Source organism: Streptomyces kronopolitis (assembly GCF_014646275.1).
GTDB classification, from domain to species: domain Bacteria; phylum Actinomycetota; class Actinomycetes; order Streptomycetales; family Streptomycetaceae; genus Streptomyces; species Streptomyces kronopolitis.
In genome coordinates, this window is sequence record NZ_BMND01000033.1 from 1 (window position 1) to 55510 (window position 55510).

Annotated in this window: 55 protein-coding genes, 1 pseudogene and 1 riboswitch (1 of these 57 cut by a window edge); of the genes and pseudogenes, 30 read left to right on the plus strand and 26 right to left on the minus strand. The window is 73.5% G+C overall.

Annotated elements, in window-relative coordinates:
* Positions 1–43: 43 nt before the first annotated feature.
* The 7 genes from IEY78_RS27160 to IEY78_RS27190 form a co-directional block, all read right to left on the minus strand.
* Entirely contained in the window at positions 44–1435 is a 1392-nt protein-coding gene (locus tag IEY78_RS27160) for a cobyrinic acid a,c-diamide synthase CobB (RefSeq protein WP_189102637.1), read from the minus strand.
* A gap of 25 nt (positions 1436–1460) precedes the next feature.
* Complete coding sequence (gene cobO / locus IEY78_RS27165) at positions 1461–2057, minus strand: cob(I)yrinic acid a,c-diamide adenosyltransferase (RefSeq protein WP_189102639.1); 597 nt, start codon at positions 2055–2057, stop codon at positions 1461–1463.
* Positions 2057–4177 (minus strand): putative cobaltochelatase, encoded by a 2121-nt coding sequence (locus tag IEY78_RS27170; protein WP_189102641.1) that lies wholly within the window; start codon positions 4175–4177, stop codon positions 2057–2059. Before IEY78_RS27170 ends, cobO begins: the two co-directional genes overlap by 1 nt.
* Before the next feature lie 55 nt (positions 4178–4232).
* The gene (locus tag IEY78_RS27175; RefSeq protein WP_189102643.1) at positions 4233–5840 is read right to left on the minus strand and encodes a cobyric acid synthase; all 1608 of its coding nucleotides are present in this window, start codon (positions 5838–5840) and stop codon (positions 4233–4235) included.
* 58 nt (positions 5841–5898) lie between these two features.
* On the minus strand, positions 5899–6894 hold the full coding sequence (locus IEY78_RS27180; RefSeq protein WP_189102645.1) for a cobalamin biosynthesis protein: 996 nt from the start codon (positions 6892–6894) through the stop codon (positions 5899–5901).
* Positions 6895–7030: 136 nt separating this feature from the next.
* A riboswitch (cobalamin riboswitch) is annotated at positions 7031–7181 on the minus strand.
* Positions 7182–7386: 205 nt separating this feature from the next.
* Positions 7387–7623: a hypothetical protein gene (locus IEY78_RS27185; protein ID WP_189102647.1), complete on the minus strand. Its 237-nt coding sequence runs from the start codon at positions 7621–7623 to the stop codon at positions 7387–7389.
* Between the two features lie 22 nt (positions 7624–7645).
* Positions 7646–8953: an inorganic phosphate transporter gene (locus IEY78_RS27190; protein ID WP_189102649.1), complete on the minus strand. Its 1308-nt coding sequence runs from the start codon at positions 8951–8953 to the stop codon at positions 7646–7648.
* Positions 8954–9272: 319 nt separating this feature from the next.
* On the opposite strand from IEY78_RS27190, the gene IEY78_RS27195 reads away from it, so the two are divergent.
* From IEY78_RS27195 to IEY78_RS27220, 6 genes are all read left to right on the plus strand, one after another.
* Complete coding sequence (locus tag IEY78_RS27195; RefSeq protein WP_189102651.1) at positions 9273–9941, plus strand: class II aldolase/adducin family protein; 669 nt, start codon at positions 9273–9275, stop codon at positions 9939–9941.
* A gap of 85 nt (positions 9942–10026) precedes the next feature.
* Positions 10027–11154, plus strand: coding sequence for an alpha/beta hydrolase family protein (locus IEY78_RS27200; RefSeq protein WP_189102653.1), 1128 nt, complete (start codon positions 10027–10029; stop codon positions 11152–11154).
* Positions 11155–11311: 157 nt separating this feature from the next.
* Positions 11312–12766 carry a hypothetical protein gene (locus IEY78_RS27205; protein ID WP_189102655.1) on the plus strand — a complete coding sequence of 485 codons (1455 nt, stop codon included), beginning with the start codon at positions 11312–11314 and terminating at the stop codon, positions 12764–12766.
* A 748-nt stretch (positions 12767–13514) separates the two neighbouring features.
* Positions 13515–15113 (plus strand): ABC-F family ATP-binding cassette domain-containing protein, encoded by a 1599-nt coding sequence (locus IEY78_RS27210; RefSeq protein ID WP_189102657.1) that lies wholly within the window; start codon positions 13515–13517, stop codon positions 15111–15113.
* Between the two features lie 335 nt (positions 15114–15448).
* A complete protein-coding gene (locus IEY78_RS27215) occupies positions 15449–15670 on the plus strand; it encodes a helix-turn-helix domain-containing protein (RefSeq protein ID WP_006606369.1) in 222 nt (73 codons plus the stop codon).
* Between the two features lie 112 nt (positions 15671–15782).
* A complete protein-coding gene (locus tag IEY78_RS27220; protein ID WP_189102659.1) occupies positions 15783–16562 on the plus strand; it encodes an enoyl-CoA hydratase/isomerase family protein in 780 nt (259 codons plus the stop codon).
* Between the two features lie 64 nt (positions 16563–16626).
* On the opposite strand, the gene IEY78_RS27225 is transcribed toward IEY78_RS27220, so the two are convergent.
* On the minus strand, positions 16627–17370 hold the full coding sequence (locus IEY78_RS27225) for a hypothetical protein (RefSeq protein WP_189102661.1): 744 nt from the start codon (positions 17368–17370) through the stop codon (positions 16627–16629).
* Positions 17371–17592: 222 nt separating this feature from the next.
* Here IEY78_RS27225 and IEY78_RS27230 point away from each other — a divergent pair, with 222 nt between their 5' ends.
* Genes IEY78_RS27230 through amaP form a run of 5 tightly spaced genes read left to right on the plus strand, consistent with a single transcriptional unit; the run spans position 17593 to position 19980 of the window.
* Positions 17593–18051 (plus strand): Asp23/Gls24 family envelope stress response protein, encoded by a 459-nt coding sequence (locus IEY78_RS27230; RefSeq protein WP_189102663.1) that lies wholly within the window; start codon positions 17593–17595, stop codon positions 18049–18051.
* A gap of 36 nt (positions 18052–18087) precedes the next feature.
* Positions 18088–18285 carry a hypothetical protein gene (locus tag IEY78_RS27235; RefSeq protein WP_189102665.1) on the plus strand — a complete coding sequence of 66 codons (198 nt, stop codon included), beginning with the start codon at positions 18088–18090 and terminating at the stop codon, positions 18283–18285.
* 3 nt (positions 18286–18288) lie between these two features.
* On the plus strand, positions 18289–18672 hold the full coding sequence (locus IEY78_RS27240; RefSeq protein WP_189102667.1) for an Asp23/Gls24 family envelope stress response protein: 384 nt from the start codon (positions 18289–18291) through the stop codon (positions 18670–18672).
* A complete protein-coding gene (locus IEY78_RS27245; protein WP_189102669.1) occupies positions 18669–19367 on the plus strand; it encodes a DUF6286 domain-containing protein in 699 nt (232 codons plus the stop codon). The genes IEY78_RS27240 and IEY78_RS27245 overlap by 4 nt, the downstream gene beginning before the upstream one ends.
* 7 nt (positions 19368–19374) lie before the next feature.
* Positions 19375–19980, plus strand: a complete 606-nt coding sequence (gene amaP, locus IEY78_RS27250) for an alkaline shock response membrane anchor protein AmaP (RefSeq protein WP_189102671.1) — start codon at positions 19375–19377, stop codon at positions 19978–19980.
* Between the two features lie 34 nt (positions 19981–20014).
* On the opposite strand, the gene IEY78_RS27255 is transcribed toward amaP, so the two are convergent.
* The 6 genes from IEY78_RS27255 to IEY78_RS27280 all read right to left on the minus strand — a co-directional run bounded on the left by IEY78_RS27255 (position 20015) and on the right by IEY78_RS27280 (position 26106).
* Positions 20015–20770 carry an SDR family oxidoreductase gene (locus IEY78_RS27255; RefSeq protein ID WP_189102673.1) on the minus strand — a complete coding sequence of 252 codons (756 nt, stop codon included), beginning with the start codon at positions 20768–20770 and terminating at the stop codon, positions 20015–20017.
* A 4-nt stretch (positions 20771–20774) separates the two neighbouring features.
* On the minus strand, positions 20775–22559 hold the full coding sequence (locus tag IEY78_RS27260; protein ID WP_189102675.1) for a glycoside hydrolase family 15 protein: 1785 nt from the start codon (positions 22557–22559) through the stop codon (positions 20775–20777).
* Positions 22560–22613: 54 nt separating this feature from the next.
* Positions 22614–23570 (minus strand): SURF1 family cytochrome oxidase biogenesis protein, encoded by a 957-nt coding sequence (locus IEY78_RS27265; RefSeq protein ID WP_229700202.1) that lies wholly within the window; start codon positions 23568–23570, stop codon positions 22614–22616.
* Positions 23571–23868: 298 nt separating this feature from the next.
* Positions 23869–24102, minus strand: coding sequence for a metallothionein (locus IEY78_RS27270; RefSeq protein WP_006606380.1), 234 nt, complete (start codon positions 24100–24102; stop codon positions 23869–23871).
* Between the two features lie 63 nt (positions 24103–24165).
* The gene (locus tag IEY78_RS27275) at positions 24166–25194 is read right to left on the minus strand and encodes a DEDDh family exonuclease (protein ID WP_229700203.1); all 1029 of its coding nucleotides are present in this window, start codon (positions 25192–25194) and stop codon (positions 24166–24168) included.
* A 279-nt stretch (positions 25195–25473) separates the two neighbouring features.
* Entirely contained in the window at positions 25474–26106 is a 633-nt protein-coding gene (locus IEY78_RS27280) for a TetR/AcrR family transcriptional regulator (RefSeq protein WP_189102677.1), read from the minus strand.
* 259 nt (positions 26107–26365) lie between these two features.
* Between IEY78_RS27280 and IEY78_RS27285 the strand changes: the two genes are divergently transcribed.
* The 4 genes from IEY78_RS27285 to IEY78_RS27300 are packed head-to-tail and all read left to right on the plus strand — an operon-like array spanning position 26366 to position 30702.
* Complete coding sequence (locus IEY78_RS27285; protein ID WP_189102679.1) at positions 26366–27163, plus strand: acetoacetate decarboxylase family protein; 798 nt, start codon at positions 26366–26368, stop codon at positions 27161–27163.
* Positions 27163–28056: an SDR family NAD(P)-dependent oxidoreductase gene (locus IEY78_RS27290; protein ID WP_189102681.1), complete on the plus strand. Its 894-nt coding sequence runs from the start codon at positions 27163–27165 to the stop codon at positions 28054–28056. The genes IEY78_RS27285 and IEY78_RS27290 overlap by 1 nt, the downstream gene beginning before the upstream one ends.
* Positions 28057–28069: 13 nt before the next feature.
* A complete protein-coding gene (locus IEY78_RS27295; protein ID WP_229700204.1) occupies positions 28070–29467 on the plus strand; it encodes an amidohydrolase family protein in 1398 nt (465 codons plus the stop codon).
* Positions 29464–30702 (plus strand): amidohydrolase family protein, encoded by a 1239-nt coding sequence (locus tag IEY78_RS27300; RefSeq protein ID WP_189102683.1) that lies wholly within the window; start codon positions 29464–29466, stop codon positions 30700–30702. Before IEY78_RS27295 ends, IEY78_RS27300 begins: the two co-directional genes overlap by 4 nt.
* A 13-nt stretch (positions 30703–30715) precedes the next feature.
* Here the strand turns inward: IEY78_RS27300 and IEY78_RS27305 are convergent, their stop codons facing one another.
* Positions 30716–31444 (minus strand): Type 1 glutamine amidotransferase-like domain-containing protein, encoded by a 729-nt coding sequence (locus IEY78_RS27305; RefSeq protein WP_189102685.1) that lies wholly within the window; start codon positions 31442–31444, stop codon positions 30716–30718.
* 131 nt (positions 31445–31575) lie between these two features.
* Between IEY78_RS27305 and IEY78_RS27310 the strand changes: the two genes are divergently transcribed.
* From IEY78_RS27310 to IEY78_RS27320, 3 genes are all read left to right on the plus strand, one after another.
* Positions 31576–32481 (plus strand): sterol desaturase family protein, encoded by a 906-nt coding sequence (locus IEY78_RS27310; RefSeq protein WP_189102687.1) that lies wholly within the window; start codon positions 31576–31578, stop codon positions 32479–32481.
* Positions 32478–33188 carry a lysoplasmalogenase gene (locus IEY78_RS27315; protein WP_189102688.1) on the plus strand — a complete coding sequence of 237 codons (711 nt, stop codon included), beginning with the start codon at positions 32478–32480 and terminating at the stop codon, positions 33186–33188. The genes IEY78_RS27310 and IEY78_RS27315 overlap by 4 nt, the downstream gene beginning before the upstream one ends.
* Positions 33189–33251: 63 nt before the next feature.
* Positions 33252–34295 (plus strand): zinc-dependent alcohol dehydrogenase family protein, encoded by a 1044-nt coding sequence (locus tag IEY78_RS27320; RefSeq protein WP_189102690.1) that lies wholly within the window; start codon positions 33252–33254, stop codon positions 34293–34295.
* An 87-nt stretch (positions 34296–34382) separates the two neighbouring features.
* On the opposite strand, the gene IEY78_RS27325 is transcribed toward IEY78_RS27320, so the two are convergent.
* Positions 34383–35897: a S8 family serine peptidase gene (locus IEY78_RS27325; protein ID WP_189102692.1), complete on the minus strand. Its 1515-nt coding sequence runs from the start codon at positions 35895–35897 to the stop codon at positions 34383–34385.
* A gap of 186 nt (positions 35898–36083) precedes the next feature.
* Positions 36084–36281, minus strand: a complete 198-nt coding sequence (locus IEY78_RS27330) for a hypothetical protein (protein WP_189102694.1) — start codon at positions 36279–36281, stop codon at positions 36084–36086.
* 219 nt (positions 36282–36500) lie between these two features.
* On the opposite strand from IEY78_RS27330, the gene IEY78_RS27335 reads away from it, so the two are divergent.
* The 3 genes from IEY78_RS27335 to moaA all read left to right on the plus strand — a co-directional run bounded on the left by IEY78_RS27335 (position 36501) and on the right by moaA (position 39700).
* Positions 36501–36845, plus strand: coding sequence for a DUF485 domain-containing protein (locus tag IEY78_RS27335; protein ID WP_189102696.1), 345 nt, complete (start codon positions 36501–36503; stop codon positions 36843–36845).
* A complete protein-coding gene (locus IEY78_RS27340) occupies positions 36842–38479 on the plus strand; it encodes a monocarboxylic acid transporter (protein ID WP_189102698.1) in 1638 nt (545 codons plus the stop codon). The genes IEY78_RS27335 and IEY78_RS27340 overlap by 4 nt, the downstream gene beginning before the upstream one ends.
* 231 nt (positions 38480–38710) lie before the next feature.
* Complete coding sequence (moaA, locus tag IEY78_RS27345) at positions 38711–39700, plus strand: GTP 3',8-cyclase MoaA (protein ID WP_189102700.1); 990 nt, start codon at positions 38711–38713, stop codon at positions 39698–39700.
* 23 nt (positions 39701–39723) lie between these two features.
* Here moaA and IEY78_RS27350 read toward each other — a convergent pair whose 3' ends face one another.
* Together IEY78_RS27350 and IEY78_RS27355 are read right to left on the minus strand one after the other, a co-directional pair.
* Entirely contained in the window at positions 39724–39978 is a 255-nt protein-coding gene (locus IEY78_RS27350; RefSeq protein WP_189102702.1) for a hypothetical protein, read from the minus strand.
* Between the two features lie 210 nt (positions 39979–40188).
* Complete coding sequence (locus IEY78_RS27355) at positions 40189–40563, minus strand: DUF3099 domain-containing protein (RefSeq protein ID WP_189102704.1); 375 nt, start codon at positions 40561–40563, stop codon at positions 40189–40191.
* A gap of 227 nt (positions 40564–40790) precedes the next feature.
* On the opposite strand from IEY78_RS27355, the gene IEY78_RS27360 reads away from it, so the two are divergent.
* Positions 40791–41069 (plus strand): GlsB/YeaQ/YmgE family stress response membrane protein, encoded by a 279-nt coding sequence (locus tag IEY78_RS27360; protein WP_189102706.1) that lies wholly within the window; start codon positions 40791–40793, stop codon positions 41067–41069.
* A gap of 57 nt (positions 41070–41126) precedes the next feature.
* On the opposite strand, the gene tyrS is transcribed toward IEY78_RS27360, so the two are convergent.
* The 4 genes from tyrS to IEY78_RS27380 all read right to left on the minus strand — a co-directional run bounded on the left by tyrS (position 41127) and on the right by IEY78_RS27380 (position 46329).
* Positions 41127–42527 (minus strand): tyrosine--tRNA ligase, encoded by a 1401-nt coding sequence (gene tyrS / locus IEY78_RS27365; RefSeq protein WP_189102708.1) that lies wholly within the window; start codon positions 42525–42527, stop codon positions 41127–41129.
* Positions 42528–42669: 142 nt separating this feature from the next.
* The gene (locus IEY78_RS27370; protein WP_189102710.1) at positions 42670–44112 is read right to left on the minus strand and encodes a metallopeptidase TldD-related protein; all 1443 of its coding nucleotides are present in this window, start codon (positions 44110–44112) and stop codon (positions 42670–42672) included.
* A gap of 804 nt (positions 44113–44916) precedes the next feature.
* On the minus strand, positions 44917–45795 hold the full coding sequence (locus IEY78_RS27375; protein WP_189102712.1) for a hypothetical protein: 879 nt from the start codon (positions 45793–45795) through the stop codon (positions 44917–44919).
* A 120-nt stretch (positions 45796–45915) separates the two neighbouring features.
* Positions 45916–46329, minus strand: coding sequence for a peptidase inhibitor family I36 protein (locus IEY78_RS27380; RefSeq protein ID WP_189102714.1), 414 nt, complete (start codon positions 46327–46329; stop codon positions 45916–45918).
* A 117-nt stretch (positions 46330–46446) separates the two neighbouring features.
* On the opposite strand from IEY78_RS27380, the pseudogene IEY78_RS35195 reads away from it, so the two are divergent.
* Together IEY78_RS35195 and IEY78_RS34625 are read left to right on the plus strand one after the other, a co-directional pair.
* Positions 46447–46653 (plus strand): annotated as a pseudogene (locus IEY78_RS35195) (MerR family DNA-binding transcriptional regulator); the annotation flags it as partial.
* Between the two features lie 203 nt (positions 46654–46856).
* The gene (locus IEY78_RS34625; protein ID WP_229700205.1) at positions 46857–47357 is read left to right on the plus strand and encodes a hypothetical protein; all 501 of its coding nucleotides are present in this window, start codon (positions 46857–46859) and stop codon (positions 47355–47357) included.
* Positions 47358–47452: 95 nt separating this feature from the next.
* Here the strand turns inward: IEY78_RS34625 and IEY78_RS27390 are convergent, their stop codons facing one another.
* The gene (locus IEY78_RS27390) at positions 47453–48985 is read right to left on the minus strand and encodes a TldD/PmbA family protein (RefSeq protein WP_189102718.1); all 1533 of its coding nucleotides are present in this window, start codon (positions 48983–48985) and stop codon (positions 47453–47455) included.
* A 283-nt stretch (positions 48986–49268) separates the two neighbouring features.
* Here IEY78_RS27390 and fabG point away from each other — a divergent pair, with 283 nt between their 5' ends.
* Both fabG and fabI read left to right on the plus strand, forming a co-directional pair.
* A complete protein-coding gene (fabG, locus tag IEY78_RS27395) occupies positions 49269–49973 on the plus strand; it encodes a 3-oxoacyl-[acyl-carrier-protein] reductase (RefSeq protein WP_189102720.1) in 705 nt (234 codons plus the stop codon).
* Between the two features lie 5 nt (positions 49974–49978).
* Positions 49979–50749 (plus strand): enoyl-ACP reductase FabI, encoded by a 771-nt coding sequence (gene fabI / locus IEY78_RS27400; RefSeq protein WP_189102722.1) that lies wholly within the window; start codon positions 49979–49981, stop codon positions 50747–50749.
* 118 nt (positions 50750–50867) lie between these two features.
* Here fabI and IEY78_RS27405 read toward each other — a convergent pair whose 3' ends face one another.
* Positions 50868–51551, minus strand: coding sequence for a FadR/GntR family transcriptional regulator (locus tag IEY78_RS27405; RefSeq protein ID WP_189102724.1), 684 nt, complete (start codon positions 51549–51551; stop codon positions 50868–50870).
* A gap of 143 nt (positions 51552–51694) precedes the next feature.
* On the opposite strand from IEY78_RS27405, the gene IEY78_RS27410 reads away from it, so the two are divergent.
* The 4 genes from IEY78_RS27410 (at position 51695) to IEY78_RS27420 (ending at position 54368) form a co-directional block, all read left to right on the plus strand.
* Entirely contained in the window at positions 51695–53053 is a 1359-nt protein-coding gene (locus IEY78_RS27410) for a CynX/NimT family MFS transporter (RefSeq protein ID WP_189102726.1), read from the plus strand.
* 16 nt (positions 53054–53069) lie between these two features.
* Positions 53070–53186 carry an SGM_5486 family transporter-associated protein gene (locus tag IEY78_RS34910; protein WP_268240340.1) on the plus strand — a complete coding sequence of 39 codons (117 nt, stop codon included), beginning with the start codon at positions 53070–53072 and terminating at the stop codon, positions 53184–53186.
* Between the two features lie 367 nt (positions 53187–53553).
* Positions 53554–53766, plus strand: a complete 213-nt coding sequence (locus IEY78_RS27415; protein WP_189102728.1) for a hypothetical protein — start codon at positions 53554–53556, stop codon at positions 53764–53766.
* A gap of 83 nt (positions 53767–53849) precedes the next feature.
* The gene (locus IEY78_RS27420) at positions 53850–54368 is read left to right on the plus strand and encodes a SixA phosphatase family protein (RefSeq protein WP_189102730.1); all 519 of its coding nucleotides are present in this window, start codon (positions 53850–53852) and stop codon (positions 54366–54368) included.
* Positions 54369–54513: 145 nt separating this feature from the next.
* Here IEY78_RS27420 and serB read toward each other — a convergent pair whose 3' ends face one another.
* Positions 54514–55510: the 3' portion of a phosphoserine phosphatase SerB gene (gene serB / locus IEY78_RS27425; protein WP_189102732.1), read on the minus strand. 251 nt of this gene lie beyond the right edge of the window; the window shows 997 of its 1248 coding nt (coding positions 252–1248); its start codon lies beyond the right edge, outside the window; its stop codon occupies positions 54514–54516.

The window sequence follows — 55510 nt, forward strand, 5'->3', positions numbered from 1 at the left end:
AGCCGGAGCGGCTCCGCGCCGGCCCCGCCCGCCGCCCGCCGGCTCATCCCCGGCCCGCGGCGACCCGCGCCGCGCCCGCCACTAGCCGCCCGGCCAGCGCCGGTTCGGCGGCCCAGTGCACATGCAGATACGAGGCGTGCACCCCGCCGGTCACGAAGCCCTCCACCCGGCGTTCCGGATGGGTCAGACCCCACGCGGGGTCCGCGCCCGCCCCCGGCTCCAGCACCGTGCGGTGGAACTCGTGGCCCCGCACCCGGGTCCCGGCCGCGGCCAGCGCGTTGTCCCGCAGCGCCACCGCCTCGCGGTAGCCGAGGGTGAGCCGCTCGGTCATCCGGGCCTCGGCGGGCAGCACCCCGCACATCGGCTTCCCGTCGATCGACCGGGACAGGTAGAGCAGCCCGGCGCACTCGGCGGAGACCGGCGCCCCCGAGGCGGCCAGGTCGGCCACCGCCGCGCGCAGCGGCGCGTTCGCCGACAGATCCGGCGCGTAGACCTCGGGGAACCCGCCGCCGATCACCAGCCCCCGGGTGCCGGGCGGCAGCCGCTCGTCGCGCAGCGGGTCGAAGGGCACCACGTCGGCGCCCGCGACGGCCAGCAGCTCGGCGTGCTCGGCGTAGGAGAAGGTGAACGCGGGGCCGCCGGCGACCGCGATCAGCGGCCTGACGGAGGGAGCGGCCGTCTCCGTCGTGGGCGCCAGCTCCGCCGCCGGATCCCACGGCGCGTCCGGCAGCTCCGGCACGCTGTGCGCCAGCGCCAGCAGCGCCTGCAGATCGCAGCCCTCGCGGATCCGCGCGGCGAGCTCGCCCACCGACTCCACCGCCTCGGCCCGCCGTTCGGCGACCGGCACCAGCCCCAGATGCCGGGAGGGCGTGCCGGCCCGCCCGTCGCGGCGCAGCGCGCCGAGCACCGGCACCCCCGAGGAGTCCATCGCCTCGCGCAGCAGCTGCTCGTGGCGGTCCGAGCCGACCTTGTTGAGGATCACCCCGGCCAGCCGCACCTCCGGGTCCCACGAGGCGAAGCCGTGCACCAGCGCGGCCACCGACCGGGACTGCGAGGAGGCGTCCACCACCAGCACCACCGGCGCCCGCAGCAGCTTGGCGACCTGCGCCGTCGAGGACAGCTCGCCCCGGTCCGAGGCCCCGTCGAACAGCCCCATCACGCCCTCGACCAGGGCCAGATCCGCGCCCGCCGCGCCGTGCAGGAACAGCGGCGCGATCCGGTCCGTGCCGCACAGGAAGGCGTCCAGATTGCGGCCGGGCCGGCCGGTGGCCAGGGAGTGGTAGCCCGGATCGATGTAGTCGGGGCCCACCTTGTGCGGCGAGACCGTGAGCCCGGCCTCGGTGAACGCCGCCATCAGCCCCGTCGCCACGGTCGTCTTCCCCGCGCCCGACGACGGCGCGGCGATCACCAGCCGGGGGATCGCGCCGCCGCTCATGCCGTACGCACCCGGTGCGCCCAGGTCACCATTCGATGCCCCGCTGGCCCTTCTGGCCCGCGTCCATCGGGTGCTTGACCTTCGTCATGTCCGTCACCAGGTCGGCGAAGTCCAGCAGCGCCTCGGGGGCGCCGCGCCCGGTGATGACGACATGCTGCGTGCCGGGGCGGTCGCGCAGCGCGGAGACCACCTCGTCGGTGTCGATCCAGCCCCACTTCAGCGGGTAGGCGAACTCGTCGAGCACCAGCAGCTTGTAGGTCTCCGCGGCGAGATCCCGCTTGACCTGCTCCCAGCCCTCGCGCGCCGCGTCCTCACTGGAGGCGATGTCACGCTGCACCCACGACCAGCCCTCGCCCATCTTGTGCCAGGCGACGGTGCCGCCCTCGCCGGACTCCCCGAGCACCTTCAGCGCCCGCTCCTCGCCGACCTTCCACTTCGCCGACTTCACGAACTGGAACACCCCGACCGGCCAGCCCTGGTTCCAGGCGCGCAGCGCCAGCCCGAAGGCGGCGGTGGACTTGCCCTTGCCCTGGCCGGTGTGGACGAACACCAGCGGGCGGTTGCGGCGCTGGCGGGTGGTGAGCCCGTCGTCGGGAACGACGGACGGCTGTCCCTGCGGCATTACGCTGCCTTCCTGTTGCCTTGCACGGTCCGTACGAGCGCGGAGACGCTGTCCGCGCGCAGTTCGTCGAGGGTGATGGCGGTGCCCTGCAGCTCACGGGCCAGCTCGCCGGCGAGCCCCAGCCGCACCGGCCCCGCCTCGCAGTCCACGACCACCGAGGCGGTGCCCGCACCGGCCAGCAGCCGGGCCGCGCGGGCGGCCCGCACCACCGGCTCGGGGCCGCCGGTCGCCCGCCCGTCGGTGACGACCACCACCAGCGGCCGCCGCGAGGCATCGCGCATCCGCTCCACCCGCAGCACCTCGTGGGCCCGCAGCAGCCCCTCCGACAGCGGCGTACGGCCGCCCGTCGGCAACTGCTCCAGCCGCGCCGCACCCGCCTCGACCGAGGAGGTCGGCGGCAGCGCCAGCTCGGCGCCGGTGCCCCGGAAGGTGATCATGCCGATCTTGTCGCGCCGCTGATAGGCGTCGAGCAGCAGCGAGAGCACCGCGCCCTTGACGGCGCTCATCCGCTTGCGGGCCGCCATCGACCCGGAGGCGTCGACGACGAACAGGACCAGATTGCCCTCCCGCCCCTCGCGCACCGCCTCGCGCAGATCGTCCCGGCGCACCACCAGCCCCGGCCCGCTGCGGCCGCGCACCCGCTGGTGCGGCGCCGCGGCCTGCACGGTCGCGGCCAGATGCAGCTTGCCCAGGGCGCCGTGCGGGCGCCGGGCGCCGGTGGTGCGGCCGTGCGCGGTGCGCGCCCGCGAGCGGCGGCCGTCCGCGCCCTCGCCCAGCCCCGGCACGTCCAGCCGCCGGGTGCGGAACGGCTCGGTGGCGCCGACCGCGGCCGCCTCGCCGCCCGCGCCCGGCGCGTCCTGCCCGGCCGGCTCCTGCGGCTGCCCGGCCTCCCCGTCCTGCCCGGGGGCCGCGGGCTCTTCCTTGGGGGCCTCCCGCTCCTGCTGGTGGGGGAGTTCGGGGGCCGCGGCCGAGCCGTCCGGGCCGCCGTCCTGCGGCGGGCACCCGCCGCCGTCCGGGCCGCCGCCCCCGGGGCCGTCTTCCGGACCCTCCGGCTCCGGGTCCGGGTCGTCGTCGCCGCCCGGGTCCTGGTCCGCCCCGAACTCCTCCAGGGTGCGGTCCAGTTTGTCCTCGTCCAGGCCCGGCGCGTCGAACGGGTTGCGGCGCCGGCGGTGCGGCAGCGCCAGCAGCGCGGCCTGCCGGACGTCCTCCTCCGCGACCTCGGTCCGCCCCGCCCACGCGGCCAGCGCGGTGGCGGTGCGCGCCATCACGATGTCCGCGCGCATCCCGTCCACCTCGAACGCGGCGCAGGTCGCGGCGATCTGCCGCAGCGCCGCGTCCCCCAGCGCCACGTCCGGCAGCAGCGCGCGCGCCGCGGCGATCCGCCGCCGCAGCGCGTCCTCCTCGTCCGCCCAGCGCGCCGCGAAACCGGCCGGATCGGCGTCGTAGGCCAGCCGGCGCCGCACCACCTCCACCCGCAGGCCGGGCTCACGGGAGGCGGCGACCTCGACGGTGAGGCCGAACCGGTCCAGCAACTGCGGCCGCAGCTCGCCCTCTTCGGGGTTCATCGTCCCGACCAGCAGGAAGCGCGCCGCGTGGCGGACCGAGACGCCCTCGCGCTCCACGTACGAGGCACCCATGGCGGCCGCGTCCAGCAGCAGGTCCACCAGGTGGTCGTGGAGCAGGTTGACCTCGTCGACGTAGAGGATGCCGCGGTGCGCGTCCGCCAGCAGACCCGGCTCGAAGGCCTTCACGCCCTCCGACAGGGCCCGCTCGATGTCCAGCGCGCCGACCAGCCGGTCCTCGGAGGCGCCGACGGGCAGTTCGACCATCCGCGTGGGGCGCTCCTCGGCGCCGCCCGTGCCGTGCGGACCGTCGGGGCAGCCGGGGTCGGGCGCGGCCGGGGCGCAGGCGAACCGGCAGCCGGCGACCACGTCCACGGCCGGCATCAGCGCCGACAGCGCCCGTACCGCGGTGCTCTTGGCGGTGCCCTTCTCGCCGCGGACCAGCACACCGCCGACCGCGGGGCTCACCGCGTTCAGCAGCAGTGCCAGCCGCAGGTCGTCCATGCCCACCACCGCGGTGAAGGGGTACTGCGGGGTCGTGTCGTGCGGGGTTGTCATGCTGTGTCGTCCTCCACGTCGCCGTCGGGCTCCGGATTCGTCGCTCGGGTACCCCTCATGGCGCCCCGGGAGGCACGAACGGCAGCCCGTCCGGTACCCCCTTCTCGATCAGCCGCAACAGGGCGGCCGTGTCCGCGTGCTCCTCGATCAGATCGCCCAGCCGGTCCAACTGCTCCTCGCGCAGGGCGGCGAAGCAGGTGTCCGGGGCGGGCACGAACGCCCGGCCGGCGTCCGCGGCGACCCGCCGCAGCAGGGCCCGGCGGAAGCCGTCGCTCTCCAGGCAGCCGTGCCAGTGCGTGCCCCACACCGAGCCGGACCGGCAGCCGTCCAGGGCGCGCCCCTGCCCGTCGGCGACGAACGCCTCGTCGCCGCCGGTCACCTCGGCGACCCCGTGGTGGATCTCGTAGCCCTCCACCGGCTCGCCCAGCGCCCTGCCGGACGGCCGCGCCAGGGTCTTCTCCACCGCGAACCGCACCCGCACCGGCAGCAGCCCCAGGCCCTTGACGGTGCCGGCCTTCGACTCGACGTCGTCCTCGATGAGTTCGCCCAGCATCTGGTAGCCGCCGCAGATGCCCAGCACCGGCCGGCCCTCGGCGGCCCGACGCGCGAGCGCGTCCGCCAGCCCCCGGGCGCGCAGCCACTCCAGGGCCCGGACCGTGCCCCGGGTCCCCGGCAGCACCACCAGGTCCGCGTCGGCCAGCTCCTCGGCCCGGTCCACGAACCGCACCACCACGCCCGGCTCCGCCGCCAGCGCGTCCACGTCCGTGAAGTTCGACATCAGCGGCACGGCGCACACCGCCACCCGCAGCACCTCACGGCCGTGCGGCGCGGACACCGCGCTCTCGCGCACCGCGCCGCGCAGCGACACCCGCAGCCCGTCCTCCTCGTCGATGCCCAGGCCGTGCGCGAAGGGCAGCACGCCCAGCGTCCGCCGCCCGGTGAGGCCGCGCAGCATTTCCAAGCCCGGCTCCAGCAGCGTCACATCGCCCCGGAACTTGTTGACGAGGTACCCCGCGACCAGGGCCTGGTCCTCCTGGGACAGCAGCGCCGTGGTGCCGAAGAAGGAGGCGAAGACCCCGCCGCGGTCGATGTCGCCGACCACCACCACCGGGATCCGGGCGGCCCGCGCCAGGCCCATGTTGACGATGTCGGTGCGCCGCAGATTGATCTCCGCGGGGCTGCCGGCGCCCTCGCAGATCACCGCGTCATGGGTACGCCGCAGCTCCGCCAGGCAGTCGGTGACCGTGCCGAGCAACTGCTCCCGGCGGCCCGCGTACAGCGTGTTCCCGGCGGACGGCTCCCCGGCCCGTCCGAAATAGCCCCGCGCGCTCAGCTCACCCACCGGCTTGCCCAGCAGCACCACCTGGCTGCTGCGGTCGCTGCCCGGCTTGAGCAGCACCGGGTTCATCAGCGCGGTCGGCTCCACCCGCGCCGCGGCGGCCTGCATCGCCTGGGCCCGCCCGATCTCCGCGCCCTCGCGCGTGACGAACGAATTCAGCGACATGTTCTGCGCCTTGAACGGCGCCACCCGCACGCCCTGGCGGGCCAGCCAGCGGCAGATCCCCGCCGTCACCACGCTCTTGCCGGCGTCGGACGTCGTCCCGGCCACCAACAGGCCACCGCCGACCGCCCCGCCGGACGCCTTCTGCTGCCCGTACGTCACCGGATCCTCCTCGTGTGCCGGCCCCCGCGCCGCCCCTCCGGCGGACACACCACGGCCCTCATCCCTGCCCCGCCGCACGCCGCCGCACCGCCGCCCGCACCACCGCGCCGGCCGCCGGCCGCGCCGTGAGCGTCGCCGCCAGCGCCAGCACACCCACCCGGCGCGAGAGCCGCACGGCCCGTTCGATGTCGGCCACCGCCACCGGCCGCGCCCCGCCGTTGAGCACCGGACGGTGCTCCACCCGCCCGCCGTACGCCAGCGTGCCGCCCAGCCGCACGCCCAGCGCGCCCGCGAACGACGCCTCCACCGGGCCCGCGTTGGGGCTCGGGTGCGCGCCGCCGTCCGCCCGCCAGGCCCGCAGCGCACCGCGCCGACCGGGGCCGGTGAGGACGGTGAGGGTGGCGGTCAGCCGGGAGCCGGGCCAGCCGGCGAGATCGTCGAGCCGGGCCGACGCCCAGCCGAACCGGCGATACCGGGGCGACTTGTGCCCCACCATCGCGTCCAGGGTGTTCACCGCCCGGAACGCCACCAGTCCGGGCACTCCGCCCACCGCACCCCAGACCAGGGCACCGACCACCGCGTCCGAGGTGTTCTCGGCCACCGACTCCACCACCGCACGGGCCATCTGCGGCCCGTCCAGGGCCTGCGGATCGCGCCCGCACAGATGAGGCAACCGCTCCCGCGCCACGTCCAGATCGCCCGCCGCCAGCGCGCCGCCGACGGCCCGCGCCTCCCGGCCGAGCGAGGTGCCGCCCAGCACCGCCCAGACCGTCGCCGCGGTCAGCGCGATCCGGGCACCGCCTCGCAACGGGGCCGGGACGGAGGTGCGCAGGGCCCGCTGCGCCAGCGCGGCACCGGCGGCGGCACCGCCCGCGCACAGCACGGCGTGGGCCGTTCCCCATCCGCGGTGGTCGCGCCACAGCCGGCGTTCGACGGCGGCCGCGGCCCGGCCGAAGGCGGCCACCGGATGGCCGCGCCGGGGATCGGCCGCGATCAGGTCGCCGAGGAAGCCGAGAGCCGCGCCGCACGCGTATCCCGCGTGTTCGCCGCGCACCGGGTCACACCGTCGCTACGGGGTGTCCACCAACGGGCTCTGCGGCAGCGGGCAGTGGCGATCTCGGCGGGCGGCCGGGCATGGCGGTAGGTCCTCACTCAGGGTCCGCGCCCTGGCTCGACGTGACGGCGACATGAGTCTCCTGGCTCCCCGGATCGGCGGGTCCTCCGGCCTTCCCGCCCCGACGCGTCCGCCGTCCGGCGTGCGCGCGAGGGGCCGTGGCCTTCGCTGGAGAACCCTCCCCGGTGACAGTGGCGGGACCGCGCCGGATTCGCACCGGACTTCCTCAGCTGTCGCCGAATGGCCCGGGCAGTCCACCACGCCTCGCGAATGCCCGTCAACTCACCCTTGACCTGCGACGCCGCCCCGCGACGGGGGCCGGACGGCCGGGGCACCCACGGGAGAGGCGCCCGGCGGACGACGGCTGATGCCGTGCCCGCCGGACGCCTCTCCGGGTCCGTGACCGCTCTCGCGCCGCCGCTTCCGGCTGCGTCAGGCGGCGACGATCAGATAGATGCCGTAGGCCACGGCCGCCGCGCACAGGGCGAAGGCGGTCACCGCTCCGGCCCGCGCACCCGCGCCCGGGGCGGCGACCGCGACCGCCGCACCCTCCTGGGCCGGCTTGCGGGACGCCCCGACGATGCCGACGGTGAACAGGCCCACGATCCCGACCGTCACCACGAGGGTGACGCCGAAGACCTGGCCGAGAGCTGCCCAATCGATGGTCATGAGGTTCCTTTGGTGATGACAGCTAGCGGGTGACCGTCGCGGCCTTGCGGCGCGGAGCGGGGGTGGAGGCGGCGGCGTCGGGGCCGGCCGGCTGGGCGGGCACCCCGGCGTCGGGGACGGGCACCCCGGCGGTCTCCGGTGCGCCGTCGGCCGGCGCGGACTGGCGTGCCGGGGGAGGGGAGACCGTGCGCAGCGCGGTGGTCACCACGCCGGCCGGCTCCGCTGCCGGGCCCTCGTTGACGTTGGTGTGGTCGATCGGCTTGCGCCGGGAGGCGAACCAGATCGCGCCGCAGACGGCGAGTGCGAGCACGGCCACCGCCGCGACTCCCCAGTCGCCCTGGCCCGCGAGGAACGCGGCGCCCGCCGCGACCAGACCGGCGGCCGGCAGCGTCAGGCCCCAGGCGGCGACCATCCGGCCGGCCGTGGACCAGCGCACCACGCCGCCCTTGCGGCCCAGGCCCGAGCCCATCACGGCACCGGAGCAGACCTGGGTGGTGGAGAGCGCGAAGCCGAGGTGGGAGGAGGCCAGGATGGTGGCCGCGGCGCCGGTCTGGGCGGCGAAGCCCTGCGGCGGCTGGATGTCGGTGATGCCCTTGCCCATCGTGCGGATGATCCGCCAGCCGCCCAGGTACGTGCCCAGCGCGATGGCCAGACCGGCCGAGGCGATGACCCACAGCGGCGGGTCGGCGTGCGGGGCGACGACCCCGCCGGTGATCAGCGCGAGCGTGATCACACCCATCGTCTTCTGGGCGTCGTTGGTGCCGTGGGCGAGGGAGACCAGCGCGGCGGAGGCGATCTGGCCCGCGCGATAGCCCTTGGCGGTGTCCGCCTCGGCGCGGTCGCGGGTCAGCCGGTAGGTGAGCCGGGTCGCCGCCATCGCGGCCAGACCGGCCACGAACGGCGCGGCCACCGCCGGGATCAGGACCTTCATCACCACGGCCTCACCGTGCACACCGTGGGTGCCGACGGACACCAGGGTCGCACCGATCAGACCGCCGAACAGGGCGTGGGAGGAACTGGAGGGCAGACCCGCGAGCCAGGTCAGCAGGTTCCAGACGATCGCGCCGACCAGTCCGGCGAAGATCACTTCTGGTCTGATGCCGGCGCCTTCGTCGATGATCCCGCCGGAGATGGTCTTGGCCACCTCCACGGACAGGAACGCACCGACGAGGTTGAGCACCGCCGACATCGCCACCGCGGTCTTGGGTCGCAACGCCCCGGTGGAAATGGTGGTGGCCATCGCGTTGGCCGTGTCGTGGAAGCCGTTCGTAAAGTCGAACACCAAGGCCGTGACGATCACGATCCCGATGAGAAGCGTGATGTGTTCCATTCACCCAGGCAATCAGTTCGAAGGTCAGTGTCGCTGGGACCGTACGGAGAGTGGGTGAACGGGAGGTGAACTGGGACGGGCGGGGTGATGACACCACCGCACTGTTCACGCGGAGGCACCTCACTCGTCACTTCTGCCTCACCCGTTGGCGGTCTGCGGGTGCTGTGCCGGCGCGGCCGGTGCACGGTGGCGGAGCGCGGGGATCCCCGGAGCGCGCACACCGGTTCGGCGGGCCGCTGTGCACGGCACCCGGCCCGCTCGTACGGTGACGCGCAGCCGCATCAGCATCCGCATTTGCCGCACCGCCGCCGGAGGACCCATGACGGACCAACCCGACCACCTCGCCGCAGCCTGGAGCGACCTGGTCGCCACCGCCCGCCGGACCGTCGCCGACGGCCTGGTCGTCGGCACCTCGGGCAACGTCTCCTGCCGCCTGAAGGACCTGGTCCTGGTCACCCCCACCGGCGTGCCCTACGACCGGCTCGGCCCCGGCGACCTCACCGCGGTCGACCTGCAAGGGCAGCAGATCATCGGCACCCTCCGGCCGACCAGCGAACTCCCGATGCATCTGGCGGTCTACCGCAGCACCCCGGCCGCCGCCGTCGTGCACACCCACGCCCCGTACGCCACCGCCGTCTCCACCCTCGTGCCCCAACTCCCGCCCGTCCACTACATGACCGCGGCCCTCGGCGGCCCCGTCCGCGTCGCCCCCTACGCCCTCTACGGCAGCGACGAACTCGCCGCCCACATGCTCGACGCGCTCCGCGACCGCACCGGCTGCCTCCTCCAGAACCACGGCACCATGACCTACGGCGACAGCCTCGCGGAGGCCCTGGACCGCACCGCCCAGCTGGAGTGGATGTGCCGGGTCTGGCTCACCGCCCAGTCCGTGCCGGGCCACACCCCGAGCCTGCTGTCGGACGGGCAGCTCGACGAGGCCGCGGCCCGGCTGCGCGGCTACGGCCAGCGGGGCCGCGGCACACACTGACCGCCGCCGCCCCGGCCGCCCGGCCCCTCACCCGCCCGACCGCCGCCGGGTGGCCGCACCCGACGGCGCTGCGCACACTGGTGAGGTGCGCCTGGGTACTGCGGCGGCCGCGGCCGCCATCACCGTGATAGGTGCCGGGGCGGCCGCCGTGGCGGTCGGCCGGTACGCCAGCGACACTGCCCTGAAACCCTCCCCGGACCAGCCGTTCCCGGGCGACTCCCGGCTCACCGTGCACTCCGTCACCGAGAGCCGCATCGCCCTCACCCGCAGCCTGGCGACCCTGCGGCCCGGCACCTACGGGCTCACCGGCAGCGGCTGCCACGCCGTGGTCGGCTCCGTCGTCCACGGCCTCCCGCACCCCGCCGACGCGGTCCTGCGCCGCCTGGAGCGGGTCACCCACGGCACCCTGCGGCCGGGCCACCGGATGCGGCTCACCCCGCAGGTGCACATCGGCAACCCCCGCGACGCCCTCGGCCTCGACCACGCCGACGTCGACATCCCCGGCGAACTCGGCGCCCTGCCCGCGTGGTTCGTGCCCGGCGTGCGCGACACCTGGGTCATCACCGTCCACGGCCTGGGCACCACCCGCGAGCACCCCATGGTGGTCATGCCGTTCCTGCACCGCCACCGGCTGCCCGTCCTCGACCTGGCCTACCGCAACGACCCCGGCGCCCCGCGCACCGCCGACGGCATCCACCACCTCGGCGAGACCGAATGGCGCGACCTGGACGCGGCGATCCGCTACGCCGTCCGCTACGGCGCCCAGGCCGTCGTCCTCTACGGCTGGTCCACCGGCGCCACCATGGCGCTGCGGGCCGCCACCCGCTCCGCGCTGCGCGACCGGATCAGCGGGCTCGTCCTGGACTCCCCGGTCCTGGACCGGGGCGCCACGGTCCGCGCGCTGGCCGGCGCCCGGCGGGTCCCGCGCGCCCTGCTGCCGCTGGTGGTACGCGCCGCCGAGGGCTCCACGGGCGTGCCCCTGGACCGGCCCGCCGACGCCGTCGACCCGGAGGAGCTGGACATCCCCACCCTGCTCTTCCACGGCCCCGACGACCGGATCGCCCCCTGGACGGCCTCCCGCGCGTTCGCCGCCCGCCGAGCCGACCTGATCACGCTTCAGCCGGTTCCGCATGCCCCGCACGCCGCGATGTGGAACGCCGCCCCCTCGCCCTACGAAGAGGCCCTGCGGCGCTTCCTCACCCCTCTCATGTAGCCCCCGGCACCGCTGCCGGGCACCGCCCGCGTGAAGCCCGGGCATACGGCGGGACAACTCCCCTCATCAGGGATGGGGCGGTGCAATGGCACGGCCGGGGAAGGGCGTGCGGGGGTTCCGATTGGGTTTTCGGGCCGTCAGCGGCAACACTGCTCCTGTGACGTCCCGTACCCCGCGCGACTCCCGGCTCCGACTCGTCCCCCGTCAACCGGTTGCGGCCGCCCGCCGAGCGGTGACAACCAGGACCAAGCGCCCGGCGCCCCGCCCGCCCGAGGGCACCCCGCCGCCGGCGGAGCTGGCCCGGCAGGCCCGCGCCGTGCTGGCCGGCGCGGCCCGCCTCGCCCGGTGGGCCGACAGCGCCGGCAACACCGGCGGCAGTCTGCGCGCCGGCCCCGACGGCGCACTCCCGGAAGCGGCGGTGGAACGCGCCGCCGAGGCGCTGCGCCTGACACCGCGGCAGGTCCGCGTCGACTGGGACCGGGCCCGCCTCGCCGGACTCGTCGAGCTGCACGACGGCCTGGCCCGCCCCGGCTGGCGGCTGCGCGCCTGGGACCGTGACGACACCGCCGTGCTGCGCGGCTGGGTCGCGCTGTTCGACGCCTGGTCGCTGGCCCGCCCCGCCCCGGCCGCCGCCGGACCCGCGATGGTCGCCGAAGTCGTCGAAGCGCTGCCCCAGTTGCTGTCCCTGCTGCACCTGTCGGCCGGGCCGGTCCAGCTGCCGGTGCTGCTGGACATGCTGGACCAGCGCGTCGCCGAACTGCGGACGGAGCGCTGCGAGGTCCCCTACGGCCAGGAGCCAGCCCCCGGCGGCACCGCCGACGCCGCGGCCGCGGCCGACGACGCCGCGGGGGCGTCGCTGGCCGAGCTGCTGGCCTGGGCACTGGACGCGCTGCGGATCGTCGGCGCGCTGGTCCCCGCGGGCGGGGCGCCGGACGGCGTCCACGAGGCCGTCCACGCGACGTCCGAGGCACAGCTGACCCCGCTCGGCAACTGGTCGGTGTGGGTCAAGCTGGAGCAGATCTGCGTCGCCGCGCAGAGCCCGGCCGGCCACATCGAGCAGTCCGCGGAGGCCATGCTGCGGGGCTGCGCCCGCCTCACCCCCGGACCCGCCCGCACCGAATACCGCGCCTGGCTCGCCGCCCGCTCCGTCGGCGCGGCCGTCGAGGAGCTGCTGACCGTGGCCCGCGGCGAGGACGCCCTGCTGCGCGGCCTGGCCTTCGAGGCGCTGCGCGCGGTCGGCGCCCCGGCCGAGGCCGCCGTCCGCACCGCGGCCGACGAGCCGGCCCTGCGGCCGTACGCCCTGCTGTGGCTGGTCGAGCACGAGGGCGGCGACCCGGAGACCGCGCCCGATGTGCTCACCCGCGAGGAGTCGACCTGGCTCTGGGTCGACACGGCGGCGGCCGTCGCCGACCACGGCGAGACCCAACTCCTGGTCCGCCACCTGGATTCGGCGGTCCAGGGCTCCGTCCCCCGCCTCCTGGAGGAGGTCCGCGCGGTCGGCCACCCCCGCACGGTCCAGGTCCTCGTAGCCCTGGCCGCGGCCCACCCCGACCCGGCCCTCGCCAAGGCGGTACGCCGGGCGGCCTTCCAGGTCCACACGGGTGGGAACTGACTCCCACGTTGTTGTCTGCGGCGCCGCGGTGGTTTTTCGCCGTTGCCTTTCCGCTGCGCGGGCTGTTCCCGCGTTGTCTTCTGCGGCGCCGCAGTGGCTTCTCGCCGTTGCGCCTGCGGCGGGCGGGTGGGTGTCGGGTGCGGTGACGGACCTCCGGGGCCTGGTCTGTGGACTGCTTCGCTTTACGTCCACAGACCAGGCCCCTCCGGCCCGTCCCCTCCCGTGGGGGAGTACGTAACGGTGGGTGGGGGCGGGCGTCGTGCCCGGCCAGAGCCTCGGTCCGTCGTCGGCTGTTTCGGTACGACCACGAGGCGCGCTCGCCCAGCCACATGCACCCCCACCGGGCCTTTTCCCCTCCCCTCAACGGGAGGGGGCGGGCCGGAGGGGTCGGTGTGTGGGACGTAAAGCGAAGCAGTCCCACACACCGACCCCGGAGGCCCGTCACCGCACCCGACAGCCCCGCGCAGCGGACCCCGCCCGCCGCAGGCGCAACGGCGAGACAGCCCCACGGCGGGCCAGCCGACAACGTGGGCGCAGCCCGCGCAGCGGAGACGCACCCGCGAAGCGGGCGGAAAACGGCGAGCAACCCCCACGGCGGGGCCAGCCAACAACGTGGGAGGAAAACCACTTGCAGCGGTTCGTTAGACTGCCTCCCATGGCAGTTCTCCCTTGGGTTCATTAGACGGCGCAGCTCGCTCTCGGACCGTCCGTCCATTCCGCCGTCTTATCCGACCCTGGAGTTTTTCCCGTGATCACCGCCTCCGGCCTCGAGCTGCGCGCCGGCGCCCGCGTCCTCATCGAGTCCGCCTCCTTCCGTATCGCCAAGGGCGACCGCATCGGCCTGGTGGGCCGCAATGGCGCCGGCAAGACCACCCTCACCAAGGTGCTGGCCGGGGAGGGCATCCCCGCCGCCGGCACGGTCACCCGTGGCGGCCAGGTCGGCTATCTGCCGCAGGACCCGCGCACCGGCGACCTCGACGTGCTGGCCCGCGACCGCATCCTGTCCGCCCGCGATCTGGACTCCGTGCTGCGCAAGATGCGCGAGAACGAGGACCGGATGGCCAACGGCAAGGGCGCCACCCGCGAGAAGGCCATGCGGAAGTACGAGCGCCTGGAGACGGAGTTCCTGACCAAGGGCGGGTACGCCGCCGAGGCGGAGGCCGCGACCATCGCCGCCAGCCTGGGCCTGCCCGACCGGATCCTCGGCCAGCCGCTGCACACCCTCTCCGGTGGTCAGCGCCGCCGCGTCGAGCTGGCCCGGATCCTGTTCTCGGACTCCGACACCCTGCTGCTCGACGAGCCGACCAACCACCTCGACGCCGACTCCATCGTCTGGCTGCGCGACTACCTCAAGACCTACCGCGGCGGCTTCATCGTGATCTCCCACGATGTCGACCTGGTCGAGACCGTCGTCAACAAGGTCTTCTATCTGGACGCCAACCGCTCCCAGATCGACATCTACAACATGGGCTGGAAGCTCTACCAGCAGCAGCGCGAGGCCGACGAGAAGCGCCGCAAGCGCGAGCGGGCGAACGCCGAGAAGAAGGCCGCCGCGCTCAACACCCAGGCCGACAAGATGCGGGCCAAGGCCACCAAGACCGTCGCCGCGCAGAACATGGCCAAGCGCGCCGACAAGCTGCTGGCCGGTCTGGAGGCGGTGCGCGCCTCCGACAAGGTCGCCAAGCTGCGCTTCCCGGACCCGGCGCCCTGCGGCAAGACCCCGCTGACCGCCGAGGGCCTGTCGAAGTCCTACGGCTCGCTGGAGATCTTCACCGATGTCGACCTGGCCATCGACAAGGGCTCCCGGGTCGTCATCCTCGGCCTGAACGGTGCCGGCAAGACCACCCTGCTGCGGCTGCTGGCCGGCGTCGAGCAGCCCGACACCGGCGCGGTCCGCCCCGGCCACGGCCTCAAGCTCGGCTACTACGCCCAGGAGCACGAGACCCTGGACCCCGACCGCACGGTCCTGGAGAACATGCGCTCCGCCGCTCCGGACATGGACCTGGTCGCGATCCGCAAGACGCTGGGCTCCTTCCTGTTCTCCGGCGACGACGTCGACAAGCCCGCCGGGGTGCTCTCCGGCGGCGAGAAGACCCGGCTGGCGCTGGCGACCCTGGTCGTCTCCTCCGCGAACGTCCTGCTGCTCGACGAGCCCACCAACAACCTCGACCCGGCCAGCCGCGAGGAGATCCTCGGCGCGCTGCACACCTTCACGGGCGCGGTGGTCCTGGTGACGCACGACGAGGGCGCGGTGGACGCGCTGTCGCCGGAGCGGATCATCCTGCTGCCCGACGGTGTCGAGGACCTGTGGGGCCAGGACTACGCGGATCTGGTCGCGCTGGCCTGACCGCGGCGGATGGATCATGCCGTATGGATCATTCGGCCGATGTGTGATCCATCATCTGAGTGAGAACGGCTCGTACACCGGCGAGCCTGCGGCGAAGGGCCGGGCCCCTGGGGCCCGGCTCTCACCTTTTCGGCCGCATACCGCCTGACCTGCCACTTCTCGGGGAAATCGGGGCGCGGAGGGCCTTCCGGGCAGTCGGAATCAGGCGTTCCGGGCCGGTCGGCAAGGTGTCCGACGGCAAAGGATGTCGTAGAGACCTTGCGGAATGGGTGGCCAGGAAGCCGGGGAGGGGTGATCATGAGAGTCCAGAGCGCACTTCCCACGAGGAGGCACGGGTGGCCGAGACTCTGAAGAAGGGCAGCCGGGTAACCGGCGCCGCGCGCGAGAAGCTCGCGGCAGACCTGAAGAAGAAGTACGACTCCGGTGCGAGCATCCGGGCGCTGGCCGAGGAAACCGGCCGCTCCTATGGATTCGTGCACCGGATGCTCAGCGAATCCGGTGTGGTCCTGCGCGGTCGTGGCGGTGCCACGAGGGGCAAGAAGGCCGCTTCGGCCTGACGGCCACGCCTTGAGTGCAACGGTCTCCCCCCGGCCGGTGAAGCCGCCGGCCGGGAGGTTACCGTTCAGTCACTTACGCACGCAGGTGCGGCTGGCTGACTCGGAGGCGCTGATGACCCTGCTCGACAAGGACGGTGTGCGACTCACCGTGGACGATGCCATCGCCACGGTGACCCTCGCCAACGCGGCCAAGCGCAATGCGCAGTCCCCGGCCATGTGGCGGGCGCTCGCCGAAGCGGGCTCGCTGCTGCCGGGAAACGTACGGGTCGTGGTGCTGCGCGGTGAGGGCAAGTCCTTCTCCGCGGGCCTGGACCGTCAGGCGTTCACGCCCGAAGGCTTCGACGGCGAGCCGTCGTTCATCGATCTCGCCCGCGGTACGGACAGCGCGCTGGACGACACCATCGCCGAGTACCAGGAGGCGTTCACCTGGTGGCGGCGCACGGACCTGGTGTCCATCGCCGCCGTGCAGGGGCACGCCATCGGTGCGGGCTTCCAGCTCGCGCTCGCCTGCGATCTGCGGGTGGTCGCGCCGGACGTCCAGTTCGCCATGCGGGAGACCAGCCTGGGACTCGTACCGGACCTGACCGGCACCCATCCGCTGGTCGGGCTGGTGGGCTATGCCCGGGCGCTGGAGATCTGCGCCACCGGGCGCTTTGTGCATGCCGAGGAGGCCGAGCGGATCGGCCTCGCCAATCTTGTGGTGCCCGCGGCGGAGCTCGACGGCGCGGTGGCCGATCTGGCCGCCGCACTCACCGCCGCACCGCGGGACGCCGTGATCGAGACCAAGGCCCTGCTGGCCGGTGCCGCGGGCCGCAGCTATGAGGAGCAGCGCACCGCCGAGCGGGCCGCGCAGGCACGCCGGCTGCGCGATCTGGCGGGCGTGGGGGAGTAGGCCAGGCGCCGGCTCGCGGGACGCGGCCGGCCGGGGCGCCCTCGGGCACCCCGGCCGGCCGTTCTCAGTCCTGCTCCACCGCCGTGACCAGCACGGCCACCGTCGACACCGGGGGCGGGGCGCTCGCCACCGTCCGCCGCACGGCGGCCGCGACATCCAGCGCCCGGTGGCCGGGCGCGGTCGCCAGCTGGATCAGCGCATGCCCGTCGGCGAGGGCCACCGGCCGCGACGGGCCGAGCACGGGTGCCAGCCCGGCCACGCCGTCGACCCCCAGCACGATCGCGGCGATCCCGGCCGCCCCGTCCGGGCGCGCGCCGCCTCTGCCCTCCCTCACCGGCACGGCGGGCGGACCCTCCGCCGGGACGGACGGCGGCATCGGCGCCAGAGCGGCGGCCGCCTCCTCCTCGGAAGCCCCCTCCAGCAGCCCGCTGACCCGCAGATCCACCACGCCCACCACCAGCCCCAGCTCCCGGACCGACGCCTCCAGCAGCGCCGCCCGCACCTGCTCGGCGACCGTGGGCAGCGGGCGGTCGCCGGTCGCGGCGAAGTCCGCCTCGATCCGCAGCGGGCCCGGCGGCAGTGCGCTCGGCGGCGCCGGCACCGCCGGCTCCGGCGCACGGTCGGGGTCGGCGACCGACAGCCGCAGCGCCCCCGGGCGGACCCCGGCCGGTGTCCCGGCGGCCCTGAGCAGGACCCCGGCGGCGGCCCGCTCGGTGATCCACGAGCCGTCGGCGGGTCCGCCGAGCGGCAGCATCCGGCCGATGCCGAGCTGTGCCCGTACCGCCTGCGCCCACTGGTTCGCGGCCACCGCGTCACCCTCTCTCCCGGCAGGTCCCCGGACCTCTTCCGGGCACGTCCCGGACCACGTCCCACACTGCCGCAGACCGGCCCCCGCGGCGGGGCGGTGTGCCGCACGGCGCCGTGTGGAGCACTCGGCTGCCACATCCCCGGAGCGGTCCGGACAAACCGGACCTACTGTGAGCAGCGGAGCGGGCGGACCGCTTCTCCCCGCGGAAAGGGACGTACGGCGATGAGCGAGAGCCAGCAGGACCTGGAACCCCGGACCCCGGCCAAGCGGGGCGGCGGCGACCCCGCCACCCGTGGGCGGACCACCATCGCCGACGGTGTCGTGGAGAAGATCGCCGGACTCGCTGCCCGGGATGTCGTCGGGGTGCACGCGATGGGCAGCGGCCTGGCCCGCACGCTCGGCGCCGTGCGCGACAAGGTGCCCGGCAGCGGCCGTTCGGCGACCGCCACCCGCGGGGTCAAGGCCGAGGTCGGCGAGGTGCAGACCGCGCTGGACCTGGAGATCGTGGTCGATTACGGCGTCGCCATCGCGGATGTCGCGCGGTCGGTCCGGGAGAACGTCATCGCGGCGGTGGAGCGGATGACGGGCCTGGAGGTCGTCGAGGTCAATATCGCGGTCAGCGATGTGAAGCTCCCCGACGAGGCGGACGACGATGACGAGGGTGAGTCGCGGCTCCAGTAGCCGGGCCCGTCCGAAGCGGCAGCGAAGGAGCGCACGATGAGCATGGCCGTGGCCGGTCTCTTGGCCGGCATGGCGCTGGGCTTCGCCGGGTACTTCGGCGGCTTCGGCGCCTTCGTCCTGGTGGCGGCGCTGGGCGTCGTCGGGTTCGTGGTCGGCCGATTCCTCGACGGGGATCTGGAGGCCGGCGACTTCTTCCGCCCGCGCAGCGGCGACCGCGACGACCGGCGGCGGTGAGGGGTGACGACGGTGTCCCCGCCCGGCGCGGTGGCGGCGGGTGAGCGGGGCTCGACCAGGATCGCGGACCGGGTGGTGGCGAAGATCGCCGCCCAGGCGGCCCGGGAGGCACTGCGCCGCGAGTCCCCGAGGGCCCGGACGGACGCCCACGCGACGGTGACCGTGCACCGGCGCGAGGAGCGGCAGTACTTCGGCGAGGCACGGGTGCGCATCGCCATGGAGCTGGGCTACCCCTCCGACATCGGCGCGCAGAGCCGTGTGGTGCGCCGTCAGGTCACCGAGCGGGTGCAGGCGCTGGCGAACATGACGGTGCCCGAGGTCGCGGTGGAGGTCGAGCGGCTGCACTCACCGCAGCTGGACCGTACCGACCGCGGGAGGGTGCGATGAGCGACGACGAGGCACGGCCGGCGGACACCCGCCGGCTGCCCACGCTCGACAAGACGGAAGACGCCACCGGCACGGCGGAAGACGCCACCGGCGCGGCGGGCGGCGCGGCGCGCTCCGGTCCGTCCGAGGCCGCGACGGACACCGGCGACGGCGGCCGCGGCGGGCGCTTCTGGTCGGCCCGCCGGGTCCCGGCCGCCGTGGTCGCGCTGCTGCTGCTGGCCGCCGCCGGCCTGCTGCTCTACGACGTGGCCGCGGTGCGCGCCCACCACTCCTCGATGGCCTGGCGCCGGCGCCTGGCCCATGAACTGGCCACCCGCCCGCTCGACAGCACCTGGGTACTGGGCGCCGCGGCGCTCGCCGTGGTCCTCGGCATCTGGCTGTTCGTGCTGGCCGTCACCCCCGGGCTGCGCCAGGTGCTGCCGATGCGGCGGTCGGTGCCGGACGTCCGGGCCGGACTGGACCGGGCCGCCGCCGCGCTGGTGCTGCGCGACCGGGCCATGGAGGTCGCGGGCGTCCAGTCCGTACGGATGAAGGTCGGCCGCCGCAAGGCCAAGGCGCGTGCCGTCTCCCACTTCCGCGAACTGGACGAGGTCCGCGCCGACCTCGATGCCTCCCTCGGCGAGGGGCTGCGACAGCTGGGGCTGTCGCGCCGACTGGGTCTGACGGTGCGCGTCCGGCGCCCGAAGAAGGGGTGAGTGCCCGATGCACAGGGTGCGCAGAACGATCAACCGGGTGCTGCTCGGCCTGGTCGGAGCGGTGCTGTTCGGCACCGGGGCCGCGGTGCTGTTCGGCGGCCTGAACCTGCCCGCGAAGTGGCATCTCCGCCTGCCCGCCGGCTGGCCCTGGCACGGGCCCGGCGCGGTGCCGCTCCCCGCGCACGACCGCACCCGCTGGACGCACCAGGGCTGGTGGTGGCCGGTCGTCATCGCCGCCCTGGCCGTCTTCGTGCTGCTGATGCTGTGGTGGCTGCTGTCCCAGCTGCGGCGCCACCGGCTCCAGGAGATCCTCGTCGACAGCGGCGACGGCGAGGGCGCCGTCCTGCGCGGCCGGGCGCTGGCGGCGGCCCTCGCGGCCGAGACGGAGTCGCTGGACGGCGTCGACCGGGCCGGTGTGGTGCTGACCGGCCGCCGGACCGCGCCCCGGGTCCGGGGACTGCTGGCGCTGACCCCGCACGCCGACCCCGGAGGCGTCCTGCGGCGGCTGTCCCACGAGGCGATGGCGCACGCCCGCCGGTCGGCCGGGCTCGAACAGCTGCCGGCCGAGGTCCGGTTGCGGGCGGTCAAACACCGCCCCGAACGGGTCAGTTAGGGCCAAAGCCCCTGGGCGAAGGCCCGGCGGTGCGTCAGAAGCCGCGCCGGGCCCCGCCGTCCACCGGCACCATCACACCGGTGACATACGAGGCGGCCGGCGACAGCAGGAACGCCGTGGTCCGGCCGAACTCCTCCGGAGTGCCGTAGCGGCCCAGCGGGATGGCCGCGCAGTTGCGGGCGCGGCTGGCCTCCGGGTCGCCGGAGAGCGCGTCGAGCTGGGTCATCCGGTCGGTGGCGATCCGGCCGGGCAGCACCCCCAGGACGCGGATGCCGCGCGGCCCCACCTCGTTGGCGAGCGACTTGGCGAAGCCGGCCAGCCCGGGGCGGAGCCCGTTGGAGACGGTCAGGCCGCTGATCGGCTCGTGCACCGACCCGGACAGCACCATGCCGATCACCCCGCCCTCCGACAGCTCGGCGGCGGCAGCCCGGGCCAGCCGTACCGCGCCGAGGAACACCGACTCGAAGCCCGACTGCCACTGGGAGTCGGTGGTGTCGGCGGCGCTGCCGGGCGCCGGGCCGCCCACGCTGATGAGCACGCCGTCCAGCCGCCCGAAGTGCGCCCGGGCCGTCGCCAGCAGGCGGTCGGCGGCATCGGCGTCGGCGTTGTCGGCCGCCACGCCCAGGGCGCGCTCGCCGAGCGAGGCGGCGGCCGCGGCCGCGCTCTCCTCCGTGCGCCCGGTGAGGACGACCCGGGCGCCGTCGGCGACCAGCGCACGGGCGGTGGCGAAGCCGAGACCGCGGGTCGCCCCGGTCAGGAGGTACGTCCGGTCAGTGAGTCCGAGATCCATGGCCCTAGTCTGCCGCTTCCCCGTCGAGAAGGCCGAAGGCGGTCCCCACCAGGCCGATGTGGCTGAAGGCCTGCGGGAAGTTGCCCAGCTGGCGCCCGGCCGCCGGGTCGTACTCCTCGGAGAGCAGCCCCAGGTCGTTGCGCAGGTCCAGCAGCCGCTCGAACAACTCCCTGGCCTCGTCGCGCCGGCCGCTCAGCTGGAGCGCGTCGGCGAGCCAGAACGAGCAGACCAGGAAGGTGCCCTCGCCGCCCGGCAGCCCGTCGACCGAGCCGCCCTCGGTGCTGTAGCGGCGGACCAGACCGTCGTGCGTCAGCTCCCGGCGCACCGTGTCGATGGTGTTCAGCACCCGCGGATCGTCCGGGGGCAGGAAGCCGACCCGGGGGATCAGCAGGGTCGCGGCGTCCAGTTCCTTCGAGCCGTAGAACTGGGTGAAGGTGCCGCGCTCGGCGTCGTAACCGCGCTCGCACACCTCGCGGCGGACGTCCTCGCGCATCGCCCGCCAGCGGTCGACGTCCCCGCCGAACCGCGGATTCGCCTCGATCGCCCGCACCGCCCGGTCGGCCGCGACCCAGGCCATGACCTTGGAGTGCACGAAGTGCCGGCGCGGCCCGCGGATCTCCCACAGCCCCTCGTCGGGGTCGCGCCAGGTGGACTCCAGATACTCCGTCAGGGCGCGCTGGATGCTCCAGGCGTGCGGCTCCGACGGCAGTCCGGCCTCCCGCGCGATGTGGAAGGAGTCGAGCACCTCGCCGTAGACATCGAGCTGGCGCTGTTCGACGGCGGCGTTGCCGATCCGCACCGGCGCGGAGTCGCAGTACCCGGTCAGCCACGGCAGCTCGGCCTCCGGCAGCCGCCGCTCACCGGCCAGCCCGTACATGATCTGCAGATCGTCGGGGGCGCCGGCCACCGCCCGCAGCAGCCAGTCCCGCCAGGCTCCGGCCTCCTCCAGATAGCCCGCGGACAGCAGGGAGTTCAGGGTGAGGCTGGCGTCGCGCAGCCAGCAGTAGCGGTAGTCCCAGTTGCGCACCCCGCCCAGCTCCTCGGGCAGCGAGGTGGTGGGGGCCGCCACGATGCCGCCGGTCGGCGCGTAGGTGAGCGCCTTGAGGGTGATCAGCGAGCGCATCACGGCCTCGCGGTAGGGCCCGTTGTAGCGGCAGCGCCCCGACCAGGCGTGCCAGTCGTCCAGGGTCTCCTGGAGCGCCGTGTGGGGGTCGATCAGGGTCGGCCGCGGCTCGTGCGAGGGGTGCCAGGTCAGCACGAACGCGGCGCGCTCGCCCTCGGCGACGGTGACGTCCGAGCGGGTGCTGAAGTCCTTGCCGTAGGTGCTGCTCTGCGGCGGGGTACGCAGCCACACGGAATCCGGCCCGGCGACCGCGACCCGGGCACCCTCCGCGGCGCGCACCCACGGCACCACCCGCCCGTAGTCGAAGCGCAGCCGCAGCTCGCTGCGCATCTCGACGCTGCCGCGCAGGCCCTCCACGATCCGTACGACCTCGGGCGCGCGGTCGCGCTGCGGCATGAAGTCGATCACCCGGACGCTGCCGGTGGGGGTCTCCCACACCGTGTCGAGGATCAGCGAATCCCCGCGGTACGAGCGCTGCGCGCGGGCCTCCTCGGACCGGGGCGCCACCCGCCAGTGGCCGTTGCCCTTGCCGCCCAGGAGCGCCGCGAAGCAGGCGCCGGAGTCGAAGCGGGGCAGGCACAGCCAGTCGATGGAGCCGTCGCGGCCGACGAGGGCGGCGGTCTGCAGATCGCCGATGAGCGCGTAGTCCTCGATATGTGGATGCACGCCTCGGACCTTCCCGCCCGGCGCCCGCGCTACGCGGTGGGGCGGCTGTCCGGGCTACCCGCGGGTGGGCGCGGGGGTCTCGCCGGCGGGGGCGGGATCGGCGGGCTCGGTGGTGTCGGCGGGCTCGCCGCTGCCTTCGGTCCGGCCGTCCTCGCCGTTGCCGTCCGCACCGTTGTCGTCCGTACCTTCCTCGCCGTTCCCGGCGTCGCCGCTCTCGCGGGGCTCGCTGGGTTCGGCGGCCTCCCCGGCCTCCTTGGCCGCGGCCTCCGCACGGTCCTGGCGCTCGCGGCGGACCAGGATGGTCCAGCCGACCGGTACCGCCGCCGCGAACAGCCACCACTGGACCGCGTAGGCCATGTGCGGGCCGATGGAGTCGTGGTCGGGCTCGGGGACCAGCTCCGGGGTGCCGCCGGGCGGCTTGGGCCCGGTCTGCTCGATGTAGCCGCCGAGGGTCGGCCGGCCCATCCGCTTCGCCAGCTCCTTGCTGTTGATCAGCATGATCTGGCGCGGGGGCAGGCCCTTGGTGTCCTTGATCCCGCTGTACGCGGTGGTCTCGTCGGCCATCATCCGGCCGGTCACGGTGACCTTGCCCTTGGGGGCTGCCGGGACGTCCGGGAACTTGGTGAGGTCGTCGCCCGCCGAGATCCAGCCGCGGTTGACCAGCACGGCCCGCCCGTCGCCCAGCACCAGCGGGCTGAGCACGTAGTAGCCGATGCTCTGCTCGTCGGCGGCGGTGCGCTGGCGGACCACGACCTCGTGCGCGGTGTCGAAGGTGCCGGTGGCGGTGACCGTGCGCCACATGTCGTGCCGCGGGAGGGTCCGGCCGGGGGCGGTCAGCTCGGTGACCGGCACCGGGCGGGCCGCCAGGCTGCTCGCGATGAGCTGGTTCTGCGCCACCTTGTGCTGGTGGCGGTGGAGCTGCCAGAAGCCCAGCTTGATCATGACGGGGATCAGCAGAAGGGCCACGAGGGTGACGATCACCCACTGCCGGGACAACAGGAAGCGGTACACGGCTTTGACGGTACCTGGGGCGCCCGGGCGCCCGGGCGGCGGGGCCGGTCGGTCCCGTGTGGCCTGTCGGGGACCGGCGGGGGTTGTCGGGGCCTGACGAGCGCTGGGCGGGGGCTGCCGGGTGTTGGGCGGGGCCTGCCGGGGATCCCGTGCTCCGGTCCGGCTGGCATGGGGGGAGACCGCGGGTCATGCGGGGATACCGCGGGTACGGAGGGCACGGGCGGGCACGGTGGGCGGTCCCGTCGGCCCACGCCCGCGGGCTCACCGCCTGCCCGCGCTCGCCCGCGGCCCCCTCGGCTCACACCCGGTCGACGATGCCCACCCTCCCGTCGGAGCGGGCGCAGTGGGCACCGCAGTACCACTTCTGGTCGGCCTCGACGCCCTGGCCGATGATCTGGCACCGGCAGTGCTCACAGATCGGCGCCATGCGGTGGATGGCGCAGGCGAAACAGTCGAAGACATGCACCGCGCCCTGCGCGTGCACCTCGAACGTCATGCCGTATTCGTTTCCGCAGACCTCACAACGTGCCATGCGCCACAGGGTGCGGGCGTCACCCGCGCGGGGCGAGGCGGCGGCGGGTGTGTTGACCGGGCTTCACCCGGACGCGGGCGCCGGTGCCACGTCCTGGAGCAGTTGCATGAAGGCCGCCTCGTCGATCACGACCGTGCCGAACGAGGCGGCCTTGGCGGTCTTGGACGTCCGGGCGTCGGGGTCGTTGGTCACCAGCAGGCTGGTCAGCCGGGACACGCTCGTGGCGACATGCAGCCCGGCCTCGATGGCCCGGTCCTCCAACAGCTCGCGGTCCACGGAGGTGTCCCCGGAGAAGGCGACCCGCATCCCCTGGACGAGCCGGCCGCCCTCCTCGTAGCGCCCCGGGTTGGGGTAGGGGCACGCCGGGCGCTTACGGGACGGCCGCCAGGTCGTGGGGCGGTACGACGAGGTGGTGGGGTGCTGCCGGGGCGCGGGGGTGTCCGACCATTCCGTCAGCGGCTGGCAGGTCAGCAGCGGCAGCCGCAGATTCTCCCGCGCGGCCCGCCGCAGACTGGGGCGGAACGCCTCAGCCAGCACCCGGGCGTCGTCCAGCGCATGGTGGGCGCGCTGCTGCACCACGCCGTAGTGGGAGGCGAGCGACTCCAGCTTGTGGTTGGGCAGCGGCAGCCCCAGCTCCTTGGACAGGGCGATGGTGCACAGCCGCTGGCGCACCGGTGCGGTCGCCGCGGCGCGGGCGTACTCGCGGGCGATCATCGACCAGTCGAACATGGCGTTGTGGGCGACCAGCACCCGGTCCTCGAGCCGCTTCGACAGCTCCGGAACGATGTCCGGGAAGAGCGGGGCATCGGCGAGCACGGAGCTGGTCAGACCGTGGATCCAGACCGGCCCCGGATCCCGCTGCGGGTTGACGAGCGTGTACCAGTGGTCCTGGACCTCGCCCTGGGCGTCGAGTTGGTACACGGCGGCGGAGATGATCCGGTCGTCACGGGCCAGGCCCGTGGTCTCCACGTCGACCACCGCGTACCCCTGGGGATACGCGGACGGCCAGTGCGCCGGCGGCGTCTGCGGGCCCGGCTGCTGCCCGATCTTCGGCGCGATCGGGTCGGCTGCTGCCATGCGGTCTTCGAGCATGGTCACTGAGGATACGGGCCGACACCGACAGCCACCGAACCGCCATCACCCCCACCACCCCACCGCACACCCGACACCACCACAAATCCCGGACAGGAGCACGAGTTGACGGGGGGCCGGGAAGGGTGCGGGGGAATCCCCACCTACGGGGCCTGGCGGAAGAAACCCCACAAACCGGCGGGTGGCTGCACGCTTTGCGCAGCCGCTGCTTACGGCGAGCCGCCAGGCCGTGCCGGACGTGAGTGCCACTCAGGCGAACCCGTCACCCCTGCCCTCCCTTCACGCGCCCCCTCCGGGGCAGAGGAGCAGCGACCGCACCAGGGCCTCCAGCGCGACATCGAACAGCCGCTCCGTGTCGACCGGGCCGGCCAGCGCGCGGGCCAGTGCCGGATCGTGGCCGGCGGTGGGGGAGTCCCACAGTTCGCCCTCGCTCGGGTGCTGCTGCGGCGACCGCTCACGGTTGCGTTCGACCAGGACGAAGCCGACGACCTGGAACTGGACGGCACGCACCGCCTCGGCGGCCGTTTCGCCGCACAGTCCGGCGGCGTGCATCTCATGGACCAGCGCCTGCTGCGCGGGCAGGAACATCCGCTCCGTCAGGCCGCGTTCGTGCACCATCGCGATGAGCTGCGGGCGCTCGCGCAGCGCCGTGTACAGCGCCCGGGCGACCGAGACGATGCGCGCGTGCGGGGTGCGTCCCGTGGGGTGGATCTCGCCCATCTCCCGGACGGTGCGCTCCACGAGCGCGTCCAGCAGGGACTCGCGGTTGCCGACGTGCCAGTAGATGGAGGTGACGGCGGTGCCCAGCTCCGTGGCGAGCCGGCGCATGGTCAGTGCCGCGGGGCCGTGCGCCCGCACCAGCCGGGCGGCGGCCGTCAGCACCTCGTCGCCGGTCAGCGCGCTGCGTGTCATGGGCCCCACTCCTCACTCTTCCCACACCCTCGGCCGGGCCACCCCCGAGCCATCCCCGAGCTGACCCGGAGTCGCCCCGGAGTCGCCCCGGAGCCAGCCCGGAGCTGTCCCCGACCCCACCCCAAGCCCCACCTCACCCACCCCCCCGCCCCAACTCCCTCCCCCTCGCGCCTCTTTACCCTTCGCGCGGGGCGGTGTAACAGTGTTACAGGCGCCTGGCACGACCCCCGTGAGTCACGACGGCGAAGGGTGGTAGTTCATGGCACGCGTACGTTACGGAGCGCGCACCGAGGCGGAGATCGCCGCGGCGCGCGCCGCCGGGGCACGGATTCCCGACATCTGGTCCACCGGCGTGGTCGCCGTATGGGAGAGCGACCCGGAGGCGGTCGCGGCCGTGCTGCCGCCGCCGCTGGTCCCCACCGGACGCCCCCTGGTCCGGGCCACCGTCAGCCGGGTCGAGCTGCCCGGCTACCCCCTCGGCGCGGGCTCGGTCGCCGTCGCGGCCGCGCACCGCGGCACCGAGGGCTGGTATCCGCTCGTCATGCCGATGACCCACGAGCGGGCCCTGACCGGCGGCCGTGAGGTCTTCGGCGAACCGAAGAAGCTGGGCGAGGTCACCGTCGAGCGCGACGGCACGGCGGTGCGCGCCGCGCTCGTCCGGCACGGGATCGCCTTCGTCGAGATCCGCGGCGAGGTGAGCGGCCCGCTGCCGGTCCCGGAGCCGGCCGGGAAGACCGACTTCTACTTCAAGTTCCTGCCCGCCGTGGACGGTTCGGGATTCGACGCCGACCCGGTGCTGGTGCACTGCCTGCGCCACGAGAGGTTCCGCACCCTGGAGCGGGTCACCGGCGAGGTCGTCCTCCGGGAGTCGCGGTACGACCCCGTCGCCGACCTCCCCGTCCGCACCCTCGTCGCACTCACCCTCGGCGAGAAGACCAGCGACCAGCGGGGCCGGGTCGTCGAGCGGGTCGCCGCCCGGGACCTGCTGCCCTACGTCCACCAGCGCTACGACGATCCGCAGCAGCTGCTCGACGGCCCGCCCGAGGGGAGCGCCTGATGGAACTGCGGGCAGGGCAGGTCGCGGTCGTCACCGGCGCCGCGAGCGGGATCGGTCTGGCCATGGCGCGCCGCTTCGCCGCGGAGGGAATGGCCGTCGTCCTCGCGGACGTGGCGCGCGAGCCGCTGCACGCCGCCGCCGATGAGCTGGCCGCACAGGGCGCCCGCGTGCTGGCGCACACCGTGGACGTCAGCGTCCGCGAGGAGGTCGAGGCGCTCGCCGACGCCGCCTACGACGCCTTCGGCGCGGTCCATCTGCTGTGCAACAACGCGGGGGTGGGCTCCGGCGCCGAGGGGCGGATGTGGGAGCACGATCCGCGCGACTGGGAATGGGCGTTCGCGGTGAACATCTGGGGCGTCTTCCACGGCGTGCAGTGCTTCGTGCCCCGGATGCTGGCGGGCGGGGAGGCCGGCCATGTCGTCAACACCTCCTCGACCGACGGCGGCGTCGCGCCGCTGCCCACCGCGTCCGTCTACGCCGTCACCAAGGCGGCCGTGGTGACCATGACCGAGTCGCTGTACGCGCATCTGACGGCCGAACGCGCCCCCGTCGGCGCCTCGGTGCTCTTCCCCGGCCCGCACATGCTGCGCACCGGCCTGTGGGAGTCGCACCGCAACAGGCCCGAGCGCTACGCCAAGACCCGGCCGCGCCGCACCCCGTACCGCAGCCTGGCGGAGTGGGAGGCGGCGATGAAGGAGGCCGGACGCGAGGTGGCCTTCACGCCCCTGGAGGACGTCGCCGAGCAGGTCGTGGACGGCGTCCGGGCCGGCCGCTTCTGGCTGCTGCCGCCCGCCGCGCACACCGACGCGCAGATCAGGGCGCGGTCCGCCTCGATGCTGGACCGCTCCGCCCCGGCGTATCTGGAGCACTTCATCCTCGACCCGGACGACTGAGGGAGGTTCCGCCATGACGGACCCGCAGGGTTCCCCGGACCCGCAGTTCCCCGAGCAGGGGCGGCCTCCCGCGCAGCACCAGGGCCCCGAGCAGCGTCAGGGCCCCGCGCACCGGCCCGGCGCGCGGCCGGATCCGGACGAGCCGTACCTGATCATCTCCTCCGACTGCCACGCCGGACTCCCCACCGAGGAGTACCGCCCCTATCTGGAGGCCCGATTCCACCGCCCCTTCGACGAGTTCCTCGGGCAGCGCGACGCCCGCCGCGCGGAGGCCACCCGCCTGGGCATCCGCAACGACGCCTTCGCCGAGCGCTGGTTCCGCGACCACGAGGAGGGCCTGCGCGGCGGCTGGGACCCCGCGCAGCGGATCAAGGAGCTCGACGGCGACGGGGTGGCGGCGGAGGTCGTCTTCCCGGACGCGGACGCCGTCGACAGCGGGACGGCCGCCCCCTTCGGCGTGGGCCTGGGCCTCTCCGGCGACCAGGACCCGGAGCTGGGCATGGCGGGCGCCCGGGCGCACAACCGCTGGCTCGCCGACTTCGTCTCCGCGCACCCCGAACGGCACTGCGGCGTCGCCCTGTTGCCGGTCACGGCAGAGACCGGCACCGTCGTCGAGGAGATCCACCGTGCCCGGGAGTCCGGGCTCGGCGCCCTGATGATCCCCGCCATGTGGGGCGCCCACGCCCCGTACCACGACCGCCGCTACGACCCGGTGTGGGCGGCGGCCGCCGAGTGCGCGATGCCGGTGCTGACCCACTCCGGGTCCTCGCCCCGCCACGAGTACGGGGATCACCTGGGGATCTTCGTCTCCGAGGTGACCTGGTGGCCGGCCCGCCCGCTGTGGTTCCTGCTGTGGTCCGGGGTCTTCGAACGCCACCCGGGCCTGCGGTTCGGCATCGCCGAATCCGGCTGCTGGTGGCTGCCCAACCTCCTGTGGTTCATGGACCGCCTCTACCTGGGCGCCCACGGCGGCAAGAAGCTCTCCCCGTTCGCCGCCCTCACCCGTCCGCCGCACGAGTACCTCGACCGGCAGGTCTTCGTCTGCGCCACCAACACCAAGCGCCGCGAACTCGCCCAGCGCTACGAGATCGGCGTCGACAACATCCTGTGGGGCAGCGACTTCCCGCACCCCGAGGGTACCTGGCCCGACACCCGCGGCTGGCTGACGAAGACCTTCCACGACATCCCGGTGGCCGAGACCCGGCGGATGCTCGGCCTGTCCGCCGCCGAGGCCTTCGGCTTCGACACCGCCGCGCTGGCCCCGCTGGCCCGCCGCATCGGCCCCACCCCGGCCGGACTCGGGCAGTCCGCCGACCAGCGGGCCGTCGAGGCCTCGTGGGCCCGCTCGCGCGAGACGGGCCGCCACTGGCTGACCGACCGCGACTTCCCGGTACTGGGGGCCGACCGATGACCGAGCAGCGGCGGACCGCGGAGCGCCACACCGTCATCTCCGCCGACTGCCACGCCGGGGCCGACCTCCTCGACTACCGGCCGTATCTGCCCTCCCGGCACCACGAGGCCTTCGACGCCTGGGCCGTGGCCTACGTCAATCCGTACGAGGACCTGCTGGCCGACTCCGCCGACCGCAACTGGAACTCCGCGCGCCGGCTGGCCGAACTCGAGGCCGACGGCATCGTCGCCGAGGTCGTCTTCCCCAACACCATCCCACCGTTCTTCCCCTCCGCGGCCCTGGTGGCCCCGGCGCCCACCGGCGAGGAGCGCGCGCTGCGCTGGGCGGGCCTGCGCGCCCACAACCGCTGGCTCGCCGACTTCTGCGGCCAGGCCCCCGGCCGGCGGGCCGGCGTCGCCCAGATCCTCCTGCACGACGTCGACGAGGCCGTGCGGGAGGTCCGCCGCACCAAGGAGGCCGGTCTCACCGGCGGCATCCTGCTTCCCGGGACCCCGCCAGGATCCGGCCTGCCCGAACTGCACTCCGAGATCTACGACCCCCTCTGGGCGGTCTGCGCGGAACTGGAGGTCCCCGTCAACCACCACGGCGGCTCCGCCTCCCCGCCGCTCGGCGACGAACCCGCCGCCCGCGCCGTGTTCATGGTCGAGACGACCTGGTTCTCGCACCGCGCGCTGTGGCACCTGATCTTCGGCGGGGCCTTCCGCCGCCACCCCGGCCTCCGGCTCGTCCTCACCGAACAGGGCTCCGGCTGGATCCCCGGCGTGCTGGACATGCTGGACTACTACCACGGCCGGCTGGCCGCGTCCCGGGCCGCCACCGCCGAGGCCAAGTTCGGCGCCGGGCTGGCCGAGGCCATGGGCGGCACCCCGGCGCAGCTGTGGCGCGAGCACTGCTTCGTCGGCGCCAGCTTCATGCGCCCGCACGAGGTCCCGCTCCGCCACCGGATCGGCCTCGACAAGATCATGTGGGGCAGCGACTACCCCCACGACGAAGGCACCCACCCCTACACCCGCGAGGCGCTCCGCCTGGCCTACGCCGGCCTGCCGTACGAGGAGGTCGCCGCCCTGCTCGGCACCAACGCGGCCCGTGTCTACGGCTTCGACCTCGATTTCCTCGCCCCGCTCGCGGCCCGCGTCGGCCCGGCCGTCGCCGAGATCGCCGAGCCGCTGGACAAGGTCCCCGAGGACGCCACCAGCCCGGCGTTCGCACCGGGCGGGTCGGTACGGGTGTGGTGACGGCGCCCCGGCCTCACGCCCCCGCCCCGCCCTGAGCCCCCAGCACCCGGGCCGCCTGCGCCGCCTCCCGTGCCGCGCCGTCCGCGCCGGCGGTCACCCGGTGCAGGGTGGCGCCCGGTTTCCGGGTGACCACCTCCACCGGGCGGCCGCCGGCGAACAGCGCGGCGGTGCCGTCGTCGACCGCCCAGCCGCCGGGCAGCGCACCGCCGCCGACGGCCGCCAGATAGCCGGGACGGCGCCCCGGCTCGCTGTCGTAGTGCGGGCACAGGCTGCCCGGCAGCAGCCCCAGCCCGTCGGCGAGCGGCGCGGCCGGGCCGAAGGAGTCGGAGAACGCGCTCTCGAACCAGCAGCACGCCCCGGCGCTGATGCCGCACAGCAGCACCCCCGCCGCCCAGGCCTCGCGCAGGACGGAGTCCAGGCCGTGCGCCCGCCAGACGGCGAGCATGTTGGCGGTGTTGCCGCCCCCGACGTAGACGATGTCCTGCGCCAGGACGAATGCCCGCAGATCGTCCACCGTGCGGTGGAACAGCTCCAGATGGCTCGGCTCGCAGTCCCGCTCGTCGAACGCCGTGTGGAACCGCTCGACGTAGCCGGGCGCGTCGCCGCTCGCGGTGGGCAGGAAGCAGATCCGCGGCCGCGCCCGTCCCGAGGCGGCCAGCACGAAGTCGTCGAGGAGCGGGTCGGAGCCGTGGGAGAAGCCGCCGCCGAGCAGGACGAGGGCGGGGGTGGGGGTGCCGGTCATCGGACCTCGATTCGGGTCGTGGGGGAAGTACGGGGGAGTACACCGTCACACCGCAGCTGACGATGCGTCTCACATACTTCTCGGTAACAACCCCTAGCGGCACCGCCGTCCACGCCTTTATGGTGCGGGGCATGCCGCACCTGCCCGATGTCCTGTTGTGGTCCATCCCGGCCTTCGTCCTGCTCGCCGTGATCGAGATGGTGAGTTACCGCCTGCATCCCGACGAGGAGGCGGAGGGCTACGAGGCCAAGGACGCCGCCACCAGCATCGGCATGGGCCTGGGCAGCCTGGTCTTCGACGCGCTGTGGAAGATCCCCATCGTGGCGATCTACGCCGCGGTCTACGAGCTGACCCCGCTGCGGATACCCATCCTGTGGTGGACGCTGCCGCTGATGCTGCTCGCCCAGGACTTCTTCTACTACTGGTCGCACCGCGGGCACCACGTCATCCGCATCCTGTGGGCCTGCCACGTGGTCCACCACTCCAGCAAGAAGTTCAACCTCACCACCGCCCTGCGGCAGCCCTGGACGACCTGGACCGTCTGGCCCTTCTACGTCCCGATGATCGCCCTGGGCGTGCACCCGGCCGCGATCGCCTTCACCTCCGGGGCCAACCTCGTCTACCAGTTCTGGGTGCACACCGAACGGGTCGGCAAACTGCCCCGCCCCATCGAGTTCGTCCTCAACACCCCCTCCCACCACCGGGTCCACCACGCCTCGCAGGGCGGGTACCTGGACCGCAACTACGGCGGGATCCTGATCATCTGGGACCGGATGTTCGGCTCGTTCGTCGCCGAGACCGAGCGGCCGGTATACGGACTCACCAAGAACGTCGAGAGCTTCAACCCGCTGCGGGTGGCCACCCACGAGTACGCCGCCATCGCCCGCGACCTGCGCGCCGCGGACAGCTGGCGCGAGCGCGCCGGGCGGGTCTTCGGCGGACCGGGCTGGCAGCCGGCCGAGCGGGCCGCCGCGGGCGCACCGGCCGCGGGCCCCGGCCCGCAGGCGCGCGCCTCCGTCGAGGAGCCCGCCGCGTGAGCGCACGGTGGCCGCGGGCCGCGGGGCCCCTGCTGTGGATCTTCGCCGCCCTGGCCCTGGTGCACCTCGGCGCGCTGCTCGGCGGCGTGACCGCCGTCGCACAGCTCACCAAGCCCGCGCTGATGCCGGTGCTCACCGGCTACGCGCTGGCCCGCGGCGGCCCGCCGCTGCTCGCCGGCGCCCTGCTGTTCGGCTGCGGCGGCGACACCTTCCTCCAGATCGGCGGGGACCTCGCCTTCCTGGTGGGCATGGGCTCCTTCGCCGCCGGGCACGTCTGCTACCTGCTGCTGTTCGTCCGGCACGGGACGGCGCCCGGCGGCGGCCGGCCCGGCCGCACCCCCGCGCTCGCCACCGGCTACGGCGCCGTGCTCGCCGTCACCGTCGTCCTGCTGTGGCCCGACCTCCCGGCCGAGCTGCGGATCCCGGTCGCCGGCTACAGCCTGCTGCTCACCGCGATGGCGTTCGGGGCGCTGCGGGCGGGCCCGTGGGCCGCGCTCGGCGGGCTGCTCTTCCTGCTCTCCGACACCCTCATCGCCAGTGGCATCGCTCACTGGCCGCAGCCGCCGCTGCCCCAGTTCTGGATCATGTTCACCTACGCCGCGGCCCAGTACGCCCTGGCCGAGGGCGTGTTGCGGACGCTCGCGGGCACGGCCCCGCGGCCCGCGCCCCGGCCGGCCCCGGCGCTCCCGGGGACAGGTGTGCGATAGCGCGGGCGTACCGTACGGCGGGTACGTCCACCGCACCCCGAGCAGAACGAGGAAAGCCGCCGCATGCGCGCCACCACCATCCACGCCGCCCATGACATACGTGTCGACGAGGTCCCCGACGCCGCCGTCCGCAAGCCGCACGACGCCGTCGTCCAGGTGCTGCGGGCCTGTATCTGCGGCAGCGACCTGTGGGCGTACCGCGGATCGGCGGCGCGCGAGAAGGGCCAGCGGATCGGGCACGAGTTCCTCGGAGTGATCGCCGAGACCGGCGCCGAGGTCACCGGCCTGTCGGTGGGCGACCTGGTCGTGGCCCCCTTCATGTGGTCCGACGGCGAGTGCGAGTACTGCGCCGACGGCCTGACCACCTCGTGTGTGGACGGCGGCTTCTGGGGCGACCCCGGCTCCGACGGCGGCCAGGGCGAGGCCGTCCGGGTGCCGTACGCCGACGCCACCCTCGTCAAGCTGCCCGCCGAGGCCGCGGGCGACGACCGGCTGCTGACCGGCCTGCTGGCGCTCACCGACGTCCTGGGCACCGGCCACCACGCCGCCCTGGGCGCGGGCGTGCGGCCCGGCTCCACGGTCGCGGTGGTCGGCGACGGCGCGGTGGGCCTGTGCGCGGTCCTGGCCGCCAGGCGGCTGGGCGCCGAGCGGATCATCGCCCTCGGCCGCCATCAGGCACGCACCGACATCGCCCGTACCTTCGGCGCCACCGACGTGGTCGCCGAGCGCGGCGAGGCGGCCGTCGCCGCGGTCCGCGAACTCACCCGCGGCCAGGGCGCGCACGCCGTCATCGAGGCGGTCGGCACCGAGCAGTCGATGGGCACCGCGGTCGGCATCACCCGCCCCGGCGGCGCCATCGGCTGGGTCGGCGTCCCGCACGGCAGCGGCAACGGCCTGGACATGCGCGCCCTCTTCAACCACAACATCGCCGTCCGCGGCGGCGTCGCCCCGGTCCGCAGCTACATCCCCGAACTGCTCCCCGACGTCCTCGACGGCACCCTCGACCCCGCCCCCGTCTTCGACCTCACCGTCGACCTCGCCGGCGTCCCCGACGGCTACCGCGCCATGGACGACCGCACGGCCCTGAAGGTACTGGTCAAGCCCTGAGCCACGGGGGCGCCCCCCGACACGCCGGGGCCGGGCGGCATCCACGCCACCCGGCCCCTCCCGCAACGGCCGTGACCGGCCCGGGGGTTACTTCTTCACCGCGTCCAGGGCATCGACGATGCCGTAGCCGAAGTGGCTGTTGATGTGCTTGGTGCCGGTGCAGGTGGTGTCGCCCGTGGGGCAGCCGGGGTTGTCGGCCTGCTCCTTGAGGAGCCACTGGAGCTCCTGCGGGCTGGACTTCGGGTGGGCGCTCTTGAGCAGCGCCGCGACACCGGCGACATGCGGGGTCGCCATGGACGTGCCGGCCAGGTAGGCCCAGTCGCCGCCCGGCATGGTGGAGAGGATGTTGCCGTTCTTGGCGGGCAGCTCCGGCACCTGCCGGGAGTCACCGCCCGGTGCGGCCACATCGATCTGGCCCAGGCCGTAGTTCGAGTAGTACGACTTGAGCTGGTGCACGCCCGTCGCCGCGACCGTCACCGTGCCCGGCAGCTGGGTGGGCACGTCCCAGCAGGTCTTGGGGTTGACGGTGCGCTGGACCGGGGTGGAGTCGTTCGGGCTGGAGGCGTCGGGCAGCTGGGGAGCCGCCAGGTCGAGGCCGGAGTTGCCCGCCGCGGCGATGTTGAGCACGCCCTTGCGCTGGGCGTAGCTCGCCGCCCGGCCGACCGCGTCGATGATGGCGGCCTGGTCCGCGTCGTCCTTGCAGTTGAACATCCACGGGTCGACGTAGTAGCTGTTGTTCGTGACCGAGATGCCGTGGTCGGCGGCGAAGACGAACGCGCACACCACGCTCTCGGCGTAGAAGAGGCTGGTCTCCGGCTCGCTGACCTTCAGGGCGGCGATCTTCACGCCCGGGGCGACACCCGCCACGCCGATGCCGTTGCGGGCCGCGGCGATGGTGCCCGCGACATGGGTGCCGTGGTAGTCCTCGTCCGGATTCCAGGGACGCCAGGCGCCCTTGGAGGTGTCGGCCACGCCGCCCACGCAGTTCGCGGACTGCTTCGCGGAGAAGTTGGGCTTCAGGTCGGGGTGGGTGTCGTCCACCCCGGTGTCGATGATGCCGACGGTGACCTTCCGGCTGCCGGGGTTCACCTTCGCGGCCTGGTCGGCCTTGATGGCGGGCAGGTCCCACTGCAGCGGTTCGAGCGGCTCCTCGCCGTTCGCCTTCGCCGCCTTGCCGGCCGCCGTGAGCTGGGCCTTCGACAGGTCGATCTTCTGCGGCTTGCCGACGTCGGTGGTGCCCTGCGCCTTCAGCGGCGCGGTGCGGGTCGCGCCCGCCGACTGCACGCCCGGCACGGTGCGCATCTCGGCGGCGAACTGCGGGTTGGCGGAGTGGACGACGGTCACGCCTATCCGCTCATGGGCGATGACCACCTTCCCGCCGGCCTTGGATATCGCCTTCGCTATCCGGCCGGCCATCGTGTGGCCGGGCGTGGCGTTCACGACGTACGACAGCAGCGGGCCGCTGTCCGAGGCGGCGGCGGCCGGGGTGGTGTCCGCGGACGCGGCGGTGGCCGCGGTCGGCAGGAAACCGAGGGACGCCGTCAGGGCCAGTCCGAGCGGAACGGCCAGCGCCCGCATGCGTCTGGAACGGGGATGAGCCATGGGTACTCCACATCATCCGTGAGACCGCCCGTGCACGGATTGCGCACGGGCGGATACATGAGACGTGAAGTTATCGGCGATCACCGGTCGACAGCAATGGAACGGGGAGAAAACCTGTCAGGAGTGGCGAATTGAGAGCGTGTCAGGCCGGACCGCGGCGGATTCGCGCCGGGGCGTCGCGGCGGATCAGGCGTCGCGCCGCAGGGCGGCGATGCTCAGCAGCGGCAGGGTGACCCGCGGGCCGTACCAGCGGCGCGCGACGGCGGGCGGGCCGGAGTGCGGCGTCGGCGGCGCGACGGGGAGCGGCGCCGGCAGCCGGACACTGCCGTAGGGGCGCCGGCGCGGAGCGGAGGGCTGCGGGGCCTGCTGTGGCGGCGGGTTCACACCGGGCTCAACGAAGCGCCCCGTGCGCGGTGGCGGTCGCCGCGGCCATTGCGCGGATTCTTCTGCGATTCAACCAACGAACCCCTGTCGCATCGTATGACGCACCTCTACCATGCGTGATCCACCTCACTTATATGAGCTTTACCGCCGTCCCGGCCCGCTGGGTGGAGCGCCGCCGGACCGGCACCGGGAACCCGCCTCTTCGCGTCAGGAGACTCCGTGAGCGCCGCACCGACCCTCGACCCGGGGACACACGAGCCGCCCGACTACGCACTGGTGCAGTCGAGCGCGGAATTCGGTGAACTCCGCCGCGCACACCGCTCGTTCGCCTTTCCGGTCACCGTCGCCTTCCTCGCCTGGTACCTCGGCTACGTGCTGCTGTCGAGCTACGCCGGCGGCTTCATGGCCACCAAGGTCCTGGGCCATCTGAACGTCGCCTTCGTCCTCGGCCTCGCCCAGTTCGCGACGACCTTCCTCATCGCCTGGTGGTACTCCCGGCACGCCGCCGCCCGCCTCGACCCCCGGGCCGAGGCCATCAAGTCCCGCCTGGAGGGCGACGTATGAACCTTTCCCCCGACGTGCTCGCCCTCCCGCTCGCGGCCGGCGGCGCGAGCGAGCACCGCGGCCTGATCGTCACCCTCTTCGCGGCCTTCGTCGCCGCCACCCTGGGCCTCACGGTCTGGGCCGGCCGGCAGACCAGCGGCGCGGAGGACTTCTACGCCGGCGGCCGGCAGTTCAGCGGCTTCCAGAACGGCCTGGCCATCTCCGGCGACTACATGTCCGCCGCGTCCTTCCTCGGCATCGCCGGCGCCATCGCCCTCTTCGGCTACGACGGCTTCCTCTACTCCATCGGCTTCCTGGTCGCCTGGCTCGTCGCCCTGCTGCTGGTCGCCGAACCGCTGCGCAACTCCGGCCGGTTCACCATGGGGGACGTCCTCGCCTACCGCATGCGCCGGCGCCCGGTCCGCACCGCCGCCGGCGTCTCCACCATCGTCGTCTCGATCTTCTACCTGCTCGCCCAGATGGCGGGCGCGGGTGCCCTGGTCACCCTGCTCCTGGGCATCACCAGCGAGGCGGGCAAGATCCTGGTCGTCGTGCTGGTCGGCGTGATGATGATCCTCTACGTCACCATCGGCGGGATGAAGGGCACCACCTGGGTCCAGATGGTCAAGGCGGTGCTGCTGATCGCCGGCACCCTGCTGATCACCTTCCTGGTGGCGCTGAAGTTCCACTTCAACGTCTCCGCGCTGCTCGGCGCCGCCGCCGAGAACAGCGGCAAGGGCTCCGCCTTCCTGGAGCCCGGCCTCAAATACGGGGCCACCGCCACCTCGAAGATCGACTTCATCTCGCTGGGCCTCGCCCTCGTCCTGGGCACCGCGGGCCTGCCGCACATCCTCATCCGCTTCTACACGGTCCCCACCGCCAAGGCCGCCCGGAAGTCCGTGAACTGGGCGATCGGCATCATCGGCGGCTTCTACCTGATGACCATCGCGCTCGGCTTCGGCGCCGCCGCGCTCCTGAAGCCCGGGGCGATCACCGCGTCCAACAAGGCGGGCAACACCGCCGCCGCGCTCCTCGCCGAGCAGCTCGGCGGCGGCCCCGGCTCCACCGGCGGCGCCGTCCTGCTCGCCGTGATCTCCGCGGTGGCCTTCGCCACCATCCTCGCGGTGGTCGCCGGACTCACCCTCGCCTCCTCCTCGTCCTTCGCCCACGACCTGTACGCCAACGTGCTGCGCAAGGGCCGGGCCACCGAGAAGGAGGAGCTCGGCGCGGCCCGCTGGGCGACCGTCGGCATCGGCGGCGCCGCCATCGTCCTGGGGGTCTTCGCCCGCGGGCTGAACGTCGCCGGACTGGTGGCGCTCGCCTTCGCGGTCGCCGCCTCCGCCAACCTCCCCACCCTCCTCTACAGCCTCTTCTGGAAGCGCTTCACCACCCGCGGCGCGCTCTGGTCCATCTACGGCGGCCTCGCCTCCTCCGTGCTGCTGGTGCTCTTCTCCCCGGTCGTCTCCGGCAAGGAGACCTCGATGTTCCCCGGCGCCCACTTCGCCTTCTTCCCGCTGGAGAACCCCGGCCTGATCTCCATCCCGCTGGGCTTCCTGCTCGGCTGGCTGGGATCCGTGCTCTCTGCGGAGGAGCCGGACGCCGCGAAGTACGCCGAGCTGGAGGTCCGGTCGCTGACCGGCACCGGGGCGCACTGACGCCGGCCGCCGGGACGTCCTCCAGGGCGCGGGCGGGGCGGTGTCGTAGAGAGCTACGAGGCCACCCCGCCCACCTCGTGCTTCTGCGTCCTGCTCGGCTGTCGCACCCATCGCGTAGGCTCGAAGGCGGAGAAGAGACAGAACACGGAGAACACGTAGAGGACACGGACGACGCGGCCGCCCGCCAACGGGCGGAAATCTCGCGCCGACATCTCTCGGGGAGGGGGCCCTGTGCTCATCGACACCTACGGTCGGGTGGCCACCGACCTGCGCGTTTCACTCACCGACCGCTGCAATCTGCGGTGCACGTACTGCATGCCGGAAGAGGGCCTGCAGTGGCTCGCCAAGCCCGATCTGCTCACCGACGACGAAATCGTCCGGCTGATCACCCTCGCCGTGCGGGACCTGGGCATCGACGAGGTCCGCTTCACCGGCGGGGAACCGCTGCTCCGCCCCGGCCTGCCCGGCATCATCGAGCGCGTCGCCGCCCTCACCCCGCGCCCCCGGATGTCGCTGACCACCAACGGCATAGGCCTCCAGCGCACGGCCGCCGCGCTGCGCGACGCCGGGCTCGACCGGGTCAATGTCTCGCTGGACACCCTGCGGCCGGAGGTCTTCCAGGCCCTGACCCGCCGCAAGCGGCACGACGACGTGCTGCGCGGTCTGGAGGCGGCCCGCGCGGCCGGGCTGACCCCCGTCAAGGTCAACACCGTCCTGATGCCCGGCCTCAACGACGACGAGGCCCCCGACCTCCTGGCCTGGGCCATCGCCCACGACTACGAGCTGCGCTTCATCGAGCAGATGCCCCTGGACGCCCAGCACGGCTGGAAGCGCGACGGCATGATCACCGCAGGTGACATCCTCACCTCGCTGCGCACCCGCTTCACGCTCACCGCCGAGGACGCCGAGGAGCGCGGCTCCGCCCCCGCCGAGCGCTGGCTGGTGGACGGCGGCCCGCACCGCGTCGGCGTGATCGCCTCCGTGACCCGCCCGTTCTGCCGGGCCTGCGACCGCACCCGGCTCACCGCCGACGGCCAGGTGCGCACCTGCCTGTTCGCCACCGAGGAGACGGACCTGCGGTCGGCGCTGCGCTCCGGGGCCCCCGACGACGAGATCGCCCGGCTGTGGACGACCGCGATGTGGGGCAAGAAGGCGGGCTCCGGCCTGGACGACCCGTCCTTCCTCCAGCCCGAACGCCCGATGTCCGCGATCGGCGGCTGAGCGGCCTCAGCGGCTGAGCCGAGTCAGCGGCCCGGGGCCGCCGCCTCCCACTCCGCGAGCGTCACCACGTCCTTCAGGAAGCCGCGCACCCCGAGGAACTGCGACAGATGCTCCCGGTGCTCCTCGCAGGCCAGCCAGGTCTTGCGCCGGTCGGGAGTGTGCAGCTTCGGGTTGTTCCAGGCCAGCACCCACACGGCGGCGGTGCGGCAGCCCTTGGCGGAGCAGATGACGGCGCTGTCGTCCCGGCCGGCGGGATTCTGGGGATGCGGGGAGTTCACGGCCTCAACCCTACGTCCTGCGCGCGGCCGTTCCGGGGCTGCGGACATGACGACGCCGGGCAGCCACGGGGGGAGCCGCCCGGCGTCGGTCTGTCGCTCCGACGGGGGATGCGGAGCGCGTACGCAGTATGTCACGGGGTAGGGGGCCCGGTGCACCGGAACTCCATGATTGATCTGAGCTTTTCTTGAGCTTTGCAGACCGCTCGATGATCAGCCGGGACCGGGCCGCGAGCCGGTTGTGCCCGTCGTCGGCCGCTTCGGAACGGACGGGGCGGGGGCGTCGGAACCCTCCCGCGGCAGCATCGGCCTGGTCGGCGCCGCGATGAAGGTCTTCGGGAGCGAAGTGGCGTTCTCCCGGCCCGCGTTGGCGATCACCACCGCGATATAGGGCAGCGCCAGACCCAGCACGAGCGTCGCGATCGCCACCGGCCGCTCGACGTTCCACAGCACCACGGTCAGCACCACGGCCACCGTGCGCACCATCATCGAGATCACGTATCGGCGCTGCCGCCCGCGGACGTCGTCGGACAGCCCCTGCCGGGCCCCCGTGATCCGGAAGGCCTCGCCGCTGCTCTGCTTCCGCATCACGTTCCACCACCTGCTCGGTCCTGCCGGATTCTCCCCGATATCCGGTCGGATCCCACGGTACGCCGCGACCGCGCCGCCGACGAGACCGGGTCGTGCCCCCGGAGCTCCCGCGCCGCCCCTCCTCGGCCCCTCCTCGGCGCCTGCCCGGCTCCGGGGTGCGGCCGGGGCGGCGGCGGGCGACACTGAGGGGCGAGCATCCGCACCGTGCCGCAAGAGGAGGCGTCATGACGTGGTTGTGGGCCATCATCGTGGGCCTGGTGCTGGGACTGATCGCCAAGGCCATCATCCCCGGCAAGCAGCAGATCCCGCTCTGGCTGACCGTGATCTTCGGCATGCTGGGCAGCGTCCTGGGCAACTGGGCCGCCACCGGCCTCGGGGTCGCCGACACCCGGGGCATCGACTGGATCCGGCACCTGCTGCAACTCGCCGGCGCCGTCATCATCGTCGCCCTCGGGGACCGGCTGTGGGTCTCCATGCGCGGCCACAAGAAACAGGCGACCTAGGGCCTGGCGCAGGTCAGGGCGGCCGGTGCGTGCACCGGCCGCCCTTCACCTTGCGCCTCAGCGGTCGAGCTGCGCCAGCTTCCGTCCGGCCTTCAGGTAGGCCACCCCGGCGGTGTCCGCCAGCTTCTCGGCCAGCACCTCGCCCAGCGGGCGGACGGCATCGGCCTCGGCGAGCACCACGGTCTGCTGACCGTCCGCACCCTCCACGACCAGCCGCAGCGCGTTCTGCTTGGCCAGCCGCCGGGCCGCCGAGGCGCTCGGGGTGAACTCCAGCACGCTCGTCAGCACCGCCGCCACCGTCTCGGCGGCGTGCGCGGCGACCTCGACCGACGGCAGCGACTCCACATCGGCGAACGACTTCTTGGAGAACTGCGCGATGAACCCGGCGCGTGCCGCCATCGCCGCCTCCAGGCCGTACAGCGCGGCCACGACCTCGCCCGCCAGGACCTTCTTCAGGTCCATCGGGTGCAGCGAGCGGTCCGCGATCCGGCCCAGGGCGAGCCCGATCTCGTCGTCGGTCCACTCCGTCCAGGCCTTGAGGTACGGCTCCATCAGCCGGTCCGGCACCGACATGATCTTGCCGAAGACATCGTCGGCGGGCGCGCCCAGCCCGACGTAATTGCCCTTGGACTTGGACATCTTGGCGCCGGTGCCGTCCGTGCCCTCGATCAGCGGCATGGTCACCACCAGCTGCGGACGCTGCCCGCGCAGCTCCATCAGCTTGCGGCCCATCTGCAGGTTCAGCAGCTGGTCGGAGCCGCCCAGCTCCACATCGCACTCCAGCGCCACCGAGTCCAGGCCCTGCGCGATGGGGTAGAGCAGCTCCGTCATGGTCAGCCCGGACCCGGCGGCCAGCCGGTTGCGGAAGTCCTCGCGCTGCAGCAGCTGCGAGGCCGGCACCTGGGCGAGCAGCGAGAGCAGCTCCGGGAAGGTGTACGGCGCCAGCCACTCGCTGTTCTGCCGGAAGCTGACCTTCTCGAAGTCGAAGAAGGGGCGCACCTGTTCACGGTAGGTGGCGAGGTTGTGCGCGATGTCCTCGTCGGTCAGCGGCGGGCGCTCGGCGGTACGGCCCGACGGGTCGCCGATCTTGGCGGTGAAGTCACCGATGATCAGCGTGACGTCGTGGCCCAGCCGCTGGAACCGGCTCAGCACGATCAGCGGGACGGCGTGCCCGAGGTGCACATCGGTCGCCGTCGGGTCGATGCCCAGCTTGATGTGCAGGCCCTCGCCGGCCGCCCGGCGCTCCTCGATCCGCTCGGCCAGCGCCGCCACGCCCGGCAGGACCTCGACCGTACGGGCCGCGATCAGCTCGGCCTGCTCCTTGGCGGGCAGGTCCGTCAGGTCGAGATAGCGCCGCGCGCCCGTCTCCTGGAGCAGCTCCTGGACCGTGGCGTCCGAGGAGAGGTCGGCGGAGAGCAGCGTGCTGGCGCGGGCGACGGATTCGCCGAGGCGTGTCATGGCGTTCCTGATCGATCGGTATTTCCCGTGAGGGAGGACAGGGCGTCCCGTAAGGGACACCGCAGAAGTCTATGGCCAGCGCGGCGGGCCCCACACACGGGTTTGTGCGCGCCCGGCCCCGGGACCCGGCGCGCCCGGCCCCTCACACCCCCTGGCTGACCGAACTCATGTGGAAGTCGGCGACGCGCAGGGCCGGCATCGCGGCCCGGGTGAAGTAGTCGCCCCACTCGCGCGGCAGGGTCCGCTCGGTGCGGCCCGCCTCGACCGCCCGGGACAGCAGGTCCACCGGCGACTCGTTGAAGCGGAAGTTGTTGACCTCGCCGGTCACCTCGCCGTTCTCGACCAGGTAGACGCCGTCCCGGGTCAGCCCGGTCAGCAGCAGCGTCGCCGGGTCCACCTCGCGGATGTACCACAGGCAGGTCAGCAGCAGCGTGGGGCCGTCGTGCCCGCAGGACGCGACCATCTCGTCCAGCGAGCGCGAACCGCCGCCCTCCAGGAGGAGGTTGTCGATGCCCGGCGCCACCGGGAGGCCGGTCAGCCCGGCGCTGTGCCGGGTGGTCGGCAGCCGGTGCAGGACGCCCTCGCGGATCCAGTCGGTGGGCGCGAGCGGCAGCCCGTTGTCGAAGACCGAGGCGTCGTCGCCGGAGGAGTGCGCCAGCACGAACGGGGCGCACTCCAGACCGGCCGCCCCGGGGTCGCTGCGCAGCGTCAGCGGCAGCGCGCTGAGCCGCTCGCCCAGCCGGGTGCCCGCGCCGGGCCGCCCCGCATCGGCGCCGCCGCCGGCCGGCCGGGAGAAGACCGTCCGGCCCTCCGCGGCGTCGCGGGCCCCGGACGACCACATCTGGTAGATCAGCAGGTCGGCGACGGCGGTCGGCGGCAGCAGCGTCTCGTACCGCCCGGCGGGCAGCTCGACCCGCCGCCGCGCCCAGTCGAGCCGCCGGCTCAGCTCGGCGTCCATCTCCCGCGGGTCGACGTCGGTGAAGTCGCGGGTCGCCCGGCCCGCCCAGGCCGAGCGGGGCTCCGCCGTGCCGCCGGCCGACTTGGCGTTCAGCTCCAGCGTCCCGGTGGGCTGGTCGTGCCGCAGCCGCAGCCCGGACGAGGTGCCCAGATACGACGAGACGACGCCGTGGTGGGCGAAGCCGTACAGGTCCCGGCCGCCGGAGCGGGCCTGCCGGAAGGCCTCGCCCAGGGCCGGGGCGAACGCCGCGAACACCTCCGAGGAGGTCTCGGCGGGCGCCTCGGTGAAGTCCGGGGAGGTCTTCTCGCCGGCCACCAGCGGCTGCGCGTCCTCGGCCGGCCCGGACTCCCGGGCCGCCGCCTCGGCGGCCCGGACCAGCGGCTCCAGCTCGTCCGCCGTCACCGCGGAGCGCGTCACCACGCCGGAGGCGGTGCCCTGACCGCCGTCGACGGTCGCCACGACGGTGAGGGTGCGGCCGCGGGTGACGCCGTTGGTGGTGAGCGCGTTGCCCGCCCAGCGCAGATTGGCGCTGGAGTGCTCGTCGGCGATGACCACACAGCCGTCGGCCCGGGAGAGTTCCAGGGCCCGTTCGACGATCTCGTGCGGCGTACGGGTGCGACGGCTCATCGGCCGGCCTCCTGCGTGGTGTTCGGCATGCTCACGAGGGTCACGCCCCGGAGGAGTCGGGCCCCGCACCCGGTCCGGTGGAGTCGCCGACCGGCGCACCGGACGTTCACCGGGGACGTGGCGGGCATCCCCCTCCGACGGGCATCTGTGCAGGTCAGGCGGCTCTTCATGGTCTACCCTCAATCCCTGTCCATACCGGTTCAGCCCGGACTCCGCGGGGTCTGGTGACGATGTGGCGTCGACCTGGAGCAGAGCTTATCGGCGGCCCCCGCGCGGGTGGAGGCGGACGCCGGCCGACCGCTGGAGTCCACTGCCGAGTGCCGCACGGACCTCCGCCGCCGGTCGGCCGGGTCGCGATGCATCATCTGCGCGATGAGCTTGCCCGACCTGCCCGGTACGTCGACTCTTCGGTGCGGCGTGGCCACGATGGCTCGCCGCTGGTCCATGGGGTCGGCGTCTTCCGTGCGGCCGGTGCCACGGCGTACGAATACGCCTCGTCGGGCCCGGGCGCCGAGGGTTTTCTCGCCTGCCGATGGCGTGCCCACCGGTCGAGGAGTGACGTTCCCGCACGCCACGGCTGGGCGCACCAGGTGCCCCGCTCCCACTCCCCGAACCGGACTTCTTCCGCGATGAGCTGACGCAGGATGGTGGTCTCCCGGGCGGGCGCCCGGGCGGTCGAGCCCATGCGTGTGGCTTCCTGGGTCTTGCCCGGCATATGACACAACTGCCGTCTCATGGATGGGCCGCTCAGGGCGTCGCCGGACAAGCATCACCCAAGGATCACGGTCTACAGGTGGGGCAGCATCAGCCGCCCTCGCGGTTCAGGACGCGGCGGGCAGCTGCGAGCCAGCGGTCCTTGCGGGCTTTCGCCTTGTGCAGGCGGTCGGTGTTCTGCTGGATCATGCGGCGTTGGATGCGGGTCTCGGCTGCTGCCCATATCGTCATCACCTTGGTGGACCGCTGGCAGGCCGCGTCGGCGCGGGCGGTGGCATGTTCGGCCGGTGTGGGTTCGGGCGTATTCCAGCGCTTGCTGACGGCGGCGGTCATGGGCTCGGGGTAGTTGAACCCCGCCTTGGCCATGCATGTGTGCCATCTGCGCTGGGCGGCGCGTACTTCGGGGGCGCGCCGGGAGGTTTCCAGGGCGGTGCCGGTCAGCTGGTTGAAGGCGTGGTAGTCGGGTGGAGCGGTGTCGCCGACGAGTTGGTGCCGGGCGGTCTTGAGGCAGCCGCCCTTGCCGGAGGGGCCGTAGGCCGCGCGCTGTACCTCGGCCGGGAGCGCCTCGCGCTCGTCCCAGGCATGGTTGCGCCGTACCACCGACGGCGGGTCGGGGGGCCGGTGGTAACCGTAGCGGAGCGCTTCCGCCTCGCCGGCTCCGTATCGTCGGAGGTTGGGAGGCTCGATGTCCTGGGCGTCGACGTGGGGCAGGGGTTTCCACTCCATGCCCATGGCGTTCATGCACCCGCGCATGAGGATGTCCTGTGCGTCTTCCAAGACATGGGTCTCGTCCACGGTCAATGCATAGGCGTCCAGTGGCAGCGTCAGCTGCTCGGCGTGCCGGGTCACAGGCGGGAGTGCGGTGGTGTGCGGGACGGGCGTGGACTCGCGCTCCACTGCTGTGCAGGCGGTGGTGGCCAGGAGCAGCACTGCGAGCGCGGTGGTGGCTCGTGCACGGGAGCGCGGCATGGTTGCCTCTCGGAGTGCCTTGCGCGGTGCGCCAGGCGTGGGCAGGCGGGGCGGGGGCGGCCCTGCGGCGCCGCCCCCGCCCGTCAGCAACGTGCTGTCAGCGGAGATCAGGGCTTGCTGTCAGCGGAACATGATGGAGGTCGTGGTGTCGGACATACCGCGGTTGCCGAAGTGCGCCTCCCAGTCGCCCCCCGCCAGGGAGAAGTGGGCACCGGTGCCCTTCACGCCGGAGTAGAAGGTGACCGTGCGGGTGCCCAGGTTCTTGGCGGAGCTGATCGTGTCGTTCCAGCCGTCCTTGCTCAGATCCCACATGTCCTCCGTGAAGGTCGTCCTCCTGTTCTGGTAGCCGGCGTCCTGGAAGACCTGGACCTCCCTGGCGGCCACGAGCGCCCCGAGGCCGGCGGCGTGGTGGGCAGTCACCGCGTGGGACCGCCCGGCGGACGGCTGGGCGTCGCTGGCGGAGGCCGGCAACGCGGCACCGAGAGTGAGTGCGGCTGTGGCGATGCCCGCAGCGGCTATGTGACGCATACGCATGACGTGTTCCCCTCTGGTCAGTTCTCAGGTGAGGTGTTGGCCGGTCTCTGGTGGCTCACGTTTTCGACCGGCACCTCGTACGCTAAGAGCTCCTGTGCGCTGGAGGTTCAAGACATTGTGATACAGATCACATGGACCATTGGGCAGCTGGCGGCCCGCACCGGGCTGCCGGTGAAGACGGTCCGGTACTACTCCGACATCGGCCTGTTGCCCGTCGCTGAGCGAAGCGCTGGGGGCCACCGCCGCTACCGGCCGGAGGCGCTGGAACAACTGCACCTGGTCCAGCGGCTGCGCGCACTGGACACCCCGATCTCCACCATCACCCAGCTCGCTTCCGGCGAACGCAGCCTCGGCGACCTCATCACGGACGAGATGGGCCTTGTGCGGAGCCGATTAGCCGAACTCCACTGGCGCCAGGCCACCCTGGAGGCACTGGACAACTGCTCCGCCCAGGAGCGGCTCCGCCGCCTGGAAGTACTGTCCCGCGTTCAGCGGCTGCCGGACGCCCAAGACCGGCTCGCAGGGGCATGGGGACAGACGATCCCGCCTCCGTACCGGCGCGCCTTGCCGACGCCATCACCGCGCAGGCCGTCCCGGAACTTCCCGAGAACCCCGCTGCGGAAGTGGTCCTCGCCTACGCCGAACTGCACGCCCTCACCAGGCACCAGGACTTTCCCCTCTACTGGGCCTGCCCCAACGTCCGCGACAAGGCGTCGCTGTACTCAGAACTCCTCGATACGTCCGAGCTCGCCGCCGACACAGTCGCCGGCGGCGTGCCGCCCCAGCCCGGAGAGGCACTGGACCACTTCTCCCGAGCCTGCGCCCGCTCCCGTGGCGAGGACGACACACCCGGCTTCCGCACCTTCATGGGTGCGCAGCTGCACGGCACCATCCCCCTCTTTCGCCGCTACTGGCAACACGTCGCCACGATCACGGCCGCTCAGCGCCCCAATCTGGGGATCACGCATTGCTGGCTGGTCGAAGCCCTCGCTTCGCGGCAACAAGCCGGGCCGGCACCAACGCGATAACACCGTCTCGCCGACGGGCCCCAAGGAGGGAGATCACGACTCCGACAGATCGCGGGTAGACCTGGTGCAGGCTTCGAGCGTCGATGTACCGCCTCTCAGGGGCGCCCCGACTCCGCCGCCGTGTTCAGGATGTTCACGTCCCGGAACAGCGCCGACGGGCAGCCGTGGGAGACCGCGGCGACCTGGCCGGGCTGGGCCTTTCCGCAGTTGAAGGCGCCGCCGAGGACGTATGTCTGCGGACCGCCGACGCCGGTCATGGAGCCCCAGAAGTCGGTGGTGGTCGCCTGGTAGGCCACGTCGCGCAGTTGCCCGCAAAGGCGTCCGTTGCGGATGGCGTACGCGCGTTGCTGGGTGAACTGGAAGTTGTACCGCTGCATGTCGATGGACCAGGAGCGGTCGCCGACGACGTAGATGCCGCGTTCCACGCCCGCGATCAGTTCGTCGGTGGACGGGCCGTCCGGGGCCGGCTGGAGGGAGACGTTCGCCATCCGCTGGACCGGCACATGCTCGGGGGAGTCCGCGTAGGCGCAGCCGTTGGAACGGGAGAAGCCGGTCAACCTGGCGATTCTGCGGTCGAGTTGATAGCCGACCAGGGTGCCGTCCTTGATGAGGTCCCAGGACTGGGCGGCCACCCCCTCGTCGTCGTAGCCGATCGTGGCGAGGCCGTGCTCGGCGGTCCGGTCGCCGGTGACGTTCATCAGCGGGGAGCCGTACGCCAGCGTGCCGAGTTGGTCGAAGGTGGCGAACGAGGTGCCCGCGTACGCCGCCTCGTAGCCCAACGCGCGGTCCAGTTCGGTGGCGTGGCCGACCGACTCATGGATCGTCAGCCAGAGGTTGGAGGGATCCACCACCAGGTCGTAGCTGCCGGCCTCGACGCCGGGTGCGCGCATCTTCTCGGCGAGGTGCTCCGGGAGGCGGGCGAGTTCGGTGTCCCAGTCGTGGTGGCCGCCGGTCAGGTACTCCCAGCCTCGCCCCACCGGCGGGGCGAGGGTGCGCATCGAGTCGAAGTCGCCGCTGACCGGGTCCACGGCGACGGCCGTCAGCTCGGGGTGCAGCCGCACCCGCTGCTGGGTGGTGCTGGTGCCCGCGGTGTCGGCGTAGAACTTGTTCTCCTGGACGGTCAGCAGCGAGGCGTCCGCGTGGGCCACGCCCTTGTCGGCCAGCAGCCGCGCGCTCCAGTCGGCCAGCAGCCCGGTCTTCTCGGCGTCCGGCACGTCGAACGGGTTGATCTCGTACGAGGAGACCCAGGTGCGGTCCGGATGCGCCGGCTCCGCCGCCAGCTCGACCCGTTCGTCGGAGCCCGCCGCGCGGCTCACCTTCGCCGACAGCTTCGCCATCGCCACGGCCTGCGCGGCCACCCGCGCCGCCGCGTCCATCGTCAGATCCACCCCGGACGCGAAGCCCCAGGCCCCGCCGTGCACCACCCGCACCGCGTACCCGAGGTCGGTGGTGTCGGAGGTCCCGGAGGTCCGGGCGTCCCGCAGCCGCCAGGCGGCGCTGCGGATCCGCTCCAGGCGGAAGTCCGCGTGGTCGGCGCCCAATGCGCGGGCCCGGGCCAGCGCGGCGTCGGCCAGCGCGCGCAGCGGCAGCGCCAGGAACGAGTCGTCGAGGGCATGGCGTGCAGGCAAGGAGTCCTCCCGTGGTCGGCGCCTGCATCATGCCCTGCGGGGCGCCCGCGGCCCAGTGCGCGGCGGAGCGGGGCGCGGGTGCGTCGGCCGGGCGGGGCGGCGCCGGGGCCGGTGCGACACGGCCGGCCGGGGGTCCGCGGGCGCGGTGCCCGGGGCGTGGTTCTGTGGGATCCCGACAGTCACCGGCGCACGCGCCTGTCCGTGCTCGATTCCCCGGATGCGCCCCGTGACCGATAGTTTCGTATCGAACGCAGGACGGACAGGAAACGGAAAGGGTGATCTCTTGAGCCGCTCGGTTCTGGTCACCGGAGGTAATCGCGGCATCGGCCTCGCCATTGCCCGTGCCTTCGCCGAGGCAGGCGACAAGGTCGCCATCACCTACCGCTCGGGCGAGCCGCCCGCGGGGTTTTTGGCCGTGAAGTGCGACATCACGGACAGCGAGCAGGTCGAGCAGGCGTACAAGGAGATCGAGGAGAAGCAGGGTCCGGTCGAGGTGCTGGTGGCCAACGCCGGCGTCACCCGTGACCAGCTGCTGATGCGGATGTCCGAGGAGGACTTCACCTCGGTACTGGAGACCAACCTCACCGGCACGTTCCGGGTGGTCAAGCGCGCCAACCGGGCGATGCTGCGGGCCCGCAAGGGCCGGGTCGTGCTGATCTCGTCCGTGGTGGGCCTGATGGGCGCCCCGGGCCAGGCGAACTACGCCGCCTCCAAGGCCGGGCTGGTGGGCTTCGCCCGCTCGCTCGCCCGGGAGCTGGGCAGCCGCAACATCACCGTCAACGTCGTCGCCCCCGGCTTCGTCGACACCGACATGACCCGTGTGCTCACCGATGAGCAGCGGGAGGGCATCGTCAAGCAGGTACCGCTCGCGCGGTATGCGCAGCCCGAGGAGATCGCCGCCTCGGTCCGCTTCCTGGCCTCCGACGAGGCCGCGTACATCACCGGAGCCGTCATTCCTGTCGACGGCGGATTGGGCATGGGTCACTGATCAGCATGAGTGGAATCCTCGCAGGCAAGCGGATCCTGGTCACGGGAGTCCTGACCGAGTCGTCGATCGCGTTCCAGGCGGCCAAGGTCGCCCAGAACGAGGGCGCCGAGGTCATCCTCACCGGCTTCGGCCGGCTCTCGCTCGTCGAGCGGATCGCCAAGCGGCTGCCCAAGCCCGCGCCGGTCATCGAGCTGGACGTCACCAACCAGGAGCACCTGGACGGGCTGGCCGACAAGATCCGCGAGCACCAGGGCGAGGGCGCCCGTCTCGACGGCATCGTGCACTCCATCGCCTTCGGCCCGCAGGGCGCCTTCAACTTCCTGGAGGCGGAGTGGTCGGACGTGGGCACCGCGGTCCAGGTCTCGGCGTACTCGTACAAGTCGCTGACGATGGCCTGCCTGCCGCTCATGGAGCACGGCGGCGCGGTCGTCGGCCTCACCTTCGACGCGCAGATCGCCTGGCCGAAGTACGACTGGATGGGCGTGGCCAAGGCGGCGCTGGAGAGCACCAACCGCTACCTCGCGCGTGACCTCGGTGCGAAGAACATCCGCTGCAACCTGGTCTCGGCGGGCCCGATCAAGTCGATGGCCGCCAAGTCCATCCCCGGCTTCGAGGAGCTGGCGGACGTGTGGAACCACCGCGCCCCGATCGGCTGGGACCTGGCCGACCCGGAGCCGGCGGGCCGCGGTGTGGTCGGCATGCTGTCCGACTTCTTCCCGCGGACGACCGGCGAGATCGTGCACGTCGACGGCGGTGTGCACATGATGGGCGCCTGACGCCCGTACGCCTTCGTACCGCCCGTCCCGGTTCGCGCCGGGGCGGGCGGTACGCGTTTCCGGGGCCCGGCCCGGTACGTACGGCCCGTCCCGGCGCACCGGCGAGCGCCGGCCGGGGTCAGTCGCCCTCCGTGCCCGCGAGCCGGCAGCCGAAGGGGTGCACACCGGCCTCGGCGGCGGCCAGATCGCCGTCGCCCGCACGGATCGCCGCCACCAGCCGGGAGTGGTCCATGTGCCCCTCGGGCCGCAGCTCCTCGCCCACGTCCGCCCGCAGGAAGTCGCGCAGCACGCCCCCGAGGTCGGCGTAGATCTCGGCCAGCACCTCGTTGTGCGCGGCCGCCACGATCGCCATGTGCAAGGTCGCGTCCGCCTCCACGAAGGCCTCCGCCGCGCCGGACTCCCAGGCCCGCTCGCGCCGCTCCAGCAGGGTGTCGAGCTGCCGCAGGTCGTGGTCGGTGCGGCGGCGGGCGGCGAGCCGGGCGGCGGACGCCTCCAGCGCGCTGCGCAGCTCGGCGATGTGGCGGGGCTCGGCGGCCGCGAAGCGCCGGTTCATCACCCCGGCCAGTTCGCTGGTCGCCACCACGTACGTGCCCGAGCCCTGCCGGATGTCCAGCAGCCCGTTGTGGGCCAGCGCCCGGACGGCCTCGCGGACGGTGTTGCGGGCCACCCCGAGCTGCTCGACCAGCTCCGGCTCGGTCGGGATACGGGATCCTACCGGCCACTCACCGGAGGTGATCTGGGCCCGCAGCTGCGAGATCACCTGGTCGGCCAGCGCGGACCGGTGGGGCGAGGACAGGGGCATGGCTGCGCTCCGGGGTGGCAGGGGAATCGGACGATCGCCGTGCGGCGCGGGGGAGCCGGCTGGTCCCCGGCGCCGCGGCGGGCCAGCAGAGGGTATCGATTTCCACTGGGCAGGAATTCATCCCATGATTCTATGATGGGTGTATGGCACACGACGACACCGCGATCCTCGGCACCGACGCCGAGCCGGCCACGAACCCCTCCGCACGCCCGGCCGACGGCCCGGAGCACCCCGCGTCCGGCGCCGTCCGGGGCAGACCTCCCGGCTCGGAGTCCGGTGAGCCGCCGGGCCCGGCGGCGGGCACACCGGCCGCCCGCTGGGTACTGCGGATCCTGACGGCCGGACTCGTCCTCGCCGCGCTCACCCTCCGCCCGCCGATCACCAGCCTCGGTGCGCTCATGGAGGAGGTCCGCGACGGCCTCGGGATGAGCGGCACCGTCGCCGGGCTGCTGACCTCGGTGCCCGCCCTGTGCTTCGCGGTCTTCGGGATCGCCGCGCCCCGGCTGGCCAGGCGCTTCGGGGCCGGCACGGTGGTCTGCGCCGGGCTGGTCGCGATCGCCCTGGGCGTCGCGGCGCGCCCCTTCGCCGGCGGCACCGCCGGCTTCCTCGCCGCCAGCGCGGTCGCCCTGGCCGGCATCGCGGTCAGCAATGTGCTGATACCCGTCGTGATCAAGGCCTGGTTCCCCGACCGGGTCGGCTCGATGACCGGGCTCTACTCCATGGCGCTGGCCCTGGGCACCTCGCTCGCCGCGGCCCTGACCGTGCCCATGACCGGGACGCTGGGCGGCAGTTGGCGGTTCGGGCTGGCCGGGTGGGCGGTGCTGTCCGCCGTGGCCGTGCTGCCCTGGCTCGTGGTGGCGCGGCAGCGCGGGGCCGCCGCCGGACCGTCCGCGGGCGCCGCGGTACGCACCGAGGAGGCCCCCCTGCGGATCGCCTCCTCACCGACCGCCTGGTGGCTGGCCCTGTTCTTCGGCCTGCAGGCCACCGCCGCGTACATCACGATGGGCTGGATGCCGCAGATCTTCCGCGACGCGGGGGTCTCGGCGGGCACCGCGGGGGTGCTGCTCGCGGTCACCATGGCGGTGGGCGTCCCGCTCTCCTTCGTCCTGCCGCGGCTGGCTGCCCGGATGCCGCACCAGGGTCCGGTCGTGGTGCTGCTGGGCCTGTGCGGCCTGGCCGGGTACGCCGGGCTGTGGCTGGCACCGGCCGCCGGCGCCTGGGCCTGGGCGCTGCTGATGGGCGTCTCCAACTGCGCCTTTCCGCTGGCCCTGACGATGATCGGGATGCGCGCGATCAGCGCCGCCGGCGTCGGCAAGCTGTCGGCCTTCGTGCAGTGCGTGGGCTATCTGCTCTCCCTCCCCGGGCCGCTGCTGGTCGGCGCGCTCTATCAGCACAGCGGCGGCTGGGGGCTGCCGATCGCCCTGATGGCGGGGCTGATGGTGCCGCAGATCGTGGTGGGGGTGCTGGCCGGCCGGGACCGCCGGATCGAGGACGAGGCCTGAGTGCGACACTGGGCCCATGCCAGTGCTCGAACCGAATCCGCAGGACAGCCACAAGAAGCTGCTCCTCGTCCTGGGCGCCATGCTCGGGGTGACCGTTCTCGTCGCGATCATCGCGAGTTTCGCCGCCCCGTAGGCACCCCGCGGGGACGCCGTGGTGGGGACCGCCCCACCGTCCCCTAGGGGCTGTCTTCAAAGTCCCGCCTGCCTCGCGGCGCCTGGCACGCACGCTCGCCGCGTTGTCGGGATCTTCCCGGTACGCCCAGTACCGGGAAGACCCTCCGCCTTGCGATCGCACGCACCAGACACCGCGAGGCCGCCCTACGGGCGAACGACGGGACTTTGAAGACACCCCTAGGGGGCCGGCGTCAGGGACGAGTGGGTGGTTTCCCGGGTGGGAACGGCGGGCGCGCAGCCGTAGCGTCGAAGCACACCGCACCCCGCGGTGGGCGCACTGCGACCGCGGCCGCGCCGCCCTTCGCGCCGCCAGGGAGGCGATCCCCGTGCCCGCCGCCTTCCGCCGGTCTCCCGCCGCGCGGCCCCCGCGTCAGCGGCCCCGGCTGCCGTGGTGGGCGCTGGCCCTGCCGGTGGTCTCCTTCGCGGTCCTGCTGGCGCTCGTGGCCGGCTCCTCCCGGGCCGGCGCCGCCGAGGTGCCGCAGGGCCTGGGCCCGCTGCTGGAGATCTTGGCCAGGATTGTCCGCAGTGGTGCCGGATGACCGTCCGCGGACCGTGCCAAGAGGCGGAATCAGCAGTTCAACACCCCGCGCCCCGCGCCGCCTTTCGTGCGAAGCTGGGACGCATGAGCGCCGATACACCACGCCGGATTGTCCTCCTCCGACATGCCAAGGCCGAATGGTCGGAGTCCAGCGACCATGAGCGTCCGCTCGCCGAGCGCGGCCGCAAGGATGCCCCGGTCGCCGGCCGCTGGCTGGCCGGAGCCGGGATCACCCCCGATCTGACCCTGTGCTCGACGTCCGCCCGCACCCGTGAGACATGGAAGCTCGCCGTCCACGAGCTGCCGCAGCGACCCAAGACCGTCTACGAGGAGCGGATCTACGAAGCCTCCCTCGGGGACCTCCTCGCGCTGCTCAACGAGACCTCCGACGACGTCTCCGACCTGATGCTGGTCGGCCACAACCCGGGTGTGCACGCCCTCGCCGAGGCGCTCTCGGGCGAGGCCGAGGGCAATCTGCTGCCGCGGATGAACCGCAGCGGATTCCCGACCGCCTCGCTGGCCGTGCTCAGCTTCGACGGATCCTGGAAGTCGGTGGAGCACGGCGTCGCCCGGCTGGTCGCGTACTGGACCCCGCAGGACTGATCCCGTAGCCCCCCGCGCCCGAGCGTGCGGGGCGGACCGGACGCGACGAGGCCCCGGCAGCTGTCCCGCTGCCGGGGCCCTCGTGTGCGCGGGACGGGTCCCTGCCCGGCGGGAGCCGCCCGCCGCCCGGACCGTCCGCCGCCGCTCAGCCGACGTGCGTCTCGGCCGCCTCGACCTCTTCGCGGGTGATACCCAGCAGATACAGCACGGTGTCCAGGAACGGCACGTTCACGGCGGTGTGCGCCGCCTCCCGCACCACCGGCTTGGCGTTGAAGGCGACCCCGAGCCCGGCGGTGTTGAGCATGTCGAGATCGTTGGCGCCGTCACCGATCGCCACGGTCTGGGCCAGCGGCACCCCGGCCTGCTGCGCGAAGCTGCGCAGCAGCCTGGCCTTGCCGGCCCGGTCGACGATCTCGCCGGTGACCCGGCCGGTGAGCTTGCCGTCGATGATCTCCAGGGTGTTGGCGGAGGCGAAGTCCAGCCCCAGCTCCTCCTGGAGGGCGTCGGTGACCTGCGTGAAGCCGCCCGAGACGACGCCGACTTGGTAGCCCAGCCGCTTGAGGGTCCGCACCAGGGTGCGGGCCCCGGGGGTGAGCCGCACCTCCTTGCGCACCGCCTCCACCACGGACGCGTCCAGCCCGCCGAGCAGCTCGACCCGGGCGTGCAGGGACTGCTCGAAGTCCAGCTCACCGCGCATCGCGGCGGCGGTGACCTCGGCGACCTCCGCCTCGCAGCCGGCGTGCGCCGCGAACAGCTCGATGACCTCGTCCTGGATCAGCGTCGAGTCGACATCCATCACGACCAGCCGCTGGGCCCGGCGCTGCAGCCCCGCCGCGACCACCGCGATATCCACCCCGAGCTGCGCGGCCTCGGGCGCCAGCACGCTGCGCAGGCTCGCGGTCTGCGCACCGGAGACCGCGAACTCGACTGCCGTCACCGGATACTTGGCCAGCCGGAAGATACGGTCGATGTTGCCGCCGGTGGCCGTTATGGCCGCGGCGATCGCGGCCGTGGTCTCCGCGGTGAGCGGATGCCCCAGCACGGTGACGTGCGAACGCCCGGTGCCGCGCGGACGGTTGTCGCCCCGGCCGGAGATGATCTCCGCCTGGAGGCTCATCGACTCGGCCCAGCTGTGCACGGTG

Excerpts from the sequence above, each read along its gene's own strand:
- IEY78_RS27420 (WP_189102730.1), top strand. The coding sequence starts at position 53,850 with ATGAGCGCCGATACACCACGCCGGATTGTCCTCCTCCGACATGCCAAG.
- IEY78_RS27275 (WP_229700203.1), bottom strand. The coding sequence starts at position 25,194 with ATGCTCGAAGACCGCATGGCAGCAGCCGACCCGATCGCGCCGAAGATC.
- IEY78_RS27300 (WP_189102683.1), top strand. The coding sequence starts at position 29,464 with ATGACCGAGCAGCGGCGGACCGCGGAGCGCCACACCGTCATCTCCGCC.
- IEY78_RS27245 (WP_189102669.1), top strand. The coding sequence starts at position 18,669 with ATGAGCGACGACGAGGCACGGCCGGCGGACACCCGCCGGCTGCCCACG.
- IEY78_RS27360 (WP_189102706.1), top strand. The coding sequence starts at position 40,791 with ATGACGTGGTTGTGGGCCATCATCGTGGGCCTGGTGCTGGGACTGATC.
- IEY78_RS27170 (WP_189102641.1), bottom strand. The coding sequence starts at position 4,177 with ATGACAACCCCGCACGACACGACCCCGCAGTACCCCTTCACCGCGGTG.
- amaP (WP_189102671.1), top strand. The coding sequence starts at position 19,375 with ATGCACAGGGTGCGCAGAACGATCAACCGGGTGCTGCTCGGCCTGGTC.
- IEY78_RS27370 (WP_189102710.1), bottom strand. The coding sequence starts at position 44,112 with ATGAGCCGTCGCACCCGTACGCCGCACGAGATCGTCGAACGGGCCCTG.
- IEY78_RS27380 (WP_189102714.1), bottom strand. The coding sequence starts at position 46,329 with ATGCGTATGCGTCACATAGCCGCTGCGGGCATCGCCACAGCCGCACTC.
- IEY78_RS27185 (WP_189102647.1), bottom strand. The coding sequence starts at position 7,623 with ATGACCATCGATTGGGCAGCTCTCGGCCAGGTCTTCGGCGTCACCCTC.
- IEY78_RS27310 (WP_189102687.1), top strand. The coding sequence starts at position 31,576 with ATGCCGCACCTGCCCGATGTCCTGTTGTGGTCCATCCCGGCCTTCGTC.
- IEY78_RS27355 (WP_189102704.1), bottom strand. The coding sequence starts at position 40,563 with ATGCGGAAGCAGAGCAGCGGCGAGGCCTTCCGGATCACGGGGGCCCGG.
- IEY78_RS27270 (WP_006606380.1), bottom strand. The coding sequence starts at position 24,102 with ATGGCACGTTGTGAGGTCTGCGGAAACGAATACGGCATGACGTTCGAG.
- cobO (WP_189102639.1), bottom strand. The coding sequence starts at position 2,057 with ATGCCGCAGGGACAGCCGTCCGTCGTTCCCGACGACGGGCTCACCACC.
- IEY78_RS27305 (WP_189102685.1), bottom strand. The coding sequence starts at position 31,444 with ATGACCGGCACCCCCACCCCCGCCCTCGTCCTGCTCGGCGGCGGCTTC.
- IEY78_RS27285 (WP_189102679.1), top strand. The coding sequence starts at position 26,366 with ATGGCACGCGTACGTTACGGAGCGCGCACCGAGGCGGAGATCGCCGCG.
- IEY78_RS27220 (WP_189102659.1), top strand. The coding sequence starts at position 15,783 with ATGACCCTGCTCGACAAGGACGGTGTGCGACTCACCGTGGACGATGCC.
- IEY78_RS27280 (WP_189102677.1), bottom strand. The coding sequence starts at position 26,106 with ATGACACGCAGCGCGCTGACCGGCGACGAGGTGCTGACGGCCGCCGCC.
- IEY78_RS27375 (WP_189102712.1), bottom strand. The coding sequence starts at position 45,795 with ATGCCGCGCTCCCGTGCACGAGCCACCACCGCGCTCGCAGTGCTGCTC.
- IEY78_RS27230 (WP_189102663.1), top strand. The coding sequence starts at position 17,593 with ATGAGCGAGAGCCAGCAGGACCTGGAACCCCGGACCCCGGCCAAGCGG.
- IEY78_RS27295 (WP_229700204.1), top strand. The coding sequence starts at position 28,070 with ATGACGGACCCGCAGGGTTCCCCGGACCCGCAGTTCCCCGAGCAGGGG.
- IEY78_RS27235 (WP_189102665.1), top strand. The coding sequence starts at position 18,088 with ATGAGCATGGCCGTGGCCGGTCTCTTGGCCGGCATGGCGCTGGGCTTC.
- IEY78_RS27325 (WP_189102692.1), bottom strand. The coding sequence starts at position 35,897 with ATGGCTCATCCCCGTTCCAGACGCATGCGGGCGCTGGCCGTTCCGCTC.
- IEY78_RS27290 (WP_189102681.1), top strand. The coding sequence starts at position 27,163 with ATGGAACTGCGGGCAGGGCAGGTCGCGGTCGTCACCGGCGCCGCGAGC.
- IEY78_RS27340 (WP_189102698.1), top strand. The coding sequence starts at position 36,842 with ATGAACCTTTCCCCCGACGTGCTCGCCCTCCCGCTCGCGGCCGGCGGC.
- IEY78_RS34910 (WP_268240340.1), top strand. The coding sequence starts at position 53,070 with ATGCCAGTGCTCGAACCGAATCCGCAGGACAGCCACAAGAAGCTGCTC.
- IEY78_RS27320 (WP_189102690.1), top strand. The coding sequence starts at position 33,252 with ATGCGCGCCACCACCATCCACGCCGCCCATGACATACGTGTCGACGAG.
- IEY78_RS27405 (WP_189102724.1), bottom strand. The coding sequence starts at position 51,551 with ATGCCCCTGTCCTCGCCCCACCGGTCCGCGCTGGCCGACCAGGTGATC.
- IEY78_RS27160 (WP_189102637.1), bottom strand. The coding sequence starts at position 1,435 with ATGAGCGGCGGCGCGATCCCCCGGCTGGTGATCGCCGCGCCGTCGTCG.
- IEY78_RS27255 (WP_189102673.1), bottom strand. The coding sequence starts at position 20,770 with ATGGATCTCGGACTCACTGACCGGACGTACCTCCTGACCGGGGCGACC.
- tyrS (WP_189102708.1), bottom strand. The coding sequence starts at position 42,527 with ATGACACGCCTCGGCGAATCCGTCGCCCGCGCCAGCACGCTGCTCTCC.
- IEY78_RS27190 (WP_189102649.1), bottom strand. The coding sequence starts at position 8,953 with ATGGAACACATCACGCTTCTCATCGGGATCGTGATCGTCACGGCCTTG.
- IEY78_RS27410 (WP_189102726.1), top strand. The coding sequence starts at position 51,695 with ATGGCACACGACGACACCGCGATCCTCGGCACCGACGCCGAGCCGGCC.
- IEY78_RS27195 (WP_189102651.1), top strand. The coding sequence starts at position 9,273 with ATGACGGACCAACCCGACCACCTCGCCGCAGCCTGGAGCGACCTGGTC.
- IEY78_RS34625 (WP_229700205.1), top strand. The coding sequence starts at position 46,857 with ATGGGGACAGACGATCCCGCCTCCGTACCGGCGCGCCTTGCCGACGCC.
- fabI (WP_189102722.1), top strand. The coding sequence starts at position 49,979 with ATGAGTGGAATCCTCGCAGGCAAGCGGATCCTGGTCACGGGAGTCCTG.